Source organism: Sphingosinicella soli (assembly GCF_014199685.1).
GTDB classification, from domain to species: domain Bacteria; phylum Pseudomonadota; class Alphaproteobacteria; order Sphingomonadales; family Sphingomonadaceae; genus Sphingosinicella; species Sphingosinicella soli.
The window spans coordinates 1-55,171 of record NZ_JACHNZ010000017.1 but is presented as its reverse complement, the minus strand read 5'-3'; the positions used below and the strand labels follow the sequence as shown (position 1 = coordinate 55,171).

General features: G+C 66.2%; 59 protein-coding genes (1 of these 59 cut by a window edge). 30 read left to right on the top strand and 29 right to left on the bottom strand.

Annotated features, from left to right (window positions below):
* From fliM to dksA, 3 genes are all read right to left on the bottom strand, one after another.
* Positions 1–77 carry the beginning of a flagellar motor switch protein FliM gene (fliM, locus tag GGQ98_RS08750; protein ID WP_184068148.1) on the bottom strand. 985 nt of this gene lie to the left of the window's left edge, so only the first 77 of its 1,062 coding nucleotides appear in the window; it begins with the start codon at positions 75–77; its stop codon lies beyond the left edge, outside the window.
* A complete protein-coding gene (locus tag GGQ98_RS08745; protein WP_184068144.1) occupies positions 74–553 on the bottom strand; it encodes a flagellar basal body-associated FliL family protein in 480 nt (159 codons plus the stop codon). The genes fliM and GGQ98_RS08745 overlap by 4 nt, the downstream gene beginning before the upstream one ends.
* A gap of 154 nt (positions 554–707) precedes the next feature.
* Positions 708–1,172, bottom strand: a complete 465-nt coding sequence (gene dksA, locus GGQ98_RS08740; protein WP_184068205.1) for an RNA polymerase-binding protein DksA — start codon at positions 1,170–1,172, stop codon at positions 708–710.
* 365 nt (positions 1,173–1,537) lie between these two features.
* Between dksA and GGQ98_RS08735 the strand changes: the two genes are divergently transcribed.
* From GGQ98_RS08735 to GGQ98_RS08705, 7 genes are all read left to right on the top strand, one after another.
* Positions 1,538–1,738: a zinc-finger domain-containing protein gene (locus GGQ98_RS08735; protein ID WP_184068141.1), complete on the top strand. Its 201-nt coding sequence runs from the start codon at positions 1,538–1,540 to the stop codon at positions 1,736–1,738.
* 24 nt (positions 1,739–1,762) lie between these two features.
* Positions 1,763–3,181, top strand: coding sequence for a metalloprotease TldD (gene tldD / locus GGQ98_RS08730; protein WP_184068138.1), 1,419 nt, complete (start codon positions 1,763–1,765; stop codon positions 3,179–3,181).
* Positions 3,182–3,199: 18 nt separating this feature from the next.
* A complete protein-coding gene (locus GGQ98_RS08725; RefSeq protein ID WP_184068135.1) occupies positions 3,200–3,766 on the top strand; it encodes a pyridoxamine 5'-phosphate oxidase family protein in 567 nt (188 codons plus the stop codon).
* Positions 3,766–3,972, top strand: a complete 207-nt coding sequence (locus tag GGQ98_RS08720; protein ID WP_184068132.1) for a putative signal transducing protein — start codon at positions 3,766–3,768, stop codon at positions 3,970–3,972. Before GGQ98_RS08725 ends, GGQ98_RS08720 begins: the two co-directional genes overlap by 1 nt.
* A gap of 170 nt (positions 3,973–4,142) precedes the next feature.
* Positions 4,143–4,481 carry a P-II family nitrogen regulator gene (locus GGQ98_RS08715; RefSeq protein ID WP_184068129.1) on the top strand — a complete coding sequence of 113 codons (339 nt, stop codon included), beginning with the start codon at positions 4,143–4,145 and terminating at the stop codon, positions 4,479–4,481.
* Between the two features lie 17 nt (positions 4,482–4,498).
* Positions 4,499–5,836, top strand: a complete 1,338-nt coding sequence (locus GGQ98_RS08710) for an ammonium transporter (protein ID WP_184068127.1) — start codon at positions 4,499–4,501, stop codon at positions 5,834–5,836.
* A gap of 199 nt (positions 5,837–6,035) precedes the next feature.
* Positions 6,036–6,938 carry a PEP-CTERM sorting domain-containing protein gene (locus tag GGQ98_RS08705; protein ID WP_184068124.1) on the top strand — a complete coding sequence of 301 codons (903 nt, stop codon included), beginning with the start codon at positions 6,036–6,038 and terminating at the stop codon, positions 6,936–6,938.
* 62 nt (positions 6,939–7,000) lie between these two features.
* On the opposite strand, the gene arfB is transcribed toward GGQ98_RS08705, so the two are convergent.
* Genes arfB through GGQ98_RS08685 form a run of 4 tightly spaced genes read right to left on the bottom strand, consistent with a single transcriptional unit; the run spans position 7,001 to position 9,148 of the window.
* Positions 7,001–7,420 carry an alternative ribosome rescue aminoacyl-tRNA hydrolase ArfB gene (arfB, locus tag GGQ98_RS08700; protein WP_184068120.1) on the bottom strand — a complete coding sequence of 140 codons (420 nt, stop codon included), beginning with the start codon at positions 7,418–7,420 and terminating at the stop codon, positions 7,001–7,003.
* Entirely contained in the window at positions 7,417–8,322 is a 906-nt protein-coding gene (locus tag GGQ98_RS08695) for a sterol desaturase family protein (RefSeq protein ID WP_184068116.1), read from the bottom strand. The genes arfB and GGQ98_RS08695 overlap by 4 nt, the downstream gene beginning before the upstream one ends.
* Positions 8,323–8,328: 6 nt before the next feature.
* Entirely contained in the window at positions 8,329–8,724 is a 396-nt protein-coding gene (locus GGQ98_RS08690) for a hypothetical protein (RefSeq protein WP_184068113.1), read from the bottom strand.
* A 4-nt stretch (positions 8,725–8,728) separates the two neighbouring features.
* Positions 8,729–9,148 (bottom strand): protein tyrosine phosphatase family protein, encoded by a 420-nt coding sequence (locus GGQ98_RS08685; RefSeq protein ID WP_184068110.1) that lies wholly within the window; start codon positions 9,146–9,148, stop codon positions 8,729–8,731.
* A gap of 116 nt (positions 9,149–9,264) precedes the next feature.
* Between GGQ98_RS08685 and GGQ98_RS08680 the strand changes: the two genes are divergently transcribed.
* A complete protein-coding gene (locus GGQ98_RS08680; protein ID WP_184068107.1) occupies positions 9,265–9,786 on the top strand; it encodes a CDP-alcohol phosphatidyltransferase family protein in 522 nt (173 codons plus the stop codon).
* 112 nt (positions 9,787–9,898) lie between these two features.
* Positions 9,899–11,002 (top strand): right-handed parallel beta-helix repeat-containing protein, encoded by a 1,104-nt coding sequence (locus GGQ98_RS08675; protein WP_184068104.1) that lies wholly within the window; start codon positions 9,899–9,901, stop codon positions 11,000–11,002.
* Positions 11,003–11,006: 4 nt separating this feature from the next.
* Here the strand turns inward: GGQ98_RS08675 and scpA are convergent, their stop codons facing one another.
* Positions 11,007–13,151 carry a methylmalonyl-CoA mutase gene (gene scpA / locus GGQ98_RS08670; protein WP_184068101.1) on the bottom strand — a complete coding sequence of 715 codons (2,145 nt, stop codon included), beginning with the start codon at positions 13,149–13,151 and terminating at the stop codon, positions 11,007–11,009.
* A gap of 28 nt (positions 13,152–13,179) precedes the next feature.
* Positions 13,180–13,878 (bottom strand): hypothetical protein, encoded by a 699-nt coding sequence (locus GGQ98_RS08665; protein WP_184068099.1) that lies wholly within the window; start codon positions 13,876–13,878, stop codon positions 13,180–13,182.
* Positions 13,879–14,013: 135 nt separating this feature from the next.
* On the opposite strand from GGQ98_RS08665, the gene GGQ98_RS08660 reads away from it, so the two are divergent.
* Positions 14,014–15,084 carry a beta-N-acetylglucosaminidase domain-containing protein gene (locus GGQ98_RS08660; RefSeq protein ID WP_184068096.1) on the top strand — a complete coding sequence of 357 codons (1,071 nt, stop codon included), beginning with the start codon at positions 14,014–14,016 and terminating at the stop codon, positions 15,082–15,084.
* On the opposite strand, the gene GGQ98_RS08655 is transcribed toward GGQ98_RS08660, so the two are convergent.
* Positions 15,056–16,021 carry a GlxA family transcriptional regulator gene (locus tag GGQ98_RS08655; protein ID WP_184068093.1) on the bottom strand — a complete coding sequence of 322 codons (966 nt, stop codon included), beginning with the start codon at positions 16,019–16,021 and terminating at the stop codon, positions 15,056–15,058. The two genes, GGQ98_RS08660 and GGQ98_RS08655, sit on opposite strands and share 29 nt — an antisense overlap.
* Positions 16,022–16,101: 80 nt before the next feature.
* Here GGQ98_RS08655 and GGQ98_RS08650 point away from each other — a divergent pair, with 80 nt between their 5' ends.
* Complete coding sequence (locus GGQ98_RS08650; protein WP_184068091.1) at positions 16,102–16,785, top strand: DJ-1/PfpI family protein; 684 nt, start codon at positions 16,102–16,104, stop codon at positions 16,783–16,785.
* A gap of 2 nt (positions 16,786–16,787) precedes the next feature.
* Here GGQ98_RS08650 and GGQ98_RS08645 read toward each other — a convergent pair whose 3' ends face one another.
* A complete protein-coding gene (locus tag GGQ98_RS08645; protein ID WP_184068087.1) occupies positions 16,788–18,413 on the bottom strand; it encodes a hypothetical protein in 1,626 nt (541 codons plus the stop codon).
* Between the two features lie 494 nt (positions 18,414–18,907).
* Here GGQ98_RS08645 and GGQ98_RS08640 point away from each other — a divergent pair, with 494 nt between their 5' ends.
* Positions 18,908–19,159 (top strand): PilZ domain-containing protein, encoded by a 252-nt coding sequence (locus tag GGQ98_RS08640; protein ID WP_184068084.1) that lies wholly within the window; start codon positions 18,908–18,910, stop codon positions 19,157–19,159.
* Positions 19,160–19,163: 4 nt separating this feature from the next.
* Here GGQ98_RS08640 and GGQ98_RS08635 read toward each other — a convergent pair whose 3' ends face one another.
* A complete protein-coding gene (locus GGQ98_RS08635) occupies positions 19,164–20,213 on the bottom strand; it encodes a potassium channel family protein (RefSeq protein WP_184068081.1) in 1,050 nt (349 codons plus the stop codon).
* 26 nt (positions 20,214–20,239) lie between these two features.
* A complete protein-coding gene (locus GGQ98_RS08630; protein WP_184068078.1) occupies positions 20,240–21,391 on the bottom strand; it encodes a glycosyltransferase family 4 protein in 1,152 nt (383 codons plus the stop codon).
* A 109-nt stretch (positions 21,392–21,500) separates the two neighbouring features.
* Here GGQ98_RS08630 and GGQ98_RS08625 point away from each other — a divergent pair, with 109 nt between their 5' ends.
* The 3 genes from GGQ98_RS08625 to GGQ98_RS08615 all read left to right on the top strand — a co-directional run bounded on the left by GGQ98_RS08625 (position 21,501) and on the right by GGQ98_RS08615 (position 25,345).
* The gene (locus GGQ98_RS08625; protein WP_184068075.1) at positions 21,501–23,246 is read left to right on the top strand and encodes a hypothetical protein; all 1,746 of its coding nucleotides are present in this window, start codon (positions 21,501–21,503) and stop codon (positions 23,244–23,246) included.
* A gap of 69 nt (positions 23,247–23,315) precedes the next feature.
* Positions 23,316–23,969: a TetR/AcrR family transcriptional regulator gene (locus GGQ98_RS08620; RefSeq protein WP_184068073.1), complete on the top strand. Its 654-nt coding sequence runs from the start codon at positions 23,316–23,318 to the stop codon at positions 23,967–23,969.
* On the top strand, positions 23,966–25,345 hold the full coding sequence (locus GGQ98_RS08615; protein ID WP_184068070.1) for a protein adenylyltransferase SelO family protein: 1,380 nt from the start codon (positions 23,966–23,968) through the stop codon (positions 25,343–25,345). The genes GGQ98_RS08620 and GGQ98_RS08615 overlap by 4 nt, the downstream gene beginning before the upstream one ends.
* Here the strand turns inward: GGQ98_RS08615 and GGQ98_RS08610 are convergent.
* The 5 genes from GGQ98_RS08610 to GGQ98_RS08590 all read right to left on the bottom strand — a co-directional run bounded on the left by GGQ98_RS08610 (position 25,324) and on the right by GGQ98_RS08590 (position 32,195).
* Positions 25,324–26,601 carry an N-succinylarginine dihydrolase gene (locus GGQ98_RS08610; protein ID WP_184068067.1) on the bottom strand — a complete coding sequence of 426 codons (1,278 nt, stop codon included), beginning with the start codon at positions 26,599–26,601 and terminating at the stop codon, positions 25,324–25,326. The two genes, GGQ98_RS08615 and GGQ98_RS08610, sit on opposite strands and share 22 nt — an antisense overlap.
* Positions 26,598–28,031 (bottom strand): succinylglutamate-semialdehyde dehydrogenase, encoded by a 1,434-nt coding sequence (astD, locus tag GGQ98_RS08605; protein ID WP_184068064.1) that lies wholly within the window; start codon positions 28,029–28,031, stop codon positions 26,598–26,600. Before astD ends, GGQ98_RS08610 begins: the two co-directional genes overlap by 4 nt.
* Complete coding sequence (locus tag GGQ98_RS08600; RefSeq protein WP_184068061.1) at positions 28,018–29,037, bottom strand: arginine N-succinyltransferase; 1,020 nt, start codon at positions 29,035–29,037, stop codon at positions 28,018–28,020. Before GGQ98_RS08600 ends, astD begins: the two co-directional genes overlap by 14 nt.
* A gap of 87 nt (positions 29,038–29,124) precedes the next feature.
* Positions 29,125–30,354, bottom strand: a complete 1,230-nt coding sequence (locus GGQ98_RS08595; RefSeq protein ID WP_184068058.1) for a hydrolase — start codon at positions 30,352–30,354, stop codon at positions 29,125–29,127.
* 194 nt (positions 30,355–30,548) lie between these two features.
* Complete coding sequence (locus GGQ98_RS08590) at positions 30,549–32,195, bottom strand: thiamine pyrophosphate-dependent enzyme (protein WP_184068055.1); 1,647 nt, start codon at positions 32,193–32,195, stop codon at positions 30,549–30,551.
* A gap of 100 nt (positions 32,196–32,295) precedes the next feature.
* Here GGQ98_RS08590 and GGQ98_RS08585 point away from each other — a divergent pair, with 100 nt between their 5' ends.
* From GGQ98_RS08585 to GGQ98_RS08555, 7 genes are all read left to right on the top strand, one after another.
* Entirely contained in the window at positions 32,296–33,054 is a 759-nt protein-coding gene (locus tag GGQ98_RS08585) for an enoyl-CoA hydratase (RefSeq protein ID WP_184068052.1), read from the top strand.
* Positions 33,055–33,136: 82 nt separating this feature from the next.
* Positions 33,137–33,889, top strand: coding sequence for a uroporphyrinogen-III C-methyltransferase (gene cobA / locus GGQ98_RS08580; RefSeq protein WP_184068050.1), 753 nt, complete (start codon positions 33,137–33,139; stop codon positions 33,887–33,889).
* Positions 33,886–34,182, top strand: coding sequence for a DUF2849 domain-containing protein (locus tag GGQ98_RS08575; protein ID WP_184068047.1), 297 nt, complete (start codon positions 33,886–33,888; stop codon positions 34,180–34,182). Before cobA ends, GGQ98_RS08575 begins: the two co-directional genes overlap by 4 nt.
* On the top strand, positions 34,182–35,816 hold the full coding sequence (locus tag GGQ98_RS08570; RefSeq protein ID WP_184068044.1) for a nitrite/sulfite reductase: 1,635 nt from the start codon (positions 34,182–34,184) through the stop codon (positions 35,814–35,816). Before GGQ98_RS08575 ends, GGQ98_RS08570 begins: the two co-directional genes overlap by 1 nt.
* Positions 35,809–36,234 carry a DUF934 domain-containing protein gene (locus tag GGQ98_RS08565; protein ID WP_184068040.1) on the top strand — a complete coding sequence of 142 codons (426 nt, stop codon included), beginning with the start codon at positions 35,809–35,811 and terminating at the stop codon, positions 36,232–36,234. The genes GGQ98_RS08570 and GGQ98_RS08565 overlap by 8 nt, the downstream gene beginning before the upstream one ends.
* Positions 36,227–36,982, top strand: coding sequence for a phosphoadenylyl-sulfate reductase (locus tag GGQ98_RS08560; RefSeq protein WP_184068037.1), 756 nt, complete (start codon positions 36,227–36,229; stop codon positions 36,980–36,982). Before GGQ98_RS08565 ends, GGQ98_RS08560 begins: the two co-directional genes overlap by 8 nt.
* 40 nt (positions 36,983–37,022) lie before the next feature.
* Entirely contained in the window at positions 37,023–37,778 is a 756-nt protein-coding gene (locus GGQ98_RS08555) for a precorrin-2 dehydrogenase/sirohydrochlorin ferrochelatase family protein (RefSeq protein ID WP_184068034.1), read from the top strand.
* A gap of 25 nt (positions 37,779–37,803) precedes the next feature.
* On the opposite strand, the gene GGQ98_RS08550 is transcribed toward GGQ98_RS08555, so the two are convergent.
* The 5 genes from GGQ98_RS08550 to GGQ98_RS08530 all read right to left on the bottom strand — a co-directional run bounded on the left by GGQ98_RS08550 (position 37,804) and on the right by GGQ98_RS08530 (position 42,770).
* Entirely contained in the window at positions 37,804–37,944 is a 141-nt protein-coding gene (locus GGQ98_RS08550; protein WP_184068031.1) for a hypothetical protein, read from the bottom strand.
* 104 nt (positions 37,945–38,048) lie between these two features.
* Entirely contained in the window at positions 38,049–38,771 is a 723-nt protein-coding gene (locus tag GGQ98_RS08545; protein WP_184068028.1) for a response regulator transcription factor, read from the bottom strand.
* Positions 38,772–38,793: 22 nt separating this feature from the next.
* Positions 38,794–40,332, bottom strand: a complete 1,539-nt coding sequence (locus GGQ98_RS08540) for a sensor histidine kinase (protein WP_184068025.1) — start codon at positions 40,330–40,332, stop codon at positions 38,794–38,796.
* Positions 40,329–42,032, bottom strand: coding sequence for a putative bifunctional diguanylate cyclase/phosphodiesterase (locus GGQ98_RS08535; RefSeq protein WP_184068020.1), 1,704 nt, complete (start codon positions 42,030–42,032; stop codon positions 40,329–40,331). The genes GGQ98_RS08540 and GGQ98_RS08535 overlap by 4 nt, the downstream gene beginning before the upstream one ends.
* Before the next feature lie 153 nt (positions 42,033–42,185).
* Positions 42,186–42,770 (bottom strand): urate hydroxylase PuuD, encoded by a 585-nt coding sequence (locus GGQ98_RS08530; protein WP_184068017.1) that lies wholly within the window; start codon positions 42,768–42,770, stop codon positions 42,186–42,188.
* Between the two features lie 133 nt (positions 42,771–42,903).
* On the opposite strand from GGQ98_RS08530, the gene GGQ98_RS18635 reads away from it, so the two are divergent.
* From GGQ98_RS18635 to GGQ98_RS08515, 4 genes are read left to right on the top strand one after another with little or no spacing between them, the layout of a single operon-like run.
* Positions 42,904–43,032, top strand: coding sequence for a hypothetical protein (locus tag GGQ98_RS18635; RefSeq protein WP_279380234.1), 129 nt, complete (start codon positions 42,904–42,906; stop codon positions 43,030–43,032).
* 49 nt (positions 43,033–43,081) lie between these two features.
* Positions 43,082–43,465 carry a hypothetical protein gene (locus GGQ98_RS08525; protein ID WP_184068014.1) on the top strand — a complete coding sequence of 128 codons (384 nt, stop codon included), beginning with the start codon at positions 43,082–43,084 and terminating at the stop codon, positions 43,463–43,465.
* Between the two features lie 59 nt (positions 43,466–43,524).
* The gene (locus tag GGQ98_RS08520; protein ID WP_184068011.1) at positions 43,525–44,400 is read left to right on the top strand and encodes a DMT family transporter; all 876 of its coding nucleotides are present in this window, start codon (positions 43,525–43,527) and stop codon (positions 44,398–44,400) included.
* Positions 44,397–45,698, top strand: coding sequence for an MFS transporter (locus tag GGQ98_RS08515; protein ID WP_184068008.1), 1,302 nt, complete (start codon positions 44,397–44,399; stop codon positions 45,696–45,698). The genes GGQ98_RS08520 and GGQ98_RS08515 overlap by 4 nt, the downstream gene beginning before the upstream one ends.
* Here the strand turns inward: GGQ98_RS08515 and GGQ98_RS08510 are convergent.
* The 6 genes from GGQ98_RS08510 to GGQ98_RS08485 form a co-directional block, all read right to left on the bottom strand.
* Positions 45,686–46,627 carry a hydroxymethylglutaryl-CoA lyase gene (locus tag GGQ98_RS08510; protein WP_184068005.1) on the bottom strand — a complete coding sequence of 314 codons (942 nt, stop codon included), beginning with the start codon at positions 46,625–46,627 and terminating at the stop codon, positions 45,686–45,688. The genes GGQ98_RS08515 and GGQ98_RS08510 overlap by 13 nt on opposite strands.
* 69 nt (positions 46,628–46,696) lie before the next feature.
* Positions 46,697–47,470, bottom strand: a complete 774-nt coding sequence (locus tag GGQ98_RS08505) for an SDR family NAD(P)-dependent oxidoreductase (RefSeq protein ID WP_184068002.1) — start codon at positions 47,468–47,470, stop codon at positions 46,697–46,699.
* A gap of 11 nt (positions 47,471–47,481) precedes the next feature.
* Positions 47,482–47,976: a flavodoxin family protein gene (locus GGQ98_RS08500; protein WP_341534165.1), complete on the bottom strand. Its 495-nt coding sequence runs from the start codon at positions 47,974–47,976 to the stop codon at positions 47,482–47,484.
* Positions 47,973–49,268 carry an acyl-CoA dehydrogenase family protein gene (locus GGQ98_RS08495; protein ID WP_184067999.1) on the bottom strand — a complete coding sequence of 432 codons (1,296 nt, stop codon included), beginning with the start codon at positions 49,266–49,268 and terminating at the stop codon, positions 47,973–47,975. Before GGQ98_RS08495 ends, GGQ98_RS08500 begins: the two co-directional genes overlap by 4 nt.
* Before the next feature lie 78 nt (positions 49,269–49,346).
* A complete protein-coding gene (locus GGQ98_RS08490) occupies positions 49,347–50,060 on the bottom strand; it encodes a hypothetical protein (RefSeq protein WP_184067997.1) in 714 nt (237 codons plus the stop codon).
* Positions 50,061–50,062: 2 nt separating this feature from the next.
* Complete coding sequence (locus tag GGQ98_RS08485) at positions 50,063–51,250, bottom strand: toxic anion resistance protein (protein ID WP_184067994.1); 1,188 nt, start codon at positions 51,248–51,250, stop codon at positions 50,063–50,065.
* An 80-nt stretch (positions 51,251–51,330) separates the two neighbouring features.
* Here GGQ98_RS08485 and GGQ98_RS08480 point away from each other — a divergent pair, with 80 nt between their 5' ends.
* From GGQ98_RS08480 to GGQ98_RS08465, 4 genes are all read left to right on the top strand, one after another.
* Positions 51,331–52,227, top strand: a complete 897-nt coding sequence (locus GGQ98_RS08480; protein WP_184067991.1) for a hypothetical protein — start codon at positions 51,331–51,333, stop codon at positions 52,225–52,227.
* A gap of 1 nt (position 52,228) precedes the next feature.
* A complete protein-coding gene (locus GGQ98_RS08475; RefSeq protein ID WP_184067988.1) occupies positions 52,229–53,020 on the top strand; it encodes a cytochrome b/b6 domain-containing protein in 792 nt (263 codons plus the stop codon).
* On the top strand, positions 53,017–53,778 hold the full coding sequence (locus GGQ98_RS08470) for a molybdopterin-binding protein (RefSeq protein WP_184067985.1): 762 nt from the start codon (positions 53,017–53,019) through the stop codon (positions 53,776–53,778). The genes GGQ98_RS08475 and GGQ98_RS08470 overlap by 4 nt, the downstream gene beginning before the upstream one ends.
* 160 nt (positions 53,779–53,938) lie before the next feature.
* Positions 53,939–55,066 (top strand): sigma-54 interaction domain-containing protein, encoded by a 1,128-nt coding sequence (locus GGQ98_RS08465; RefSeq protein ID WP_184067982.1) that lies wholly within the window; start codon positions 53,939–53,941, stop codon positions 55,064–55,066.
* The last annotated feature ends 105 nt before the right edge of the window (positions 55,067–55,171 follow it).

Genomic DNA, 55,171 nt, shown 5'->3' with positions numbered 1-55,171 from the left:
CGCGTCAGCGCCCATTCGGCCTCGACATCGTCGCGAAGCCACGCTTCGGGATCGAATTTCATGCTGCGGCCGGTCATTGCTGGATCAGCTCCTGCACGAGCACGTCGCTGGCCCGCCCCGGCCCGGCACGGTTGATCCGCACCATCAGCTCTTCCTTGATCCGGTACGTGCCCGATGCGCCGGCAAGATCCTGCGGCCGCAGCGCGCGCAGGAACGACTGGAAGCCGTCGATCACCGCCGGAAGGCGGGCCTTGATCGCGGCGGCGTCTTTGCGGCTCGCCGCCTCGATCACCACATGAACCTTCAGATAGCGGCGCTCGCCGCCCTTCGCGCGAAGGTTCACGGTCATCGCCGGAACCTCGACATAGTGCGGCACGGCAGGGGTCAGCACGCCCGGCGCGGCCACCCACTGCAGGCCGTAAAGCACGGCAGCGAGCGCGGCGAGGATCAGCGCCGACGTGACGATGCGCTTGCCGCTCCACCATTTGCGCGGCAACGCAGCCTCCAGCGCGGCCAGATCTTCCGGCCGTATGGCATCATTGATCGGCGTCATCGGCCCCGCCAGTTTGCAACCCAGAAGCGCAAACTAGCGCCTGCGTAGTTAACGAGGCGTTGCGGAGGAAGACAGGCAACGGCTCGGCCCGCCGCAGATTTCCGTGACTTTCACGAAACGATTCCCGCGCCGCCGGTCCGGCGGCAACGGCGCGCTATTCGTCGCGCGTGATCTTCTCGTTGCGCTCGTGGCGTTCCTGCGCCTCAACCGTCATCGTGGCGATCGGGCGCGCGTCGAGGCGCTTGAGCGAAATCGGCTCGCCGGTGACTTCGCAAAATCCGTATTCGCCCGCATCGATGCGGCGCAGCGCGGCGTCGATCTTGTTGATGAGCTTGCGCTGGCGATCCCGCGCGCGCAGCTCGATCGACCAGTCGGTCTCGCTCGATGCGCGGTCGGTGGCGTCGGCCTCCTGCAGCGGCTCTTTCTGGAGCTGGACAAGCGTTTCCTTCGCCTCGCGATGGATATCGTCTTTCCAGCTGAGCAGCTTCTTGCGGAAATACGCCAGCTGCAGCGGGTTCATGAAGGGCTCGTCCTCAGAGAGAACATAGCCTTGAGGCAATTCGATGCCCTTCGCGGCAACCGATTTGGGGTTCTCTTCGTCGTCGGTCAGGACGGACATTCCTTCAACCGTATCGATCATTTTTACGCAACTCCTGCCCCGACCGTTCCGGCCCGCGAGCTGGTGAGGCGCGCGCGAAACGACCGCTCCCGGCGCGGGCTATACCGTCCGCGTTCGCACCCGGCAAGCGGCTAGATGGGCTTTCATCAACTTCATTCGACAAACGCCGCTTTTAACACTTTGCCAACCTTTTCGGGATCATGCTCGGCGCATGCTCATGCTCCCCGTCCACAACCGCCCGGCGCTGCACTACCGCGCGGCAAAAACCCTGCTGATCGCCGCGATCGCGCTTGGCCCGGCGATTGTCCCGCTCTTTACCTGAGCGGGCTTGAGACCGGGAAAACTCGGTGCTAAGCGCAGCGTCCATGAACGCCACAGCCCCAACAGACGCTTTTGTCCCGGAAATTCGCTACGTCGAGAACACGCGCGTATCGTGCGACGGCGACGAAGGGCCGCTGGGCCATCCCCGCGTTTACATGGAGATGGAGCACGGCTTCGTCGATTGCGGCTATTGCGACCGGCGCTTCATCCTGTCGGGCGGCCCCGCCGACACCCGTGACAAATAAGGCCGCAGTGCCCATATCGGGGACATGACAGACCCGACACGCCTCTTTTATTCGCAGCTCGACCCCTCCCGCGCCGAGCGCGTCGTCGCCGATGTCCTCGCGGGGACGGACGACGGCGAGCTTTACATGCAGCACACCGTCGCCGAAAGTTTCACCTTCGACGACGGCCGCATGAAATCCGCCAGCTTCGACACGACGCAGGGTTTCGGCCTGCGCGGCGTTTCGGGGGAGACGACCGCCTTCGCGCATGCCAACGAGATCAGCGAGGCCGCAATCCGGCGCGCCGGCGAAACCGTGGCGCTGGTGCGCGGCGGGCATTCCAGCACCGTCGCAGCGCCGCCCGCGCGGACCAACCGCAAGCTCTACGTCGATGACGACCCGATCAGCGCGATCCCCTTTGCCCGCAAAGTCGAGCTTCTTGAGAAGATCGACGCCGCCGCGCGGGCGCGCGATCCCCGCGTCGTGCAGGTTTCCGCCTCGCTGACGGCAAGCTGGTCCACGATCGAGATTTTGCGCGGCGACGGGTTTCGCGCCTCCGACATTCGCCCGCTCGTGCGTCTCAACGTCCAGATCGTCGCGGAGAAGGACGGGCGGCGGGAGACCGGCTATCACGGCATCGGCGGCCGCTACCTGTACGACCGGCTGTTCGAGGACGCGACATGGGACCGCGCGATCGACGTGGCGCTCGCGCAGGCGCTGGTCAATCTCGATGCCGTCGCCGCCCCTGCGGGCGAGATGACCGTGGTGCTCGGGCCGGGCTGGCCCGGCGTGCTGCTGCACGAGGCGGTCGGCCACGGGCTGGAAGGCGATTTCAACCGCAAGGGCGCGTCGACGTTCTCCGGGCGTCTGGGCGAGCGCGTGGCATCGCCGGGCGTAACGATCGTCGACGACGGCAGCATGGAGAACCGGCGCGGTTCGCTGACCATCGACGACGAAGGCACGCCGACCTCGCGCACCGTGCTGATCGAGGACGGCATCCTCAAGGCATATATGCAGGACCGGCTCAACGCCCGGCTGATGGGCGTCGCGCCCACCGGCAACGGCCGCCGCGAGAGCTTCGCGCACGCCCCGATGCCGCGCATGACGAACACGTTCATGCTGGCGGGCAAGGATGATCCGGCCGAAATCCTGTCGCGCGCGAAATCCGGCATTTACGCCAGGAGCTTCGGCGGCGGGCAGGTCGATATCACGAACGGCAAGTTCGTCTTTTCCTGCACCGAGGCGTACCGCATCGAAAACGGCCGGCTCGGCGCGCCGATCAAGGGTGCGACGCTGATCGGCAGCGGGCCGGAGGCGATGCGCAAGGTCGTCGCGATCGGCAACGATCTCGAACTCGACGAGGGTGTCGGCATCTGCGGCAAGGGCGGCCAGTCGGTGCCTGCGGGCGTGGGCCAGCCGACGCTGATGCTGGAAGGTCTCACAGTGGGCGGTACGGCCGCCTGAAACGGGGAGAAAAGGCGCGTGGCGGACTTTTTCGACGAGCTGACCGACGATCATATCACATTCGTCAACCGCCAGCCGGTGTTCTTCGTGGCCACCGCCGCGGCGGACGTGCGCATCAACCTCAGCCCGAAAGGCTATGATTCGTTTCGCGTGCTGTCGCCCAAGCGCGTCGCCTATCTCGATCTCGGCGGCTCCGGCAACGAGACCCACGCCCACCTCGCGGCGGACGGGCGCATCACCATCATGTTCTGCGCGTTCGACAACCCTGCCCTCATTTTCCGCATCTACGGACACGGCAAGCCGGTGTTGCCGCAGGATGCGGACTGGGACGCGATCGCCGCGCACTTCACGATCCTGCCCGGAACGCGGCAGATCTTCGACATCGCGATCGAAAGCGTGCAGACGAGCTGCGGCTGGGGCGTGCCCCAGATGACGCTGGAGCGCGAGCGTCCGACGCTGGTGAAATATCATCGCCAGGCGGGCACGGATCCGTCGGAATGGGTGAAACGCCGCATTGATCGAACCCGCAGCATCGACGGCCTGCCGGTCCGCGTGACCGACCGTTATGTGAGCGAGGACGCCTGATGCCGCTGGTCATGGTCCGCGAATATTCCGATCGCATCGAGGCCGACGTGGCCCGTCTCGCGCTTGAATCCGCAGACATCCCGGCAGTGCTGTTTGATGCCGGCATGGCCAGCCTCGGCCTCGGGCCGATCACGTCGGCGCGGCTGATGGTCGATGAAACCGATCTTGATCGGGCCCGGCAGATCCTCGACGGCAGCGACGATTAAACTTTCGTCAACTTCACCGCCTAGAATCTAGGCGACCACCCCTCATCGCCTAATTTTTAATCAAGTCCGCGCCCGCATGCGATGGGAGTCACCCCCTTTTGCTGCGGTGCAGCAGTTGGCACGCATCATGCAGAACGCCTCCTCGGCACAACCACAGGAGGGGGCAAGGCATGAAGCTGATCATTGCTATCATCAAGCCGTTCAAGCTCGATCCCGTACGGGAAGCCCTGAGCGACATCGGCGTTCAGGGGCTGACCGTAACGGAAGTCAAAGGTTACGGGCGTCAGAAGGGACACACCGAGGTGTACCGAGGCGCGGAATACACCGTGAACATGGTCCCGAAACTGAAGCTTGAGATCGTCGTCGCAGATGACCTTGCTCCGCGCGTCATTGAAACGATTTCCGCCGCAGCTTCGACCGGAAGCATCGGCGACGGAAAGATCTTCACGCTCGACGTCGGCGGCGCTGTGCGCATCCGCACGGGCGAAACCAACGAAACCGCTCTTTAGAAAACTGGGGGTAAGGAATGAAACCAACTCTTGGATTGGCAGGACGCGCGCTGGCTTACGGCGCCCCTCTGCTGTTTTCACTGCCGGCCTTCGCACAGGAAGCGGCTGAAGCGGCCGCTCCGGTCGTCGACAAGGGCGACGTTGCCTGGATGATGACGGCCACCGTCCTCGTCATGGCGATGATCGTCCCCGGCCTTGCGCTGTTCTACGGCGGTCTCGTCCGCACGAAGAACATGCTCTCGGTGCTCACGCAGATCATCGCGGTCGCCTGTCTCGCCATGCTGATGTGGGCGATCTTCGGCTACACGATGGCGTTCGGCGACGGCGGCAACGCGTTCATCGCCGGCTTCGGCAAGATGTTTCTGGCGGGCATCACCGCGGACTCGACCGTAGCCACCTTCAGCGACGGTTTCGTCATCCCCGAGTTCGTGTTCATCGCGTTCCAGATGACGTTCTCGGCGATCACGGTCGCGCTGGTCATCGGTGGTCTGGTGGAGCGCATCAAGTTCTCCGCCGTGATGATCTTCGCCGCGATCTGGCTCACCATCGTCTATTACCCCATCGCGCACATGGTGTGGGCAACGGGCGGCCTGATCTTCGAGTGGGGCGCTCTGGACTTCGCCGGCGGCACGGTCGTGCACATCAACGCCGGTGTCTCGGCGCTGGTCGGTGCGATCATCCTGGGCAAGCGTCTCGGCTACCAGAAGGAAACGATGGCGCCGCACTCGCTGACCATGACGCTGATCGGTACGGGTCTGCTGTGGGTGGGCTGGTTCGGCTTCAACGCCGGTTCGGCGCTCGAAGCCAACGGCGGCGCGGGTCTTGCGCTCATCAACACCTTCCTCGCGACAGCCGCCGCGGTGCTCTTCTGGATGCTCACCGAGCGCATGCTCGGCCACAAGAGTTCGCTGCTCGGCGCCTGCTCGGGCGCCATTGCGGGCCTGGTTGCGATCACGCCTGCCGCCGGTAACGCCGGTCCGATGGGCGCGATCCTGCTCGGTCTCGTCGCGGGTATCCTGTGCTGCATCTTCGTCATGAAGATCAAGACGAAGCTCGGCATCGACGAGTCGCTCGACGCCTTCGGCATCCACGCCGTCGGCGGCATCATCGGCTCGATCCTGACAGCCGTGACGATGCTCCCGGCGCTCGGCGGACCGGCGGGCGACGACTATGCGGTGGGCGCTCAGCTCATCATCCAGATCCAGGCGGTCGTCGTCGCGGTCATCTGGGCAGCGGTGGGTTCGGCGATCGCCTTCGGCATCGCCAAGGCCGTCACCGGCCTGCGCGTTACCGAGGAAGTCGAGCGCGAGGGTCTCGACCTCGGCGAACACGGCGAACGCGCCTACAACTACTAAACTCAGTCTCTGCGTAAATTCCGGGGCGGCGTGGGCAACCACGCCGCCCCTTCCTTTTGCCCGCCACGTGTCGGGTAACTTTACAATGTTCCCTCTCGTCTTCTCGCGCGCCTCGCCAAATTCCCTGCATACTCGCCGATTTTTCAATTTGACTCATTATTTGCATTTAGGAAAAATACATATCGAGAGGGGCTTTCCGATGATCAAGCGCGCACATCTTCTTGCAGTCACAGTCGCCTTCGCGGGCTTGGCCACATCGGCCCAGGCAGGTTATTACGTGCTTCCGTACGCGCAGCTGGAATCGCAGCTTTACAACCCGGTCACGGGCACCTTCACCCCGCAGCCCGGCTATCAGGTCTCCAACGGCTTCGAAGCAAACGGCGCGACATCGAAGCAGACTGCGCTTTCGGATGCCGACGGCCGGAATGCCTTCTCGTCGGTTGATCTTGCGAACGGTGAACTGAAAGCCTCGGCAGGCGCAACCGGCGGCACCCGCAGCGCGAGCGCCAACGCCATCTTCGGCGACACCGTCACGATCGCAGGCGGCGCGGGCACGACCTGGGATTTCAACATCCTGCTCGACGGCTATTTCGAGTTTGAATTCGGCGGCCCCACCGGCGGCCCGCCGACGAGCGGCTACACCAACTATGATATCACGCTGGCCATCTACCGGCCCGGCGACACCACCAACAACACCTGGGCCACCAGTGACGTTGCAAGCGCCGTCTTCTTTCAGAGCATCAACGAATTCAACCCATCGATCGACCTCGAAAACCCGCTCGTGTCGATTTCCGAGCTGATCGCCAGCAGCATCCTGCTGGAAAGCGATTTCGAGACGTTCGAGATTTACGCACGTGTCGTCACGGGTGCGAGCACCAGCACGTTCGACGGCATCACGTCCGTGCTCGCCGATTTCAGCCAGACAGCGACATTGGATTTCTCCTTCGCCGACGGGGTGAACGCCTATTCGGACTCGGGCGCGCTGCTCGGCCTCGGCAAGTACACGCCGCCGCCGGTCGACGTTCCGACCCCCGGCAGCCTCGCGCTTCTCGGCTCCGGCCTTCTGGCGGGCGCGCTGATGCGTCGGCGCCGCAGGGCCTGACGCGCGGCCTCACAAGTCGTTGAAAGGGTCGGCCATGCGCCTGCCCTTTTTATTGGCCCTTTTTATTCGGATCCGGGCTTCCTGCGCAGCGCCTTCACCTTGCCGCGTCCCGTCTTGGCGTCGGTACGGCGTGCCTTCGCGGCCTTGCCTGGCTTCGTCTTCACGCGCGGCGTCGGCGGCACTGCGGCTTCGGAAAGCAGCGCGACGAGACGCGCCTCGGCGTCCTCGCGGTTCATCTCCTGCGTGCGGAAGCGGTCGGCGCGCAGCACGATGACGCCGTCCAGTGTCAGCCGCCGCCCCGCGAGCCGCGCCGCCCGGCGCTTCACGGCTTCGGGCAGCGACGGGGAATGCGCCAGATCGAACCGCAGTTCGACCGCCGTGGAAACCTTGTTGACGTTCTGACCGCCCGGCCCGCTTGCGCGGATGAAGCTGAGCGTGATTTCGCGCGGATCGATGGAGAGGCCGCGTCCGACCGGGATCACTCGGCGGCCCCCGCCGCAAGCCGGGCCTGCCGCTCCGCCCAGCGCGCCTTGATCGTCTCGGAGGTGTCGCGGCTGCCGTCGTGGCTCCAGCCCGGCGGCTTCACCATGTAGTTCCAGCGCGCCGCCCACGTGGGGGCGTGCCGCACGTCCTTCGCGATGCCGATCCATTCGTGGAACGCCGTCCACAGCACGTTGAAGCTGCCGAGGTTCTTGACGATGCCGTAGCGGCAGGGCTCGTCGTCGCGCTCCGGCTCGAACGTGCCGAACATCCTGTCCCAGATGATGAACATCCCCGCATAGTTCTTGTCGAGATAGCGCGGGTTCGTCGCGTGGTGGACACGGTGGTGCGAGGGCGTGTTCATCACCGCCTCGAACCAGCGCGGCATCCGCCCGACGACTTCGGTGTGAATCCAGAACTGGTAGACGAGGTTGATCGCCGACGCGAAGAGCACCATCGCCGGATCGAACACGAGGAACAGCGGCATCCGGAAGATGAACCCGAGCGCGATGAAGCCTGTCCACGTCTGCCGGAGCGCGGTCGACAGATTATAATGCTGGCTGGAATGGTGGATGACGTGCGCGGCCCAGAACCAGCGCACGCGGTGCGCGCTGCGGTGGAACGCGTAGTAGGCAAGATCATCGCCCAGGATGCACAGCGCGAACACCCACCAGTGCCAGCCCAGGTCGAGAAACGCGAACTGGTGCAGCCAATAGGCCGATGCGATCACCGCGCCGCCGCTGACAAGCCCCGCGATCGTGCTGCCGAACCCCATGACGAGCGAGGTCGCGGTATCGCGCCATTCATATTCGCCGCGTCCGCGCAAGCGGATCCAGACAAGCTCCGCCACCATCAGCAGGATGAACGCCGGAATGGCGAGGGCGACGGGATCGGGCAGTTCCATAGCGAATTATCCAGCGCCGGGCTGCAGGCGCGCGGCAAGCGTTTCCGCCGCCTGCGCGCCGATCTGCAGGCGAACCGCGCCGAACATGGGATCACCGCTGTCCACGATCAAGTCAGCGCTTTCGACAGTCGCCCGCACCGGCATCGTCAGTTCGCGCACCGTCCAGCGCGAACCGTGCAGCTTGATGAGCGCGAACCGCCCGTCCCGCCCCGAAACGAGCGCGCCGCCGCCGTCAGCGCCGAGCGCAACCTCGCCGGCTTCGAATCCGGCAAGCGTGAATTCGGCGAAATTTGCAGCGGCGGCCGTATCAAGCACCGTCGCGGGACGACGCACGCCAAGCCACCGCGCGAGCAACACCACAAGCGCGATACCGCCGACCGAGATCAGCGCCTGGGCCAGCACGGCGCTACCGCGCCGCCATCTGCTGCATGACGCCGTAAATGGGCGACAGATCATATCCGGCGGCGCGGGCCGCCTCCGCGAGCGTGTCCGCGTCCTTGCCCGCAGACGCCTCTGCAAGCCCCCAGAGCATCGTGGAGCGTGTCCCGGACCGGCAGAACATCAGCGCGCGCTGCCCTTCGAGCGCCTTGCGCACGGCCTCGATCATGTCGGGTGTGATGCCGCCGTGCGACATCGGGATATACGCATAGGCAAGGCCCTCGGCGGCCGCCGCAGCTGCGATCGACTCGCCCGGCGGCTGATCGGGCGCTTCGCCGTCCGGGCGGTTGTTGATGATCGCGGTGAAGCCCGCAGCTTTCGCAGCGCTGACATCTTCAGGCGTGATCTGCGGCGCGACCGAGACGGTTTCGCTGAGCGTCGGGAACATGGCTTCCTCCAAAAAAGACCCGGCAAGGCGTGCACGGCGTTCCCGCCTCGTCTATCGTGTACGAACGAGACTGGCGACCAAAACAGCACGGGAGGCGCCCTATCAACATTCCGAACATGCTCACCGTGTTCCGGCTGCTGCTTGTGCCTCCGATGGCGCTGAGCCTGCTTGCCGGGGATCTGACGCGCGCGGGCATCATCTTCGTGGTCGCCGCCGCAACCGACGCCGTCGACGGCTGGATCGCGCGGCGGTGGCACAGCGTAACAACGCTGGGGCAGTTGATGGACCCGGTCGCCGACAAACTGCTCGTCGGCACCGCCGTGGCGCTGCTGTGGTGGACGGGGCTCCTGCCGGACTGGTTCGCGCTCGCGGTCGCGCTGCGCGAGGGCTTCGTGCTGGTCGCGAGCGTCTGGGCACGCGGGCGCGGGCATGCCGACGAACTGAGGCCGGACCCCTTCGGCAAGACCGGAAACGCCGTGCAGATGGCTCTCGTCGCGCTGATCCTGTTGCCGCTGCCGCTCGTGCTTAAAACGCCCACCCTTCTGCAAGCCCTTATGATCGCCGCCACTTTTCTGAACCTCGTGTCGGCCGCCCGCTATGCGCAGCGCTGGATTCGCGCGCGAGGATCGGATGCGTAATCTCCCACTTTCTGTGAGGGCGCGATTGAAACCGTCATCATTTGCGGGGCATGAGCAGCCCGCGCGACCGGGAGCGTCGCGCGCTACGGCGGCAATCACGAGGGCGGCGGACATGACACTCAGACTCGCTCTGGCGGCAGCGCTGGCAACAGGCTCGGCAGGCGCATCGGCAGCGACGCTCGCGGTCGGCGGAAACGGCGCCTACGCGACCCCTGCCGAAGCCGCGCGCGATGCGCAGCCGGGCGACACGATCGTCCTTTCCCCCGGCGTGTATGAAGGCGCCCGTTTCCGCGCCGATCGCCTGACCGTGCGCGCCGCCGACGACGCGCTGCCCGGCAGCGTCGTCATCACCGGCGACGTCGTGGGCGGAAAGGCCCTGTTCGTCATCGCAGGCGACGACGTGGCGATCGAAGGCATCACCTTTGAAGGTGCGGTCGCGCCGGATGGAAACGGCGCCGGCATTCGCGCGGAAGGCCGCAACCTGACCGTCACGAACGCCCGATTCGCCGGGAACGAAATGGGCATCCTCGCCAACAGCGTGGCGGGCAGCGTACTGACCGTGCGCCGATCGCGCTTCACGGGAACCGCCAGCCGCAAGGCAGACCGCGTGGGCCATGCCGTCTATGCCAACGGCATCGAGCGGCTCGTGGTGACGGGGTCCACCTTCACCCGGGGCGCGCGCGGCCACTACATCAAGTCCCGCGCGCTCGACACGCGCATCACCGGCAACCGCATCGACGACACGCAGGGCAGCGCCTCCTACCTCATCGATCTGCCCGAAGGCGGCGCCGCGACGATCCGCGCCAATCTGCTGGTGAAGGGCCCGAACCCCGACAATTGCTGCACCGCCATCGCCTACGGCTTCGAAATGCGGAAAGGCGGCAGCTACGCGAACCCGCCGGGGCCGGTGCGCGTCACCGGCAACCGCTTCGTGAGCCACGCGCCCGGAACCGTGGTCTTCTTCGCCAACCGTTCCGCTCCGGCCAACGCCGCAACCCTGACCGACAACGACCTGGTCGCCGAGCGGGGCCGCATCGTCGCAGCGTCGAGCGATGTGACGGTAAACGGCATCCTCGCATCGGAAAGCGCCCTTGCAAGCGCTGCCGCCTTCGCGGAAATGGCTCTGAAACCGCCGCTATCGGGCGTCTTCGCGCTGCTCGGTTTCGGCCTCGCGGGCCTTATCGTCGGGCGGCGGAAAGCTGCGGCGCAGCGATAGCGCCCTACTCCGCCGCTTCGGCAAGTCCCGCCGGCGGCATGTTGTGGCCAAGCAGGCGCAGCACGTCCGCCGCGCACTCCACCACGTTGGAGCCGGGGCCGTAGATGCCCTGAACGCCCGCGTCGCGCAGGAAGTCGTAGTCCTGCGGCGGGATGACGCCGCCCGCGATCACCTTGATATCGCTGCGGCCTTCTTCACGAAGCCGCCGGATGAGTTCGGGGATCAGCGTCTTGTGCCCCGCCGCGAGCGACGAGGCGCCCACCACGTCGACGGCGCTTTCAAGCGCCAGCACGACCGTCTCTTCCGGCGTCTGGAACAGCGGGCCCGATACAACGTCGAAGCCCATATCACCGAACGCCGACGCGATGATGTTGGCGCCGCGGTCATGCCCGTCCTGGCCCATTTTGGCGACGAGCAGCTTCGGCTTGCGGCCCAGCCGCCGCTCGACCGCCTTCACGCCGTCCACCACCTGCTCCCAGCGGGGATCGCCCTTGTAGGGTGCCGCATACACACCCTTCACCGGCGTCGGCGTCGTGCCGTAGCGCTGGAAACTCTCTTCCATCGCCGAGGAAATTTCGCCCAGCGTCGCCCGCACGCGCGCGGCCTCAACGGCGAGCGCGAGCAGGTTGCCGGTGCCCCTGGCGCCTTCGCGCAGCGCATCGAGCGCTGCCGCGCAGGCGGCCGGGTCGCGCGCCGCCTTCACGGCGTTGATGCGGGCGATCTGGCCGTGACGCACCTTGTCGTTGTCGACCTCGAGCGTCTCCAGCAGGTCTTCGCTCGCGAGGCGGTACTTGTTGACGCCCACGATCACGTCTTCGGCGCGGTCGACACGCGCCTGACGCGCGGCGGCGGCCTCCTCGATCATCGCCTTGGGCCAGCCCGCCGCCACGGCCTTCGCCATGCCACCTTCGGATTCGACGCGCTCGATGATCTCCCACGCCTGATCGACGAGTTCCTGCGTCAGCGCCTCGATGTAATAAGAGCCGCCCAGCGGATCGACCACCTTGGTCATCCCGGTTTCTTCCTGGATGACGATCTGCGTGTTGCGCGCGATGCGGGCCGAGAAATCGGTGGGCAGCGCGATCGCCTCGTCGAGCGCGTTGGTGTGCAGCGACTGGGTGCCGCCCAGCATCGCGGCCATCGCCTCGATCGTGGTGCGGATCACATTGTTGTAGGGATCCTGCTCCGTCAGCGACACGCCCGAGGTCTGGCAGTGCGTGCGCAGCATCTTGGAGCGCTCGTCCTTCGCGCCGAGGTTCGTCATCACCCGGTGCCAGAGTACGCGCGCGGCGCGCAGCTTCGCGATTTCCATGAAGAAGTTCATGCCAATCGCGAAGAAGAACGACAGCCGCCCCGCGAACTTGTCGATATCGAGCCCCGAGGCAACGCCGTAGCGCACGTATTCGGCGCCGTCTGCGATCGTGAAGGCAAGCTCCTGCACCTGCGTCGCGCCGGCTTCCTGCATGTGATAGCCGGAAATCGAGATCGAGTTGAACTTCGGCATCTCCCGGCTCGTGTAGCCGAAGATGTCGGAGATGATCCGCATCGAGGGCTCCGGCGGGTAGATGTAGGTGTTGCGGACCATGAACTCCTTCAGGATGTCGTTCTGGATGGTCCCGTCGAGCAGCTTGCGGTCGACGCCCTGCTCCTCGCCCGCGACGATGAAGAAGGCGAGGATCGGGATCACCGCGCCGTTCATGGTCATCGAAACCGACATCTGATCGAGCGGAATCCCGTCGAACAGGATCTTCATGTCCTCGACCGAATCGATCGCGACGCCCGCCTTGCCGACATCGCCCACCACACGCGGATGGTCCGAATCGTAACCCCGGTGCGTGGCGAGGTCGAACGCGACCGACAGGCCCTTCTGCCCGGCGGCGAGATTGCGGCGGTAGAAGGCGTTCGATTCCTCGGCGGTGGAGAAGCCCGCGTACTGGCGAACCGTCCACGGGCGTCCCGCATACATCGAGGCGCGCACGCCGCGCGTGAAGGGTGCAAAGCCGGGCAGGCCGGGATCGACGGTCACGTCGTCCGCCGTGTAGAGCGGCTTCACGGTGATGCCCTCGGGCGTCTCCCAGTCGAGGCTCCTGCCCTTCACTTCCTTGTCGGCGAGCGCCTTCCAGGCGTCCAGCGTCGGTTTGTCCGTCATGACCTCTCCGTAATTCCACCCGCCCGGCTCAGGACAGCGTAACCTCCGTCACGCGCGCCGAAGCGCCGCCCTTGCCGTCGGCGTCGAACCGGACTGTCACGGTCGCACGCCGACCGCAAGCCACAAAGTCCCACGCCTCGCTCCAGCCGCCCGCGAAGCGCGTGCCGAACTGCATGGGCGAAAGATCGCCGTCTGCGGCCGCGATCCGCGTCTGGCGCATGCCCACGGTCGTCACCTCGCACATCGGCTGCTGCTGCTTCGCGCGGTCCCAGGCGGCCTTGGCGGCGAGCTTGCTCGTTTCGCGCATCTGGCTCGGCGTGGAGATCGCCTCGCCCCGATTGACGACCAGCAGCAGATGCCGCCCGTTCTTCTCGGCGATGTACAGGAAGCGCAGCAGCGGCGTTTCGGCGCAATCGGTGCGCGCATAGAATGTCCACGCGCCAACGAACGCGCCCGCCTTCAGCCCCTCGCTCACCAGCCGGTCGGCGGTGGCGGGCTGCAGGCCATAGGGATCGATGCGCGTCAGGGTCGTGCAGGCGTGCGTGGTTGTCGACCAGCGGGCACGGTCCAGCACCTCCTGCCGAAGCGATTCCAGATCGGGCGCATGCGCCTCGGCGGCGTTTTCCTGCGCTGCGAACCACTGCGCGGGATCCCCCGGCACGTCCGCCGCCTGCTGCGCGGCGGCCGGGCTGGCGATCAGCAGAAGACATGGGATCAGACTGCGCATGCTGCGCGCTATATCGCTGCCGGGATGCCGGGTCGATTCCTAAAACACCATCTGAACGGCAGCGCGGCGCGGAGTGGTCCGGGCACGCCGCCCTCGGCTTTTCCACAGCTTTGAAAGTCGCTACACACTCCCGCCATGACCGAAACGATACCGCCGCTCGGCATCATAGAAGGCTATTTCGGCGAGCCATGGACGTGGGAGGATCGCGGCGATGTCATGCGCGGCCTCAAGCCGCACGGCTTTTCGTTCTTCATATACGCGCCCAAGGCAGACCCCTACCTCCGCCGCCGATGGCAGGAGAACCATCCCGCAGACGCGACGGCGGCGCTGGAACGCTTCTCGCAGGCCTGCCGGGATGCGGGGGTCGCGTTCGGCATCGGTCTGACCCCTTACGAACTGCACGATGACTGGACCGGCGAGGGCAAGGCGGCGCTCACTGCGCGCCTGAAGGCGCTCGGCGCGCTGCGGCCCGACATCGTCGCCATCCTGTTCGACGACATGCACGGCGACATTCCCGGCCTTGCGCAAACGCAAACCGAAATCGTCCACCACGCCGCCGCCGCCCTGCCCGCGCGCCTGCTGATGTGTCCGAGCTACTACAGCGACGACCCTGTGCTCGACCGCGTGTTCGGCGCGCGGCCCGCACGCTACCTCGAAGACCTCGGGCGGCTGCTCGATCCGGCGGTGGACGTGTTCTGGACCGGCGAGGAAGTGTGCAGCCGCGAATTCACGCGCGGCCACCTCGACCGCGTGGCGGACGATCTCCGCCGCAAGCCCGTGCTGTGGGACAACTACCCCGTCAACGACGGCCCGCGCATGTCGCGCTTCCTGCACCTGCGCGCATTCACGGGGCGGGGCGGCATTGCCGGAAGCGTTGCCGGACACGCCATCAATCCCGCGCTGCAGCCCCGGCTGACCCTCGCGCCCGCGATGACGCTCGCGATGAGCTATGCGCAGGGCGACGCCTATCGCTACACCGCCGCGTTTCTCGAAGCCGCCCGGCAATGCTACGGCGCCGAACTCGCCGCCGCGCTCGAAACCGACCTGCTGACGCTGAACGACAGCGGCCTCGATCGCATTCCGGGCGAGCGCTGCACGTCGCTGCGCGCGAAATACAAGGCGATGGGCCACCCTGCGGCGGACGAAGTCGCGCGGTTTCTGGAAGGCGGCTACATGATTACCGGCGAGGCGGTGCAGACGCAGTAGCGTTCAGCGATCGCCACGCGGCGGGCGACAACCCGAAAGCGCCCGAAAAGCTCTTCGTGAAATGTTCCGGCGAGGAAAACCCGCACGCAGCGGCAGCCGTCTTCACCTGCGCCCCTTCCGCGAGCAGGCTGCGGGCGCGGTCCAGCCGCGCTGCGGTGACGAACGCGGCGGGGGTTTTCCCGGTCGCCTCCCGAAAGTTGCGATGAAAACTGCGCGGTGTTTCACCGACGCGCGCGCAGAGCGCTTCCACATCGAGCTTCCGGTCGAGATTGCCGGCGATATAGCCGACGAGATCGGTGTAGCGCCCGGCCGCTTTCGCCTGCGCGCGAAGCAGCGGCGAATATTGGGACTGGTTGCCGGGGCGGCGAACCGAAAGCACCAGCCGCCGCGCGATGCCGTTCGCCAGCCTCGGCCCGTGGTCGCGCTCCACCATCGCGAGCGCCATGTCGATCCCCGCCGTCACCCCCGCCGAGGTCCAGAGCGCGCCGTCTTCAACGAACATGGAGTCAGCATCCACCGTCGTTTCCGGAAACCCGTGGGACAGGCGCTCGGCGCTGTTCCAGTGCGTGGCGACGCGCTTTCCGGCGGTCAGTCCCCACGCGGCGAGGACAAACGCGCCCGTGCAGATAGAGCCGTGGCGACGCGCCGTCCCCGCTATGGCTCGGAACCAGTCACCCGTTTGCCGGTCCTCCATCAGCGCGCTGAGGCCGGGGCCGTCGCCGCCGACCACGAGCAGCGTATCGGCGGTCTCGACCGCAGGCAGCGGCTGCGTGGCGACGGCGACGCCGCAACTCGAAAGGACCGCCCCGCCCCGGCGAGAGACCGCGACGACATCAGAGCCGCGCCCCAGCCCTTCCGCTGCGGCGCCGAACACGGCGGCAGGCCCCGAAAGATCGAGAAGCTGGAACCCCGGAAAGACAAGGAGAATCGTCTGCATGGCAGGATAATACAGTTTTATGTCATTTCCGCCAGAGCGGCGCGCGGGTAGGAAGATCGGACCCACACGCGGAGAGACGTATGACAGAGACATTCGACATCGGTTTCCTGCTTTTCCCGGAGCTGACCCAGCTCGACATGACCGGCCCGGCGCAGGTGCTGGCGCGGATGCCCGGCGCGAAGCTGCACTTCGTCTGGAAAAACCTGGACCCCATCAAGGATGATTGCGGCCTCACCTTCCTGCCGACGACCACCTTCGCGGATTGCCCGCAGCTTGACATGATCTGCGTGCCCGGCGGTTACGGCACCTCGGCGGTGATGCGGGATGACGCCGCGCTTTCGTGGCTGCGAAAGCAGGCGGAAGGCGCGCAGTTCATCACCAGCGTCTGCACGGGATCGCTGATCCTTGCCGCCGCCGGGCTGATGACCGGCTACAAGGCGGCGTGCCACTGGGCATGGCGCGACCTGTTGCCTCAGTTCGGCGTAATCCCTGTCGCCGACCGCGTCGTCGAGGATCGGAACCGGATTTCCGGCGGCGGCGTCACTGCGGGCATCGATTTCGCGTTCCACATCGCGGAGAAGCTGCACGGCCGCGACGTTGCGGAGATGCTGCAGCTCGTGCTCGAATATGATCCGGCGCCGCTTAGCGGCGGGACGCCCGAGACGGCGCGCAAACCCATTCTCGACATGACCCGCGCGGCGATGACCGCGCGCGGCTTCGATCTTCGCCGCGACGAAATCGCCGCCATCGCGTCGGCACGCTGACCCTATTCGTCGGACACCAGCCGCAGCCAGGCGATGCTGCGCTCAAGCACACGCGGCGCGAGGGGCAGCGGGTCGAAAACCCGTTCCGGCGTTTCGGCATAATATTGATTCGCCGCAACGACCTGCTGCCACTCGGCGCGCGCCTCCTCCATCCGCCCGCTGCGCGCGAGCGCCATCGCCAGCATGGCGTGTTGCAGCGGCGGGCCTTTGGGCATCAGAAAATCCTCGGCGGCAGCGAGCGCCGCGTCCGCATCGTCTCGCCCGACCGCCGCGAAGAAAAATCCCGACTGCACCCAGGGCGGCGGGTTGTCTTGAAGCTCCATCGCCTTGCGCATCACCGCTTCGCCGTCGGCGTCGCCCATCATGATCTTGAACATGCCGACGCCCGACATGAATTCCGGGTTGTTGGGGTTGAGGTATATGACCCGGTCCGCAGCCGCGCGCGCCTGCCGTTCAAGGCCGAGATAGAGCGCGCTGCGCATCAGCGAATATTGCGCGCCCGGATCGTTGGGCTGAAGCTCGACGGAGCTCAGCGCCAGGACATGCGATTTCGTGAGCATATCGCGCCGTTCCTCACCTGTCAGCTTGAGCGCATCCTGCGCCAGGAACCACGACTGCGCGCCGCGCGCCATTGCCGATTTCGGATTTTCCGCCGCCCATTCCGATATGCATGCCCGCACCGGCGCCTCGCGTTCCGGCGGCATCATCCGCCAGTAGGAGCGAAGCGCGAGCCAGCATCCATAGGGCGTGTTGATATCGATGTTCCGCTGGTCGCCGTCGTTGTGAATGACACCGGCAGGCTGCGCGAGCCGCGCGGTGACCGTGGCGCCGACCTCGTCGACATCAAACGCCCTGCCCTCGATCGGCTCGCGCAATCCCGACCGCGACCAGACCACGCGTCCGTCTTCGAGGCCCGTGAGCAGGATGTTGATCCGTGTGCCGCCGGGAACGCGGCGCAGCGTGGTATCGATCCGGTAATTCGCCTTCGCTGTCGGCGACCGCACGACATCCATCGCGGTGAAGCGGTCGAGCCCCTCGCCGAGGCTGGTGGTAAGATCGACGGCGGCGTCCTGCTGCTGCCGATCCCCATCCAGACTGCGCGTCGGCGCAAGATAGACCGTCGGGAAGTTGCGCACGCGCCAGGCGTTCTCGTCTGTGCGCCACAGGAACAGCGCCGCCAGCACGATGGCCAGCGCCGCCGCGCCCAAAAGGCCGTAGCGCACGAACACCATCGTGTTCTTCTTTTCAGCCGCCACGGCGAGCGGCGGCGAGACATCATCGACGAACTCGACAGCATAACCCCCGCTCGGCACGCGAATTCGAACCCCGTCCACCGGCGCGCCCTGCGCATAATGAGCGTCGAGCAGTTTGCGCAGCCGCGCGACCTGCACGCGCGGATAGGAATCGGTCTGCGGATCGAAATCGGATTCGCGGCCGAGAGCTTCGACCGCAATGGCATAGGATTTCAGCGTATCGCCGCGCCCCGCGAGCGTTTCCGTTACAAGGAAACGCAGCAGGCGCCGCATCACGGGCGATCGCTGGAATGTGGGATCGGCTTCGATCGCATCGAGTTCCGCGCTGACCTTGCGCTGTAAGGCCTCCGGTGACTGGCTCGGGTCCTGCTGCATCGAAAGACCTCCCTCTCCGCGCGGCCTATCTTTCTACGAGGCCATTCACCGTATCATTACGAATGCGAAATGTCCTAACATTCTGTTAAAAGCGCATCTCTATGAATTCATGAGAAAGAAAAGAGTTCCTGTAACAGCGCGTGTTACTGTGACATGCGCCGCTTCCCCGTTCTCGATCTTGTATCACGAAACCCCGCTGCAAAGCCAAAACTATCGGCATCCGGCGTTCGGCAACCGGTTCTTACTCCCCGACGATTCGCATATCCGGTCTGCTTGATTGCAGAACGAAATGCCAACACGTTCGGCCGCGATCCAGTTCCTCTCGATGATCGCGGTCACACCCCGGCGGCGGCGACTGCGTCCTCCGAAGTCGCCGCCGCAAATTCGCAGGGCAGCGCCAACGGGGTGTCGGCAGCGAAAAGAATGCAGAGTCGTCAATTCGGTGCGGGAGTGCAGCAATGTTAGAAGGCAGCCAAAGCGATGCACGTGGACGCATGTCGACCCGCATGGCCGGCGCGATCACGATCGGCCGCAGGCGGAGCACGGTTGCCGTTCGCAACATTTCGACAGGCGGCGCCATGATCGAATTGCCCTCCCCGCCCGACGAAGGCACGCGCATTCGGTTCGAAACCGAAACCACCGGCAAGCGCGACGCCCGCGTGGTCTGGGTGATCGGCAATCGCTGCGGCCTCGTCTTCGAGCGGCCGGTTGAAAAGTCCTTGCCCCGGGAAGCTGCAACCGCCTGAAGGTTTAACCGGCCAGCGGCACGATTTCCAGAATGATGTCCCCTGCGGCAATGCTTCCTGCGGCAGGCTCCCAGAAACCGATCACCTCGCTCCCGCGAATGATCCGCACGGCAAGCCCCTGCCCGCACGACGAGAGCGGCCTTCCGATTTCATCGTCGCGCACCGCCCGTTCGATAAGCTGAACCCGTCCCGCCGCCGTCACCAGATCGCTGATATAATCGACGATGTGGCTGCCGCTCGCCGCGCGCGCGAGCAGGTGCCCGCCGAGCGTCACCGGATTGATGACCGTGTCCGCGCCCGCCTTCTTCACGAGTTCCTCATTGTCCGCAGACTTGATGATCGCACTGATCCGCGCGTTCGGATTGAGCTGGCGCGCGGTGAGCACCAGCAGCGCGCTCGTATCGTCGCGGCCGCCGCAGGCGATGAAACTCTCTGCCGTCTCGATGCGCGCAAGGGACTGGGTCTCGTTGCGCGTGGCATCGCCTTCCAGCCCCATGACCCCGACAGCAAGCGCGGCCTCGACGCGTGAAGGGGAGGCATCGATCACCACGATGCGCTGCGGATCGATGCCGTTCGCAACCAGCTCCTCCACGGCGGCGGTTCCGGTGGTGCCGTATCCGGCCACGATATAGTGCTGCGTCAGGCGCGCGCTGATGCTTTTCATGCGCCACTTCTCCCACATGTGCTGAACCAGGAACTGATAGGCCGTGCCGAGGAACAGCAGCCAGACGAACAGGCGGATCGGCGTCACCACCATCGCATCGAACATGCGCGCACGCGGAGTAACGGGAACGATATCTCCAAAGCCCGTGGTCGTTACCGTAACGGCGGTGAAATAGACCGCGTCGATGAAGCTGATTTCGTTCTTGGGATCGTTCGCATCGCGATACCCTTCGCGATCGAACCAGTGCCCTGCAAGCGCGACGCCGAGCAGCGCGAGCACGATGCCGATACGCACCGCAAGACTGCCGAGTGGGGAGAGCATCGGCGGCCGCCTGAGCCGCCCGCCGTCTTCGCGCGGGCGTGCAAGCAGACCCGGAAATGTCGGGCGCATCACGCGCCGCATCCGCTCCTCGATCCTCATATCGTGTCCATCGCGCCGGCGTAGATATCGCGGTAGCGTTCCACCATCACAGCCTCATCATATTCCGCAATTGCGCGCGCGCGGTTCGCCGCGCCGAGTTCGGCGCGCAGCAGCGGATCGCCGATCATGCGGGCGAGCAGCCGTCCGAGCGTCATGTCGTCGTCCGCGCGCGCGATCATCGGCCGGTTCCGCTCCGAAACGATTGCGCGCACATCGCCGACATCGGTGGCGACAGCCGGCAGGCCCGCCGCCATCGCTTCGACAAGGCTGAGCGGAAACTGTTCGCTGTCGGACGAGAGCGCAAAGATATCGAAATGCCCCACGCAGGTTTCCGGTCGCCCGAGAAAGCCCGGCATCAGCAGACGGTCCGCAACGCCTGCCTCTGTCGCGGCGGCAAGGATCGCCTCACGCTCCGGCCCCTCGCCGACGATAACGAGACGTGCGGGCACGCTGACGATACGGGTCGCCGCTGCGAAGGCGCGGACGAGGCGCGGCAGGTTCTTCACCTTGCGCAGCCCCGCGAGCGTGCCCACCACGACCTCGCCCTCGCGCCGCTCGAACCCCGGAATGCTTCCCGCAGGGGGAGGCTCGGAAAACAAGGCGCTGTCGATCCCGTTTGGAACGCGCACGACACGGCGGCGCGGCTGCTTCCACGGGCCGAGCGCGATCCGCTCCAGCACCTGCGAGGGCACGACAAGCGCCGCGGCAGACGGCAGCGCGAGCCGGCGGTAAAGAATGCGGGCCGGCTTTTGCCGCACGGCCTCGTCGTCGTTGAAACCGTCCTCGTGGTGGACCAGCGGCCGGTGCGCGAACAGCCGGTTCGCCATCACGCCGTCAAGCGCGCCCCAATTGTAGGTGAGCACGAGGTCGTAATGGCCGCGCGTGATCGCCGTCCCGATCGCTTTCAGCTTCGCGGGCGTCAGCCGTCCGGCCAGCGGAGGGAAATCCCGGAGCACACGGGCATCGACATGCGCCGCGATCTGGCGCGCCGCGCCCACAGCCTCGGGAACCGCGCTCACGATGTCGTGTACGAACCCGTCTCCAAGCGCGTTCATCAGGCGGACGGCGCGCGCTTCCTTGCCCCCGAGATCGAACGTCGAGTGCAGATGGAGCAGGCGGGTACGGCTGGGCGGCAGCGTTACGGACATGGATTCGGCTTATAGCAGTGTTGAAACACCGATAAAGGCGTGACAAAGCGCCAGAAATTAACGATCACGCGCCATTCATGGCGTGAACGCGAACAGGAAACGGGGCGGCATGGGCGGCTTTTATCTATGCCGACTGACGGAAGACGATGCCGACGAAGCGCGAATCGACGCCGCCCAGGCACAGTTTCGCCTGCATGGTTTCACGCAGTTTACGCCGATCCGCAGCGCCGCCCACATCGGCTTCCACGCCGCACCGATTCACGGCAGCCATATCTGCATCTGGCAGGATGGGGATGATTTCGTCGCGGTCGCGGGAACGCTGATCTATGGTGAAAAGTTCGGCGAGGCGGCGCTCCGCGCGCTGCTCGCGAATTTCCGTTTCCCGTTTGAAGACTGGTCGAGCGCGTCCGGCCAGTTCGCCGCGATCGTCCACAAAGCCGGGCGAACCTTCGCGTTCACGGATTTCTTCGGTGCGTTCCAGCTGTTTCACGACGCGGACTGGAATGTCGTCTCGACGAGCTTCCTGGCCGCCGCAAAAAGCCTGGACCGCGTCACTTTCGATCCGCAAGGCGTCTACGAATTCGCGTTCAACGTCTTCCCGACGGGCGATGATACCGTCGTCCATGAATTGAAGCGGCTGGGGCCCGATGCGCAGATCGAACTGGGAACGACGGCCTTGCGCACGGCGGTCTCGAAACCGCTGCCCGAAGGCATTTCCTCCACGCCGATAGAAAAGCGCATCGCAGTGCAGGCCGAACGACTGCGGGGATCGGCCCGGATTTATGCGGGCGCCTTCGGCGATCGGATGCAATGCCCGCTGTCCGGCGGGCTCGACAGCCGCCTCGCGCTCGCTTTGCTGCGTGATGCCGGGGTCAGCCCGCACGTCTATGTCTACGGCAGCCCCGGCGACGGCGACGTCGAGGTGGCGCGGCATATCGCGGACCATGAACATTTCCGTTTCGAGCCGTTCGAGAAGGCTTCGTTCGCCAGCATCACGCCCGACGACTTTCCGGCGATCGTTGCGCGCAATTTCCACGAGACCGACGCGCTCGTCACCGATGGCGGCCTGTTCGACAACGGCGGCAATGCCCACGCGCGCCACCAGCGGCAGGAAGGCGGCCAGCTTGCCGTCTCCGGGGGATGCGGCGAGGTGTTCCGCAACTTCTTCTACCTGCCCGATCGCGCGCTGACCGCCCGGCAGGTGATGGGCGCTTTCTTCGCGCGCTACACACTCAGCGACGTGACCGACGTGTTCGACCCGGAAGGTTTTATCGATCGACTGGAGGCAAAGGCTCTCAAGGCCATCGAAAAGCCCGGCGCAACAGGCAAGCTGCGCCGCACCCTGATCGAACAATTGTATCCGCGCATGCGCTGCCGTGCGTTCTTCGGCCGCGAGATCAGCGTAGTGGGGCGGCAGGGCGCCTATTTCATGCCGTTTTTCGACCACGAGGTGGTCGCCGGTGCGCTGCAGATGCCGATCGCGTTGAAAAACGCGGGCCGCTTCGAGGCCGCGCTGCTCACGCACATCGACCCTGTGCTGGCCGCATATCCTTCGGACTATGGCTACAGCTTCGACCGGCCGCCGACGCTCTCTCACCGCATGAACGAGCTTGGCACGCGCGTGCGTCCGCCGTGGCTCCGCCAGCGCAGCTATGCGGTTCGGCGGCGGCTCGGGCCGGTGCGCGACGAGCACGGCGGGCTGCTGACACCCGCGTTCCTCGGCCGTGTGCTTGATCTGCACTTCCCGCACATGCAGCAGTTCTTCAATATGAAAGCCGTCACCGACAGCGGCCTGTACCGGCGCATCGCCACGCTCGAATATCTCGCCCGGCATCTGGAACGCCAGATCGTTTGACACGAATCTTTTGACTCTCACTCAAAAGTCCCCATATCATCACCATTGGCTGTGGAGGGTTGGCGTTTTATGGCGACGCGCGTAACGGAAAGCCGTTCGCGGCGATACGATCCGGCGGAAACGCGTCAGCGCGTTCTGGAAGCGGCGAACCTGCTGTTCTCGACACAGGGCTTCGCCAAAACCGGCACCGCCGACATCGCCCGCGCCGCCGACGTTTCGGAAGGCTCGATCTTCTACCATTTCGGTTCGAAGCGCAGTCTCCTCGAAGAATTGGGCCGCATGTACGGCGAGCGCATGTGCGCCGCGATGGAAGCGGGCGATCGGCTGGAAGACCTCGAACCGGGCATCACCATCGCGCGCTGCTTCGCCTATTGCGCCACCCAGAAATCCTGGGAAAACATCGTCAACGCCAACTGCGCAGGCTCCGCCAGCCACGGCAAGATGGGCCTGAAATCCAACCCAGACGCCGAGCCCTTCTACCGCGCCTCGCACGAGGTCGTTTCAGCATGGGTGGAAAACCAGTACCGCGCGATGGCGAAGACGTTCGATCTCGCCGATCTCGATACGAAAATCGCCGCCGAACTGACCTATGCCGTGGTCGGCGCGGCGCTCGACATCGCCTTCGCGCCGGACGCCGACGAGGCGCTCAGGCAGCGCGTCGAAGCTGAAACCATCCGTTATGTACGCACCGCCTGCGGACTGCCGCACCAGCCGAAGGCATGACGGGACAGTACCGGCCGGACCCTGCCGTTCTCGAACTCGGCAGCGACTACTACGATCCGGTCGGCGCGGCGGATTTTCCGCAAACCGTCCTGCGCTTCCGCAATCAGCGCCACGCCGAAACCGTCGGTCTGGGCGATCTGTCCGATGAAGACTGGGTCCATCACTTCGGGCGCTTCGCTCCGCTCGCCGGCAATCTGGAGCAGCCGCTGGCCCTGCGCTACCATGGCCACCAGTTCCGTACCTACAACCCGGAGATCGGCGATGGGCGCGGGTTCCTGTTCGCACAGCTGCGCGACGGCCACGGGCGCCTGCTCGACCTTGGCACCAAGGGATCGGGCCAGACGCCCTACAGCCGGTTCGGCGACGGGCGGCTGACGCTGAAGGGCGGCATGCGCGAGGTTCTGGCGACCGAGATGCTCGAAGCGCTCGGCGTCTACACCTCGAAAAGTTTCTCCCTGATCGAGACCGGCGAGGCGTTGACGCGCGGCGACGAACCCTCCCCCACACGCTCTGCCGTCCTCGTCCGCCTCAGCCACAGCCACATCCGCTACGGCACCTTCCAGCGCCTCGCCTACCTCAAGCAGCTTGAAGCGATCCCGCCGCTCGTCGACTACTGCCTGCGCCATTTCGTCGGCGGCACGCACGACGACCCCTACGCCGCGCTCATGGATCATGCCGTGGCGGGCGCCGCCCGTCTCGCCGCGAGCTGGCGCGCAGCCGGCTTCGTGCACGGCGTGCTCAACACCGACAACATCAACATCACAGGTGAAAGCTTCGACTATGGCCCCTGGCGCTTCATACCCCGCTGGGACGACAGCTTCACCGCCGCCTACTTCGACAACTTCGGCCTCTACAGCTTCGGCCGTCAGGCCGAGGCGCTGCAATGGAACCTGCACCAGCTCGCAATGGCACTCCGCACCGTCACGCCCCCCGAAAGCCTGATCCCCGCGCTGAAGACCTTCCCCGAACGGTACGAAGCCGCGCTCGCCCAGCACTACCTGTGGCGGCTGGGCGTAACGCCCCGAGATGCGAAATCGGACGAAGCACTGGCCCTGACCATCGAGACGGCGCTCGCCGCCAGCGACATCGTCCCCGACCGCTTCTGGTTCGACTGGCGCGGCGGCAGACAGCGCATGGCGGACACCGTTTACGACTCGCATGCCTTCGCGCCGTTCCGCAACGCGGTCTCGGCCTACGAACCCGCCGACAACTGCACGCATCCCTACTGGTCCGACCCTGAGCCCTGCACGATGCTAATCGACGAGGTCGAGGCGTTCTGGAAGCCCATCGACGAGGCAGACGACTGGAGCGCCTTCAACACCAAGCTCGCCGCCATCCGCCGAATGGGCGCGGCTTACGCCAGCTCCAGAAGCTGAAAGAGCGCCCGCCGCGCTTCCCACGCTGTTTCCCACAGCGCCGGATTGCCGAGATCATCCGGTGCGATGCTTTCGGGCCAATGCCGCTCGATCAGCCGTTCGAGCGCATCCGCCTTTGCATCATCGAGCAGGAAGCGCGCGTCGATGGCCGCAAGCGCCGCTTCGCTCACCGCGACGCGTAGGCGCAGGCAAGCCGGCCCGCCGCCGTTTTTCATCGATTCGCGCACGTCGATGAAATGGTACGCGCGGATTGGGCCGTTGCCCGCGAGCATGGTATCCAGCCACGCCTTCACGCGCGCGTTCTCCTCACTCTCCTTCGGCAGGACGAGTGCCATTTCGCCTGACGCCAGCGTCACCAGCTGAGAGTTGAACAGGTACGAGCCGATCGCGTCCGCAAGGCTCACGGCGCTTGCCGGAACCTCTACGATCTCGAACTCGGGCAGGCGGCGGCGCAGCTCCGCATAGAGCGCCTCCTTGTCCTCGAACGCCTGCTCGTGTGCGAACATCACGCGCTCGTTTGCGACGGCAACGACATCGTTGTGGAATGCGCCCGCCTGAATCGCCGCATCCGCCTGCGGCCAGAAGATTGCGGCGTTCACCCCGTTCAGCCGCGCGACGGCATCCGAAGCGCGCCGGTCCTGCCGCGAGGGGAAGTGGCCCTGCCGCTCCTCGCCGTAGATGAACACCTCGACGCCCTTCTCACCGTGCGAGCGGCAGAGGCGCATGAAGTTCGCCGCGCCTTCGTCTCCGAACTTTGCGGGCACGGGGGCGTGGACAGCGAAGTGTCGCGTGTCCGCGAACGCGATCGCGAGCTGCCGGTATGTCTCCGCATGCTCGATGCTGCGATGCGCCATCGTGGAGAGGTTGGCGGCGGTGATGTGGACGCGCCCGTCCGCCGTATCCGGCGCGGGCGACACAGTGCCTGCGTTGGCCGTCCACATCGCGGAAGCCGACATGGCGTTGCGGAACAGCACCGGGTCCGCCGCGAACGCCGCCGCACAAACCTCCGCATCGCTGCCTGAAAAGCCGAGTGTGCGCAGCCACGCCGCGTTGGGGCGCTCGTGCGGCAGCAGGACTCCCTGCGGCAAGCCGAGCGACATCAGGAAACGCATCTTCCCGAGGCCTTGCAGCGCGGCGGCGCGCGGGCGCGAAGTGCCGCCGGCGTTCTTCGCACTGGCGATGTTGCCGAGGCTGAGCCCGGCATAGTTGTGCGTCGGGCCGATCAGCCCGTCGAAATTCACCTCGACCGTGCTCATTCCTCGTCGGCCCTTAGACCCGTCGTGATCACGCCGCGCACCCTGGTTTCCTCGAGGCTTGCCACCGGAAACGCACAGTAATCCGCTGCATAATAAGCGCTCGGCCGATGGTTGCCGCTCGCGCCGACGCCGCCGAAAGGTGCGTTCGATGCCGCGCCGTTCGTCGGCCGGTTCCAGGTGACGATGCCCGCGCGGGCGCCCGACCAGAAGCGGTCGTAAAGTGGCTGATCGCCGCCGATGAGTCCGGCTGAAAGTCCAAAGCGCGTGGCATTCGCCTCCATCATCGCGGCGGAGAAATCCGGTACGCGGATCAGCTGCAGCACGGGGCCGAACATCTCTTCGTCGGGGCGGTACATCACCTCCGTCACATCGATCAGTGCGGGCGTGAGGAATGGACGGTCGGGCGTGATCCGCGTCAGCGGGCGTACTGCGACCGCGCCTTCGGCCCTGAGCGCCGCGACCTGATCCAGAAGGCGATCGGCCGCGCGGTTGTCGACGACCGGGCCCATAAACGGCTGCGGCTCATCGAACGGGGCTCCGACGATGATCTTGTCGATGAGCGCCGTCAGGTGTTCAAGCAGCGCCTCGTGCTTCCCCTCCTCGACGATTAGGCGGCGCGCGCAGGTGCAGCGCTGACCGGCGGAGAGATAGGCGGACTGGACGATGAGCGCGGCCGCAGCGGGAAGGTCGGCCTCGCGCACGTCCCAAACGATAAGCGGGTTGTTGCCGCCCATTTCGAGCGCGAGGATCTTGTGGGGCGTCTCGGCGAACTGGCGGGCGAGCGCATGGCCTGTCGTCGCGCTGCCCGTGAAGAGCAGCCCGTCGATACCTTCGTGCCCGGCGAGCGCGCGGCCGACATCGCCGCCACCCTGCACGATCTCCAGCGCGCCTTCGGGAAGGCCCGCCTGTATCCAGCATTCACGCATCAGCGCCGCCGTGCCGGGGGTCAGCTCCGAAGGCTTCAACACCACGGCATTGCCCGCAAGCAGCGAAGGCACAATGTGCCCGTTCGGCAAATGCGCCGGGAAGTTGTAGGGGCCGAGCACCGCCAGAACGCCGTGCGGTCGGTGGCGAAGCTGCTGCGTGAAGCCCTCGCCGTCCTTCTTGCGGTTTCCCGTCCGCTCCTGATAGGCCGTGAGCGAGATGTCGACCTTGCCGATGACGCTCTGCACCTCGGTCTTCGTTTCCCACAGCGGCTTGCCGGTTTCCCGAGAGATCATCGCCGCGAGTGCGTCGCCGCGGTCGCGCACGATGTTCTGATACCTGCGCATCAGCTCGACGCGTTCCGAAAGGCGCACCGCTTCCCACCCCGGCTGCGCGGCGCGCGCCGAGACGATGGCGCGGTTCACATCCTCGAGGCCGGCAACAGGTCCGCGCCACACGGCTTCGCCTGTGGAGGGATCGGTCGAGACGAGTTCAGGCTGCGACATGGCTGATCGTTTCCCCGGCCTGAAGGCCGTGTAACCGGACTTCCTCTGCGGTCAGCGAAAGGCCTTGCGGCGTTTCGGTAGCGGCGCTTTGCCATACGCGGAAATCCTGTAGCAGGCCCTTGGCGAGGAGCGCGGTGGTCGCTCCGCCGTCGCTGAGTCCGGCGTCGGCAACGGCGAGGGTGCGGCACTGCTGGACGGTGCGGATGTTGTCGATGTAGCCGAAGACGGTGGGACCGCCGTCGAAGATATCCACGTAGCCTTCGTAGAAAAAACCCTCTTTTTCCAGTAGCTTGAGAGCGGGAACACCGCTGTCGTGCGGCTTTCCGATCACGGCGCGCGCCTCGTCGGAGAGGAGCGCCGTGTAGACCGGATAGCGCGGCATGAGGTCGGCGATGAACTGGTTGCCGTGGAGCGAATTGAAACGGTCGGCCTCCTGGAACGGCATTTCGAAGAACTTGCGGCCGAGCCCGTCCCAGAACGGCGAGCTGCCGTCCGGGTGGTGCCAGCCGCGCAGTTCGGCAACGACACGCGCGGGAAAACGCGCACGGTGGCGGGCCATGAAGAGATAGCGGCTGCGCGCGAGCATGCGCCCGAGCCCTTCGGTGCGAAGCTCGGGCAGCAGAAACAGACCCCCGACTTCGGCGGCGCCGTTGAAGTCGTTGGTGAGGTGCAGCACCTCCATCGTGATGTTGCGCCCCAGTTCCTTCGAGGTCTGGTTCACCGTCGCGATCTTGTAGGTGTAGAACGGCCACTCGCCGCCCAGACGCGAGAAAATCATCGCGCTGCCGCCGATGCGGCCGGTTTCAGCCTCCTCCATCAGCAGCATGTAAAGCTCGTCCTGCGGCAGTTCGCCTTCGCGCGCGAAGCTCTCGCAGCTCCAGCCGATGCGGCGCGCGAGCGCGTCCCGGTCCGGCGGCAGATTGGTGAAGCCGCCGCCCGTCTGCTCGGCCAGCACGAGCAGGGCATCGACATCGTCCGCGCGCGCGGGCCGAATGAACCAGACCATATATACTCCCCCGGCGCGGGCGCGCCTTTACACGTGTGGTCGTGTCATCGGGGACGATATCGTTCCGGCGATCGGCGCCGGCGCCGATCAGGCCCCGTGGCCGTCCCAGGCACCCTGCGCGAGACGCATCAGGATCAGTGCCGACAGCCGCGCCCTTTCAACAAGGGACGCGGTAAGCAGATACTCTTGATCCGAATGGATCGACCCACCTCGTACTCCAAGCGTATCGACGACCGCAAGCCCCGCAGCCGCGAGGTTGTTGCCGTCGCAGACGCCGCCGGTGTCGCGCCAGCCGATGTCGAGACCGAGATCGAGGCCGCAGGCGCGCACGAGCTCGAAGAGCTTCTGCTGGTGCGCGTCCATCGGCTTGGGCGGACGCGCGAAGCTGCCGGAAAGCTGGATGGAAACGTCGTGCGCGGCAGCGACGGCGCTGATCGCATCGGCGACGGCGTGCGCGGCGCGGTGCTGATCCTCGAAGGTGGAAGGCCGCATGTTCCAGCGCAGCACGGCGGTATCGGGTACGACGTTGTTCGGCCCGCCGCCGTCCAGCTTCGCGACGTTCACGGAGAGCGTCGGGCCCTTCATCGCATCGAGCCGGAGCGCGAGGTCGGCGGCGGCGATGATCGCGTTGCGCCCCTCTTCGGGATTGCGGCCCGCGTGCGCGGCCTTGCCGGCGACGGCGGCGGAGAAGTTGCCGCTGCCCTTGCGCGCGCCCGCAAGCGTGCCGTCCGGCAGCGAGGAGGGCTCGAAGGTGAGGCCGATCTGGCAGCGCCGCCCGGTTTCGGCGAGCAGCGCCGCCGAGCCGAGCGAGGACACTTCCTCGTCGCTGTTCAGGATGATTTCCCAGCCGAGCTGCCGGGCAAACGGCGACGCCTCGAAGCAGCGGAGCGCCCAGAGCATGACCGCGATGCCGCCCTTCATGTCCGCCACACCCGGCCCGTTCAGCACGCCGCCCGCCAGCCAGCGCAGCGCCTGGAACGGGTGCTCCACGGGAAACACCGTATCCATGTGGCCGGTGAGCAGGACGCGCTTGTTCGCCGGACGGTCCATCACGATGTGGAGGTTCTCGCCGTGCACAAGCGCATAGGTGCGCCCCGCCGCGTCCACCGCCTCGACCGGCGCGGGCGGCACGCGGCGAATCTCGCCGCCGAGCGGCGCGAAGGCTTCGTTCAGCACATCGGCGTAGTGCGCGAGGCCCGCGAGGTTGCGGCTGCCGGTGTTGATCGCCGCCCAGCTTTCGATCGCCGCGAGCATGGGCGCATGCGCATCATCGAGGAACGCGAGCGCGCGGTTTTCTTCGGGGGTGAGTTTGGCCATGGCGTTGCTTGTAAATCGGTCGCCCGCAAATTTCACCCGTCATGCTGCACTTGTTTCAGCATCCATAGGGCGCTGCCGCCCGACCGGTGGATGGACCCTGAAACGCGTTCAGGGTGACGATTGAGGGCGAGACGCCGCCGCGGGAACGGTACATGAACGCCGAAACACGTTCAGGGTGACGGGTTGCGGTGGTTTCAAACCGCATCGTCGAGCCGCCTGCCGGGCGAAATCTCGCGCGGGTCGGTTTTTATCGCGATGAGCGCAGGGGTGCCGCTTTCGCGGGCGCGGGTGAGTGCGGCGGGGAAGTCTTCGGTGCGGTCAACAGCTTCGCCGTAGCAGCCGAAACTGCGCGCATAGGCGGCGAAATCGGGGTTCACGAGCGCTGTGCCCGACTGCCGCCCCGGATAGTCGCGTGCCTGATGCATGCGGATGGTGCCGTACTGGGCATTGTCGACGACGATGAAGATGACGTTCGCGCCGTAGCGCGCGGCGGTGATGAGTTCGTTCCCCGACATCAGGAAATCGCCGTCGCCCGCGAGCACGACCACCTCGCGCTCCGGCTGGAGCAATTTCGCGGCGATCCCGGCGGGGACGCCGTAGCCCATCGCGCCCGAGGTCGGCGCAAGCTGCGTGCCGATGCGGCGGTGATGGTGGAAACGGTGCAGCCACCCGGCGAAGTTGCCCGCGCCGTTGCAATAGATGGTGTCGGCGCCGAGCACCGTATCCAGATGGCCGATCACGTCGGCCATGTTGACACCGTTCACAACGTTGGTCGGCTGCGTCCACGCCGCGTAATCTGCGCGCGCCGCGCGGGTCCAATCCGTCCAGCGCGAACCGTCGATCGCGAAGCCGAGTTCGCGCAGCGCCGCGCAGGCGAGCCGGATCGACGACTGGATCGCGAGCGCCGGGCGGCGGACGCGCGCCAAGGTGTCGGCATCGGGATGGATGTGGACGAGGCTCTGCGCCGGTGTCGGCACGGCAGGCAAAGTGTAGCCCTGGCTCGCCACCTCGCCGAGCCGCGTGCCGAGCGCGATGATGAGATCCGCAGACGCGGCCCGCTCGACGAGCTTCGGGTTGGAGCCGAGCCCGAGTTCGCCCGCGTAGCCGGGATGCGTGTTGTCGAAACGGTCCTTGCGGCGCCACGAGGTGACGACGGGAAGCCCGGCGCTTTCCGCGAAACTTTGCACCGCGGCGACATCGGCTGCCGTCCAGCCCGGCCCGCCGAGCCAGAGCAGCGGCCGCTCTGCGGCATCGAGCAGGTTGGCGAGCGCGGCGATGGCGGAGGCATCGGGCGAGGCCTGCGGCGGCGCGATCCGCGCGGCGACAGCCGCCTGCGCCGGCTGCGCCAGAATATCCTCCGGCAGCGCGATCACCACCGGACCCGGCCGCCCCGACAGGCTGAGCGCATAGGCCGAAGCGACGATTTCGTGCGCGCGGTCGGCACGGTCCAGCACGAACACGCCCTTGGCGAGCGCGCCGAACATGCGGCGGTAATCGACCTCCTGAAACGCCTCTCGGCCGATCATGTCGGTGCCGACATCGCCGACGAACAGCAGCATCGGCGTCGAATCCTGAAACGCGGTGTGCACACCGATCGAGGCGTGCGTGGCGCCCGGCCCGCGCGTCACCATCGCGACGCCCGGCCTGCCGTTCAGCTTGCCATAGGCCTCCGCCATGTTCGCGGCGGCGGCTTCGTGGCGGCAGGTGATGAGGGCCAGCCTGTCCCGCACGTCGTGCAGCGCATCGAGCACGGCGAGGTAGGATTCGCCCGGCACGCAGAAAACGTGGCTGGTGCCCTGAAGGACGAGAGTATCGGCGATGGTTGCGGCCACGCTCGGCATAAGGGATCGGTGCCCGCAAGGGGTAGCGAAGTCAAGCCGCGCGACACCTGCTTCCTCTCCTAGCTACCCATCCCCCGGCATTTCCGGCATTGAGCCCGGCATGACCGACCATATCCGCATCGAACGCGACGGGCGCGTGCTCGTTATCACCATGAACCGCCCCGAAAAGAAGAACGCGCTGACGCACGCCATGTACGCGGCGATGGCGGGCGCGATCGACGGCGCGCAAACCAATGACGACATCCGCGTGGTGCTGCTGACCGGCGCGGGCGAGGCGTTCACCGCGGGCAACGACCTTGCCGATTTCCAGGCGAACCCGCAGCGCGCGACGGAGGGGCCGGTCGGCGGCTTCCTGCAGTCGATCCTGAACGCCGAAAAGCCGCTGATGGCGGCGGTGGGCGGCGTCGCTGTCGGCGTCGGCACGACGATGCTGCTGCACTGCGACATCGTCGTGGTTTCAGAAAACGCCATGCTGCAGACGCCGTTCACGGACCTTGCGCTGGTGCCGGAGGCGGGATCGTCGCTGCTGTTGCCGCAGGTCGTGGGAACCGCGCTGGCGAGCGACATGCTGCTCACCGGGCGGCGGATTTCCGGCGAGGAGGCGGTTGCGATCGGCCTCGCCTCCCGCCTCGCGCCGCACGGAGAGCTTGAAGCCGAGGCGCGGCGCATCGCGCACGGCATCGCCGCGAAAGCGCCCGAAGCGGTTCGGCTGACCAAGAGCCTGCTGCGCGGGAACCGCGAGGCGGTCGGTGCGCGACTCGCCCATGAAAGCGCGCTTTTCACCAAGCAATTGCAGTCTCCGGAGTTCATGGAAGCGGCCATGGCCTTCATGCAGAAGCGCCCGCCGAACTTCGGCTGATCCGCGCCCGCCAAGCGGGGCTTGGCCGGGCCAAAGAAAGCCTTGCTTGGCCATCGCGCGCAGGAAGACCATCTAACTGTCCATGACCATGGGCAAACTCATTCTTGTCGGCGCCGGGCCGGGAGATCCCGACCTTTTGACGCTGCGCGCGGCGCGGGCGCTCGGCCTTGCCGACGTCATCGTGCATGACGGGCTTGTGGACGCCCGCGTGCTGGCGCTTGCGTCGAAGAATGTCCGCCGCATCAGCGTCGCCAAGCAGCGCGCGCGCCACACGATGCCGCAGGACGAGATCAATGCGCTGCTCGTCGCCGAAGCGAAGGCCGGACACACCGTCGTGCGCCTGAAGGGCGGCGATCCGTTCATCTTCGGGCGCGGCGGCGAAGAGGTGGAGGCCGCGCAGGCCGCCGGCGTGCCGGTGGAGGTCGTGCCCGGCATCTCCTCGCCGCTCGGCGCAGCGGCCGAAGCCTTGATGCCGCTGACGCACCGCGACCATGCCTCGATCGTCAGCTTCGTCGCGGGGCAGTGCAAGGGCCTTACCGAGCAGAACTGGGCGGGGCTTGCGGGCAAGGGCCGCACGCTCGTGATCTACATGGGTGTCGCCAGCGCCGCCGCCATCGCCGAAAAGCTGATCGCGGACGGCCTGACGCCCGATGTGCCGGTCGCGATTCTGGAGCGCGGCACCCTGCCCGGCGCCCGCGTGATCCGCAGCATCCTCGCCGACCTCGAAGGCACGGTGACGCGGCACGGCGTGAAGAGCCCGGCGCTGATCGTCGTGGGCGCTGTCGCCGCACTCGGCGCGGACATCGAGATCAAGGCATTGGAGAAACTGGCGTGAAACTGCTGACCGGAAACGACCTCAAGACCGGCGATGTCGTCTGGTGGACGGGCAGCGACTGGTCGCGCCATGTCGCCGAGGCCGCGGACGTGGACGGCCACGGCGAGGCGATCGCCGCCGAAGAAGAAGCCGCGCGCCGCGTGAACGCGCCCTATGTGATCGACGGCGAGCAAACGCCGCAAGGCCCCCGCCCCGGCCACATCAAGGACCGTATCCGCGCGCTCGGCCCCACAGTGCGCCTCGACCTCAACATCAAGCCCGCCGATCCCAAGGCGGGAAGCTGGGTGATCTGATGTACAAGTACGATGAATATGATCAGGCGATCGTCGATGCGCGGGTCGAGGAGTTCCGCGACCAGGTGCAGCGGCGCCTTGCGGGCGAGATCAGCGAGGACCAGTTCAAGCCGCTGCGGCTGATGAACGGCCTGTATCTGCAGCTCCACGCCTACATGCTGCGCATCGCCGTGCCCTACGGCACGATGGACAGCCGCCAGATGCGGATGCTCGCGCATATCGCGCGCAAGTACGATCGCGATTACGGCCATTTCACCACGCGCCAGAACATCCAGTACAACTGGATCAAGCTGGAAGACGCGCCCGACATTCTCGCCGACCTTGCGAGCGTCGAGATGCACGCCATTCAGACGAGCGGCAACTGCATCCGCAATACGACGTCGGACCAGTTCGCCGGCGCCGCCGCCGACGAGGTGACGGACCCGCGCCCGTGGGCGGAGCTGCTGCGCCAGTGGTCGACGTTCCACCCGGAATTCAGCTATCTGCCGCGCAAGTTCAAGATCGCGGTGATCGCGGCGGAGGAAGACCGCGCGGCGATGCGGCTGCACGACATCGGGCTGCAACTCTATCACAACGATGCGGGCGAACTCGGCTTCCGCGTGTTCGTGGGCGGCGGCATGGGCCGTACGCCGATGGTCGCGCCGGTGATCCGCGAGTTCCTGCCGACGGCTGATTTCCTCAGCTATCTGGAAGCGTGCCTGCGCGTCTACAACCGCTACGGGCGCCGCGACAACATCTACAAGGCGCGCATCAAGATCCTCGTCCACGAACTCGGCGCGGCGGAATACGCGCGGCAGGTGGAAGAGGAATGGGCGCATGTGAAAACGCTCGGCCTCGACCCGCCTCCCGGCGAATTCGAGCGCATCGCCGCGCAGTTCGCGCCGCCTGCGTTCGAAACGGGCATTGCAGATACCGTGGACCGCAGCGATCCCGATTTCGCGGTGTGGCTCGACCAGAACGTCAAGGCGCACAAGCAGCCGGGCTATGCGATCGTGAACATCAGCCTGAAGCCGGTCGGCGGCATTCCGGGCGATGCGTCTTCAGCGCAGATCGACCTGATGGCGGATTTGGCCGAAACCTACAGCTTCGACGAGCTTCGCGTCACGCACGCGCAGAACATCGTGCTGCCGCACGTGAAGAAGGCTGAGCTTTACGCGGTGTGGCAGAAGCTCGCGGCGGCCGATCTCGCGAGCGCGAACCTCGATCTCATCAGCGACATCATCGCCTGCCCCGGCCTCGATTATTGCAGCCTCGCGAACGCGCGCTCGATCCCGCTTGCGCAGAAGATCGCGAAGCGCTTCGAAAGCCTAGACCGCCAGCGCGATCTGGGCGAACTGAAGCTGAAGATTTCGGGCTGCATCAACGCCTGCGGGCATCATCACGCGGGGCACATCGGCATCCTCGGCGTCGACCGCAAGGGCACCGAGAATTACCAGCTGCTGCTCGGCGGATCGGGCGCGGAAGACGCGAGCCTCGGCCGCATCACCGGCCCCGGCTTCGACGAGGACGGTGTTGTCGATGCGATCGAACGCACGGTGGAGAAATACCGCACGCTGCGCACCGACGGCGAGCGCTTCCTCGACACCTATCGGCGCGTCGGCATGGACCCGTTCAAGGAGGCGATCTATGGATAATGCACTTCGCTTCCGCGACGACGCACCGCACGAGGAGCCGGCGGTGACGCTCGACGCCTTCATCGGCCAGACCAACGCCGGCGCCGTGCGACTGGAGTCCGACGAGGACGCGCGAAAGCTCATTCCCTATCTCGGTCAGCTGGCGCTCATCGAGGTCGCCTTCCCGAAGTTCCGCGACGGGCGCGGCTACTCCGCCGCGCGCATCCTGCGTGAGGCCGGGTACACGGGAGAACTGCGCGCGGCGGGCGATGTGCTCGTCGACCAGATCCCGTTCATGCGCCGCTGCGGCTTCGACAGCTTCGCGCCCGAGGCCGATATCGATGCCGACGCGCTCGGCCGCGCGCTCGCGCACTACGAGCATGTCTATCAGAAGGCCGCGGATGGCCGTTCGCCGGTCTGGGCGCTGCGTCATGGCTGATGCGGCCCGCAAGCTCGATACGATCGACGTGCGCCCTGCCTTCACGCAGGAAGACGCCGATGCGCTGAACGCGCGTTTCGCAGGCATCGAAACGCTCGAAATGCTGCGCGCGGTGTTCAAGGAAAACCTGCTCGGCAAAACCGCCGTCGTTTCCTCGTTCGGCACCGAAAGTGCCGTGCTGCTCGATCTCATCGCGCGCGTCGATCCGGACGTGCCGGTGGTGTTCGTCGACACGCTGAAGATGTTCCCGGAAACCGACCGCTACCGCACGCAACTGCTCGACCGGCTCGGCATGACGAACCGCGAGGTGGTGACGCCCGACGCCGCCGTGATCGAGGCGAAGGACGCGACCGGGCTGCGCTGGTCCTACGACCCGGACGGCTGCTGCGCGATCCGCAAGGTGGAGCCGCTCGCCCGCGCCAAGCAGGGCCTCGACAGCTGGATTTCCGGCCGCAAGGCCTTCCAGTCGCAGACCCGCGCCAACATCCCCCGGTTCGAGATCGAGGACGGGCGCCTGAAGATGAACCCGCTCGGCGACTGGGTGAAGGCAGACCTGGAGGCTTATTTCGCGGAGCGCGACCTGCCGCGCCACCCGCTGGAGGCCGAAGGCTATCTCTCGATCGGCTGCCAGCCCTGCACGAGCGTCGTGAAGCCGGGCGAAGACCCGCGCGCCGGACGCTGGCGCGGCTGGGACAAGACCGAGTGCGGCATCCACACTGACAACGTGAGTGAACTGCCGAGCTTCTGAGGCTTCCCACCTCCGTGCGAGCGTGGCATTCCTGCCGCCGATGGATCAGCTTCCCGTTTTCCTGAATCTGAAGGGCATGTCGGTGCTCCTCGTCGGCGACGGCGAGGCGGCGGAGGCAAAGCGGCGGCTGATCGAGGGCGCGGGCGGGTTCATCACCGATGATCCCGATGCGGCGCGCATCGCCTTCATTGCCGCAGATGCGAGCCCTGCCGACATAGCGGTGCTGCACGCACAGGGGCTGCTGGTGAACGTCGTCGACCGCCCCGATCTCTGCGATTTCACGGTGCCCGCGATCGTCGACCGCTCGCCTGTGATCGTCGCAGTGGGCACGGGCGGCGCGTCTGCAACACTCGCGAAGGCACTGCGCGAGCGGCTGGAAGCGCTGCTTCCCGCCACGCTCGGCGATCTTGCCCGCAGCATCCGCGCCGCGCGCGACCGCGTGACGGACGCGCGCCCGACATCCTCGGGGCGCCGCCGGTTCTGGGACCGGCTGCTCGCCCCCGGCGCGCCGCTCGATCCCTTGCAGGACGTTCCCGGCGCACCCGCGCGGATCGACGCTGCGCTCGCGCTCAGCGATGCCCCCGAAAGCGAACGTCACGAAATCGTCGTGGCGAGCGATGATCCCGACGACCTGACGCTCCGGCAACTCCGTCTGCTCTCCCGCGCGGACACCATCATCTGCGCGGACGTCGCTGCAGCGATCATCGACCGCAGTCGCCGCGACGCCGTGCGACTGCCCGATGAGTCCGGCGGCGTCCGCCCCGGGCTGACCGTGATCGTGCGGAGATCTTCATGATGGCGGAGGTAGCCGGCAGTTTCGCTTACACGATCCTGCCCGACGGCACCGCGACGCGCATCGATACGCCGCCGGATTTCGGCGAAACCCTGGACTGCGCGCTGCTCTGGCGCCACATCGACGGCAACGATACGGCGTGCCGCGCTGAACTTGTTTCAGCATCCATGCGGCAATGCCGCTGGACCGCCGTATGGACCCTGAAACAAGTTCAGGGTGACAGTGGGGGCGGGGAAAACCTGCTCGGGCCGACCCTCACGCTCAGGGTGACGGTTAGCGCACCGCGCCCAGCGCCTGCCGGGCGAGGGCCGCGATTTCGGCGATGGCGGCGGGGTTTACCGGCATGTCGGCCCGGCCCGGATCCGCGAGACTGTCGGCGATCTGCGCGATGCGCTGCAGCGGCGGTTCGAGGAGATCGGGGTTGATGCCCCCGGTGAGCACGGCCTTGCGGTCGGCAATCAGGCGTTCGACCTCGCTCTGCAGCACGCGGCGCTGCTCGCTTTCGAGTTCGAGCTGTTCCTCAAGCTCCGAAAGTTCGATCGCGCGGCGCGTTACCCGTTCATCGAGCTTTGCGTTCGCGAGTTTCAGATTGGCAGCCTGCTGGCGGCGCTGCAACTGCGCCTCGATGCGCGCGGCGAGCACGTCGAAATCGATGGGCTTCGAGACATAGTCGTCGGCGCCCGCTTCGAGCGAGGCCACCACGGTCTGCGCGTCGGCGCGCGCGGTCAGCATGATGACAGGCACCTCGCTGACGCGCGAATTGGTGCGCAGCTCGCGCAGAACGTCGATGCCGTTCATGTTGGGCATCATGTAATCGAGCAGCACCAGATCAGGCGGCGATTTTTCGATAAGCTGAAGCGCGACCTCCCCGCTTTCCGCGGAGACCACCGTATAGTTCAGGCGTTCAAGGCGCCTGCATACCACGGAACGATTCGCTTCCACGTCGTCAACGACGAGGATACGGCAGCTATCCCGGTCTCCTGAATTCACTGTCATCGATACGCCCATGTCTTGTTCTTTATGCCGCCATCGTCGCAGGATTTGGTTGATTATTAATTGACCCTATTTGCGAGCCTGTCGCATCGTCCCAATCGCGGGCATCTTCCTGATACTTGCGCGGCAGGCGCAGGTTGAACGTGGAGCCCACGCCGGGAAGACTGTCTACGGTAAGCCGCGCGCCCATCAGTTCGGTAAGCCGCGCCGTGATGGCAAGGCCGAGCCCGGTGCCGCCGAAGCGCCGCGTCGTCGAGGCGTCCGCCTGCACGAAGGGCTCGAAGAGTTTGTCGATCTGTTCGGGGGTCATGCCGATGCCCGAATCCGAGACGCTGATCTCGATCCAGTCCCGACGCGCGATGGTGAGCGACCGCGCCGAAAGGATGACGTGACCCTGCTTCGTGAACTTGCAGGCATTGCCGCCCAGGTTGATGAGGCACTGGCGCAGCTTCATGGAATCGTGCTCGGCGATGCCGATATCGGGCGCGATCCGCAATTCGAGCCTGTTGCCCTGCTGCTGCGCGAGCGGCTCCAGCGTCGAGCGAACCTCGTCGAGAAGCCCTTCCACGCTGAATTCGTGCACATCGATATCCATGCGCCCGGCTTCGATCTTGGCCATGTCGAGCAGCTCGTTGATCATGCTGAGCAGATGCCGCGCCGATCCGTCGATCCAGTGCGCATCCTCGGAAAGCTGCTTCTGTCCCTGTTCGGCAAGATCCTGATGCAGCACGTCGGCATAGCCGATGATGGCATTGAGTGGCGTGCGCAGTTCGTGGCTCATGTTGGCGAGGAACTGCGATTTCGCTTCGTTGGCGTGCTGCGCCACGTCGCGCGCGACGGCCAGTTCCTTTGCCGCCGTGGCAAGCTCCGTATCGCGGCGCTCGACCTCGTCCAGCATGGCGTTCAGCGAATCGATCACGCGGCGCGTCTCGTCGTCGCCCAGCCGTTCGACGCGCTGCGTATAGTCGCCGCTGTCGCGGATGCGCTCCATCGCCAGCGTCATCACCTTCAGGGGGCGGAACAACAGCACGCTGATCCCGGCCGCGAAAAACAGCGAGACGAGAAACGCGACCGCGATGATCCCGATAACCGCGAAAAGATAGGCGAACGAGGGCTTGGTCTCGAACTCCTGGATCGTGGTGATCTCGATCGAGCCGAGCATCTTGCCCCTGGCGACGATGGGCGCGGACGATACCGCCCTGCGGCCCTTCGGTTCTTCCGACAGGCGCCTCAGCGTGATGATATCCTTGCCGGCAACGTCGCGCACGCGCACCAGCCGGATCACCCCCACCGAATCGAGCTGCCGCAGCACGCGCAGCGTTTCGTTCGTATCGCCCGCGAGAATCGGCTCGGCGGCGATGCTGGCAACGCCCTGCGTCGTGAGTTCCTGGATCTTGTAGGTCGCCGCGACGACGGTTTGGTATTGAAGGTAGGCGAACACCGAACTCGCCAGCGCCAGCGCCACCGTGCAGGCGAACAGAACCGCCGCCGCCAGCTTGACGCGGAACGGGAGGCGTTCCAGCCGTGCCCTGAAACCCGAGCGTGGCTTCGGGAGTTCAATCAAAAGGCCGCTCCGACATGCTCCGGCTCGTGCGCTTCGCGCCAGGTTTCAAATTCGTCGAGCGGGATCGGCTTGGAAATCCAGTAGCCCTGGAGCGTTTCGCAGCCGATGACGTTGAGGATATCGGCCTGAATTTCGGTTTCGACGCCCTCCGCCACGCATTCGTAGCCGAGGCCCGCCGCAAGGCTGACGATCGCCTGAATGATCGTGCGCGAATCCGCGCTGGTCGCGACATCCTTCACGAGCGAGCGATCGATCTTGAGGCGGTCGATCGGCAGATCCTTAAGGCGCGCGAGGTTGGAATAGCCGGTGCCGAAATCGTCGATGGCGATGCTGATGCCGAGCGCGCGCACTTCCGCGAGACGATCGACGATCACGGGATCGGAAGACATCACGGTCGATTCGGTGATCTCGATCTCCAGCATTTCGGGCGGCGCCGACGACGCCTCGATGCAGGCGCGGACATGCCGGACAAAATCGGCACGCTCGATCTGCTGGGGTGAGACGTTGACGCTGAGCCGCAGATTGTCGCCGCGCGAATGCCATTCGCCGACGATGCGCGCAGCCTCCGCGATCACCCAGCGGCCGACATCGACGATGAGCCCGCTGTCTTCGGCGATATCGATGAACGATGCAGGCGAACGCAGCGTCTTGTCGGGATGACGCCAGCGGATCAGCGCTTCGGCGGACACGAGCTGGCCGCTTTCCGCGTTGATCTGCGGCTGGATGTGGAGTTCGAACTGGTTTCCGGCGGTCGCCGCGCGCAGCATGGTTTCGAGCTGCAGGCGGTCGCGCACGCGCTCGTGCATCGCCGCTTCGAACAGGTGATACTGATTCCGCCCGCTGTCCTTTGCGTAATACATCGCGGTATCGGCGTTGCGGGTGAGCGTTTCGTAGGTATCGCCGTCGTCGGGCGCGATGCAGATGCCGATGCTGGCGCCGATCACGATCGATTGGCCCGCGAACTCGAAGGGTTCCTGCATGGCGCGCAGGATCTGGCGCGCGAGCTTGGTGGCGTCCGCCGGGCCGGACATGTCGGGGAGCAGCACGGTGAACTCGTCGCCGGCCAGGCGTGCCAGCATCGCCTCGCCGCAGCCCGCGCCGCGCCGATTCGATTCGGCGGAAATCAGCACGCGCATGCGCGCCGCGAACATCGCCAGCAGAACGTCGCCCTGCGCGTGGCCGAGGCTGTCGTTCACCGACTTGAAGCGATCGAGATCGATGAACAGGATCGCGCTTTTTGCGCCCTCGCGGCGCCCCATGCTGCGCAGATGGCGTTCCACCACCCTGCGGAAACTGAGCCGATTGGGCAGTTCCGTCACCGGATCCTGCAGCGCGGTCTGCTGGATGGTGTCGATATTGGTCTGGATGCGCTTCTTGAACAGCTCGATCGCCGCCGTCAGCTTCGGCAGCGTGCGGCGCACCGAGTGCGGAATCGGCGGAGGAACGTCGCCGTCGCGGCGCGGGCGAACGAAATCGGTGAGCTTCTCGACCGCAACGATCACCGGCGCAGTGATATGGTGTACCGCAACGAACACGGCCCCGGCGCTCGCCGCGACGACGCAGCCAAGCACCATGAACGCCCCAAGCGAGGGCAGACGGGGCGGCCAGCCGAGGCTGTAGGCGAACACGAGCAACCCGATCACGGCGGAAGCCGCACCGGCGTAGGCAAGCGAACGAATGCGCAGCTGGGTTTCGAACAATCCGAGTACTCCGTACCCCCCGCGCGGACTGGTGCGCGAGGCCCGGCGGACACTCGCAGCATAAGGTAAATTTTCTCTAAGCCACGCTGCACCAATGAAAAGGGGCGGCCCGTGAGGACCGCCCCTTGCATGGCTTGCCGTATGGCTCGCCGATCAGACCGGCCAGGACTGGTAGGCCGCCATCGCGTAGAGCATCGGAATCGACAGCAGCGTGTTGATGCGGCTGGTCAGCATCGCGACGCGCGCGGCCTTCGCCTTTGCCGCGTCTTCCGCCGGAACGATGCCCAGCGCCTTCTTCTGGTTCGGCCAGATGATGAACCAGACGTTGAACGCCATGACGAGCGCCAGCCACATGCCGATGCCGATCAGCTGGAACGACGGCTGCAGCGTCAGCGCCTCGACCAGATAGCCCAGATGACCGGCGAGAAGCAGACCGAACAGCACGGTGAACGCCGCCGCCCAGCGGAAGAAGAACAGCGCCTTGGGGGCGATGTGCTTGCTGATCGCCGGCTTCTGTTCGGCCGGAATGGCCGGCATCGTCGGGATCTGGACGAAATTGAAATAGTAAAGCAGCCCGATCCAGACGATGCCCGCGAACACGTGCAGCCAGCGCAGCACGGTCTGCCCGACAAGCATGCCGTTGGTGGCGAAATCGCCATGCAGCCCAAAGATCATGACAAGCGCGAGGACCAGACCCAGCCCAAGCGTAAGATGAAGATTTTCCAGAATTTTGCCCATCAGCAGTTCCCCCGCGGCTTTCCCTGTTACGACCCCGGTGCGCGCCGCGAACGCAGCAAGGGGCCAGTCCCGCAATGTGATTTCGAAACATAACTACCCTTAAATTGTTGAAGGTAGAAGCGTTGAGGTGATGATGGACGCCATTTCCGCCAACAACTGGCCGATCGGACGGGGGGAAGCCGCCGAAATCGATACCGCAAGCACCGAAAATCTGCGGCTTCCGCGCGACGGCGCCGAGGCCTTCACGCAACGCGCGTGCTGAAAGCGAAGCGGCGGTGGTATAAGAGACCAGCTCGAAAGGATCGATGACGATGACTTTTCTCCCGGTCGCGCTGCTGATGGCGGCGCAGGTGCTGCAACCCGCAGCGATACCCGAACCCGTCTCGCCGCCTCCAGCGGCGGCGATCGATGAAACCATCCCGCCCGACGAGGCCGCCGCCGTGAACGCCCGCAAGCGGCTTAACGCCGAGGCAAAGGCGCGGACCGACACGACCGATGCCCAGTATGCCGCAGCGCAGGCCGCGTATCAGGCCAGTCTGCGCGCGCATCAGGCCACAGTCGAGAGCACGGCCCGCGCGCAGTCGGAGTACGCCGCCGCGCGCGCCGCCTACGAGCAGCGACAGCGCGAGATCGCCGACTGGCAGGCATGCGTGGACGGCGACAAGACACGCTGCGCGCCGGAGCCTGGAAAATAGCGATCCTCCCACTTCGCGCGGATTGACAGCGCCCCGGAAGGCTCGGCAAGCAGCGGGGAATGCGCCTGTCTTCCGCCCCGCCGATGCTGCTCGCCTTCCTGGGCATCGCGCTGCTTTGCGCTATGGATGCCGCGATCAAGCTCGGCGCGCAGAGCCATGCGATCATCACCGTCACCTTCATGCGCTATTTCGCGGGCGCGCTGATCGCGCTTCCGCTGATGCTTCACTTCCGCAAGGCCGCGTTTTCCCGCGATGCGCTGCAGGGCCACGCCGTGCGCGGACTCGTGATCGCCGGGGCGGCGTATCTGTTCTTCTACGGGCTCTGGGCGATCCCGATCGCCGAGGCGATCGCGATCTCGTTCATCGCGCCGCTGCTCGTGCCGCTGATCGCGCGCGTGCTGCTCGGCGAGCGGATGCGCGCGATCAACATTGCGGCCTGTCTCGTGGGCTTCGGCGGCGTGCTGGTGACGGTGACGGGGCAGGTTTCGCTGCCGACACCCAACCGCACCGAAGGGGTCGTCGCCGTGCTCGTGTCGGCGGTGCTGTATGCGCTCTCCGTCGTGCTGCTGCGGCAGCGCGCGACGCGCGATGATCCGCACGTCATCAGCTTTCTCGCCGCCGCGTTTCCGGCGCTTTACACGGCGCCGTTCGCGGTGTTCGCAGCGCCGCTGCCCTCGCCCGGCACCATCCCGCTGTTCGCGCTGATGGGCGCGCTCGGAACGGGCGGCATCCTGCTTCTCGCTTTCGCCTATGCCCGCGCGGAGGCGCAGAAAATCGTCGTTCTGGAATATACGGCGCTCGGCTGGGGGGCACTGTTCGGCTGGTGGGTGTTCGGCGAAACGGTGCGGGCTCAGGTTGTCCTCGGCGGCGCGATCGTCGCCGCTGCCTGCCTGATGGCGGCGTGGTCGGGGCGGCGCAAGGCGTTACCCGCATGAAACCGCCGGAGAGCGGCCTGCGCGGGGATTTCGCGCTGCTGTTCCTGGTTCTGTTCGTGGTGGCGGCGGGCAACACGGCGCTGCAATCCGTGCTGCCCACAATCGGACGCGAACTCGGCATTCCCGATCTGCTGGTCGCGACGATCTTTTCGTTCTCGGCGCTGATGTGGACCTTCGCCGCGCCGCGCTGGGCGGACGCGTCCGACCGCTACGGCCGCAAGGCGCTGATCCTGCTCGGCCTCGGCGGCTATTTCGTCTCGAAGCTGATCTGCGCGTTCGTGATCCTCGCCGGGCTCAAGCATCTGATCGCGCCGATCGCGGTGTTTGTCATCTTCGCGGCGGCGCGTTCGCTGTTCGGCCTGTTCGGATCGGCCTCGAACCCGGCCGCGCAGGCCTATGTCGCTTCGCGGACCAGCCCGTCGGAGCGCACGCGCGCGCTTTCGATTCTCGCCTCCGCCTTCGGGCTCGGGACGATCGTGGGGCCGGCGGTCGCGCCGTTCTTCGTGTTGCCGGTCGTTTCGCTTTCGGGTCCGATGTTCGCCTTCGCGGCCTTCGCGCTCATCACGCTCGTCGTCGTCGCGCGCCGCCTTCCGGCCGATGCGCCGAGCGCGGGCGAAGACCGGCCGATCGCCAACCTGGAGCCGACCATCGCGACCGGCCCGCGCAGCACGCAGGGCGGACGCAGCCGAACGCGCCGCCGCGTTTCGTGGAGCGATCCGCGCATCCTGCCCTTCTCGATCTACGGGCTCGCCATCGGCAACGCGCAGGCGGCGAGCGGCCAGTCGCTCGGCTTTTTCATCATCGACCGGCTGGGCCTGCCGCCCATCGAGGCGCAGGCCTTCATCGGCCTGGCATTGATGGCCGCCGCCGCAGCGACGCTGCTCGCCCAGTGGGCGCTCATTCCGATGTTCAACCTGGGGCCGAAGCTGCTGCTGCGCTGGGGCGCGGGCCTTGCCGCCGCCGGTTCGGTGCTGATTGCGGTGTCGACCGATTTCTACGGGATCGTGCTGTCGTTCGCCATTGCCTCGCTCGGCTACGGCTTTGCGCGGCCGGGGTTCAGCGCGGGCGCTTCCCTTGCCGTAGGACTTGAGGATCAGGGGGGCGCGGCGGGCGCGATCACGGCGGTGAACGGCGCGGCATTCATTATCGCGCCGACAATCGGCATCGCGCTTTACCAGGTCTGGCAGCCGCTACCGTACCTGCTGAGCGCGGCGCTGCTGCTCGCGATGCTGATCTATTCGCTGAAAAACCCGCTGCTCTGCGCGGATCTCGACCGCGACGAGGTTCAGACGCAGTAGTTCGGTGCGGGGTACGCGCCCTGCGGCGGCCCGGCCTTCGCGACCATCGAGGGCAGCGGCCGACCCATCACGGTTTCGAACCAGTGGTTCACGGCAATTGCCGACACGAGATCGACGCCGGTGGAAACGCCCGAGCCATCCAGCATGAACAGCAGGTCTTCGGTCGAGATGTTGCCGGTCGCCTTGGGTGCGAACGGGCAGCCGCCAAGCCCGCCGAGCGAGGAATCGAGCACGTTCACGCCCGCACCGTACGCCGCCCAGGCGTTGGCGATACCGGTGCCGCGCGTGTTGTGGAAGTGCGCGCGCAGACGGACGCTGTCGCCCACCGCGGCGCGGACGCGGCCGAACAGGTCGCTCACCTGCGCGGGCACGCCGACACCGATCGTGTCGGCAAGCGCAATCTCCTCGGCGCCCGCCTCGGCCATGGCCACGGCGCAGCGCACGACGGTTTCGGGCGGCACATAGCCTTCGAACGGGCAACCGAACGACGCCGAGATCGTCACCTGCGCGACAAGCCCGCTCTCTCGCGCCAGCCGCAGCATTTCGCGGTTTTCGGCGATACCCTCGTCGACGGTCTGACCCTGGTTGCGCTGGCCGAAGGTGTTGGAGGCGACGAGCACGCAGCCCGCTTCATCGACCCCGCGCTTGTTGCCCTCGCGGCTTTCGATCGCGCGCAGCACGCCGCGCTTGTTGAGGCAGAGCCCGATGTAGGAGACGTCGCGGCGGTCCGGCAGCCCGGCGATCACGGCTTCCGCGTCCGCCATCTGCGGCACGCGCTTGGGATTGACGAAGCTCGCGACTTCGAGGCGCCGAACGCCCGCGTCGATCATGCGCGTGATGAGGCCGAGCTTGTGTTCGGTGGAAACGATCTCCGGCTCGTTCTGCAGGCCGTCGCGCGCGCCCACCTCCACGATCGTTACGTCCGCCATGCCGTCTCTCCTGCAATCCTGCCCGACCGACTTGGGGATTTCCGCGCCCGCGTCAATCCCCCTGCGGCTCTACAGCGACTGCCCGTCGTCGAGCGTGAAGCTGGTGCCGGTGATCGCGGCGCTTGCATCCGACGCGAGGTAGAGCAGCATCGCATCGAGGCTGTCTTCCGCCATCAGGCGGCGGCGCGGGAACTTCGCGATGTGCTTCTGCCCGGCTTCGGTATCGAACCAGTCGCTGTTGATCTCGGTGCGCGCATAGCCGGGGCAGATGGAATTGACGTTGATGCCCTGCCGCACCCAGTCGCGCGCCAGCACCTTGCCCATCTGCTGCACCGCCGCTTTCGAAGCCGAATACGCCGCAAGGCCGGGGCTGACGGAATTTGCCGTGATCGAGGAGACGATCACGATGCGCCCGTTCCCGCGCTCGCGCACGCCCGACGCCAACATCCGCCGCGCGCCCTCGCGCACGGTGAGAAACACGCCCGTGAGGTTCACGCCCATGACGCGGTTGAAATCCTCCACCGCAAGCTCTGTCGCCGAGCCTTCGATGTTCATGCCGGCGTTGGCGATGATGCTGTCGGGCGTGCCAAGTTCCGCTTCGATGCGGTCGTAGGCCGCGATCACGGAGGCTTCGCTTGAAACATCCATCTCCACCGCGAGCGCCTCGCCGCCCGCGCGCGCGATCTCGTCGGCAAGCGCGCTCAGCATATCCACGCGCCGCGCGCCGAGCGCGACCTTCGCGCCGCTCGCCGCAAGCTGCCGCGCGAAACGGGCGCCGAACCCCGACGAAGCGCCCGTCACCAGCGCGACGCGCCCCGAAAGATCGAACGAGAAACCAGCCATCACTTCATCCCCTACACGATACCCATCTGCAATCCCGCAGCCAGCGCATGACCCATATCGCGGCACGCCTCAAGCTCTTCCGGCCCTATCACTTTGGGCGCGAGGATGGCTTCGGGCGTATCGGCGCGGGTAAGCACGATGCGCGGATCGGCCGCGGGTTTCAGCCGCCAGCCGGTCGCGATCCGCGCGATCTGGCGCACCGCGCTCTCGCCGTCCGTGCCTGCGCAAACCAGCGTAACATAAGGTCTCGCGTCGATGCGGCCGAGCGCGGGATAATAGCAGCGGTCGAAGAAATCCTTCATCACACCCGCGATCGCGGCGAGGTTTTCCGGGCAGACGAACATATAGGCGTCGGCCGCAAGCAGGTCGTCAGGGCCGGTCTCGCGCGCGGGTTTCAGCACGACCGAAACGCCATCCTCGCGCGCGGCGCCCTCGGCTGCCGCCTGCGCGAGCTGCCGCGCGCCGCCGGTCATCGAATGCCACACGATGAGGAGCGTCTTCGTCACCCCTGGCCTTCGAACGCCGCCTTCTTCGGCCCCATGTAACCGAACAGGAAGCCGGCCACCTTGCGCATCTGGATCTCTTCTGCGCCCTCGGTGATTCGGTAGCGGCGGTGGTGGCGGTAGATGTGCTCGAACGGCTTGTGCCGCGAATAGCCGAGGCCGCCGTGCACCTGCATGGCGCGGTCCGCCGCCTCGCAGACGAGGCGGTTCGCCCAGTAGTTGCACATCGAAACACGGTCGGAGAGTTCGCGCTCGATCGCCTTGTGCGGCATCCGGTCCATCTCCCACGCGGTCTTGCGGATCAGCAGCCGCAGCATTTCCGCCTGCGTCGCAAGCTCGACAAGCGGGAACTGGATCGCCTGGTTTTCCGCAAGCGCCTTGCCGAAGGGGCGGCGTTCCCGCGCGTATTTCACGCTCTCCTCGATGCAGAACACCGCCGCGCCGAGCGAAGAGGCCGCCTGCCGGATGCGGTTCTGGTGAACGAACGACTGCGCGAGCGCAAGACCAGCGCCCGGCGTGCCGAGCACGGCGGTTTCCGGCACCCAGACGTTCGTGAACGAGACGCGCGGGTGGTCGGTGGGCATGTTGAAGGTCCAGAGATATTCCTCGATCTTCACGCCCGGCGTGTCCGACGGCACGAGCAGGCAGGTGATGCCGCGCGCGTCGCCGTCCGGTCCGTCCGTGCGGGCGAAGGTCGCGCAGTGCGTGGCGACGTGCATGCCCGTGGTCCACATCTTCTCGCCGTCGATGCGCCAGCCCGCCACGCCGCCGCGTGTTTCCGGCACGGCGCGCGTTTCCATGTGCGTCGCGTCGGAGCCGTGCCCGGGCTCGGTGAGGCCGAAGGCGACGATGCGTTCGCGCTTGAAACCGCCGAGGATGAACTCCTGCTTCTGCGCCTCGGTGCCGAACGTCTCGAACATCGCGACGAAGGGGAAGTTACCGACGATCGAATGCTCGTTCTGAAGATCGTTGTGAAGGCCAAGGCCCTTCGCGGCGAAATGCTCGCGGATCACCGCCATCCAGAGGTTGGAGCCGTCTTTCCCGCCGTAAGCCTTCGGCGCGGAGAAGCGCCAGTGCCCGGCGGCGTCCGCGTGGCGCTGCGCCTCGGCGAGCAGGGCTTCCCATTCGTGGCTCGGCAGCCCGCCGTTCTCGAAATCGGTGCGCGCCCATTCGCGGCGGTGGTCGAAGTAGCGGATGTTGTCGTCGGCGCGTTCGAGCGGCCTGATCTCGGCCTCGATGAAGGCGTCAAGTTCCGCCAGATAGGCAACGAGATCGGCGGGCAGATCAAAATCCATGAACACTCTCCTTCCCCGCCAGATAGACACGCGCGCAGGCACCCGTCCACCGCGCGGGAATGAGAGGTTGTTAGATTGCTAAGTAAGCGTGCCGTTTTCCCGGTAGCGCTGTTCAAGGAATTTACCCTCGACGGCGAGCGCGTCGAGGTCGCCGCGTACGAGCTGCTCGGAGAGGCGGCGAAGTTCGTCGGCGATGGTGACGAGGCCGTCGAGAAGCTGTTTTTCCGCCTCGCTACCCGAGGCGCGATAGGCTTGCGGCACCTTGAGATAGGTGTCGACAAGGCGCGGCAGGTGCTCGCCGATCAGGCGGCGGGCGTCGCCTGCGATCGGCTGGCCCGACGTCACCTGGCCCAGTTGTTCGCCGAGCACTTCCAGCCGCAGCAGAATTTCATCCACCTGTTTTGCCGCGCGCGACGGCAGGTTGCGGCGCTGGCGTTCGAGCCAGTCCTCCACGCGGCGCGGGATCGCGGCGAGGTCGGCGCTTTTCATGGCCTGCGTCGTCGGCATGTCGATGCGCGGCGTGCGCAGCAGGAAAAAGCCGCCGAGACCCAGCGCCGCGAGCGCCAGGAGAAGCAGGCCGTTGATCCCCAGCGGACCCACGAAAATGCCGAACAACAGGGCGGCGACAACGACGACGACCACGGCGATGCCCGCGTTCGTCACCCGCCGCATCAGCGATTGCGTGTGCCGCCGCGCCCGCCGCATCACCGCAGCGCGGCCTTCGGGCGTGCGCGCGAGGCGGCCGAACATGTCGTCGGCGCGTTTCAGGATGTCGGAAACTTCACGCGCCACGTTCAGCCCTCGATCGCCTTGAAGGTCGTCGCCGGGCCCTTCACCTGCGCCTGCGAGGCGCCTTCGGCCCGCGCGATGTAGCCGCGCGACTTTTCGACCTCGTCGGACAGCGTATCCACCGTTTCCTTCATCGAAACGAGCGCGTCCCGCTTGAACGTGTCGATCGAATCCATCGTCGCGTAGATGTTCTCGAACGCGCGCTTCAGCGTCTCGATCGGGATCGTGGCGGACGTCGCCTGCTTGTGGATCTCGCCCGTCTGCGTGCGCAGCATCGTGCTCGTCGAATCGATGACACCGGCGGTCGTGGTGTTGAGCGCGGTGATCTGGTCGAGCACCAGCCGCTGGCTGGTCAGCGCCTGCGCGACCGTGACGGCCGTGCGCAGCGCCGACACCGTCGTCGTCGAGGCGCGGTCGACGCCCTTGGTCAGCTCGACATTGTTCTTCTTTACGAGATCGAGCGCCAGATAACCCTGCACGCTCACCGCCATCTGCGTGAGCAGGTCGGTCGTCCGCTGCCGCGCGTAGAAGAGTGCGCTTTCGCGGATCGTCTTCGCCTTGGCGGGATCGGACACTTCCAGCTCGTTCGCCGCCGCCTCCAGCTTCGCGTCGAGCGTCTTGGAGACGTGGATCATCTGTTCCAGCTTCTCCATCGTCTTCCAGAGGTTCTGGCGTTCGACGTCGATCGCGGCATTGTCGCGGAAAAGCTCCTCGCGGCTGTTCGCCAGATTTTCGAGAATGCCCGAGATGTGGCTCTGCGCGGAGCGGTACTTGTCGAAATAGCGGTTGGCGCGGCTGCCGAAGGGGATGATGCCCAGGATCTTGCGCGGCGCCAGCTTCTTGCCGTCGGTGCCGGGATCGAGGTCTTCCACCGTGCGGCGCAGCGCCACGAGATCCTTGCCGATATTGCCCTCGGCGTTGATCGCCTTCACCGGCCGTTCGAGAAAGCGGTTCGAATGCTGCGCGGCCTCGGCGATCTCGCGGCGGCCGAGCGCGGTCACCTCGTCGACCAGCTTGCCGAACGCCGGGCTGTTCGCATCCTGCGCCAGCAGGTCATCGACGAAACTGTCCACCGTGGCTTCGAGCTTGGTCCGCTTCTCGTCGCTGATCGGCACCAGCCCGGCGGCTTTTTCGGGCGCCACGGCGATCACCGCATCGGGGGCCTGAAGCTTCAGCTCGGTTTCGGTCTGCATTACCGCTCCTAATGATCCGTTTCCTGTCCTATGCTTATCACCATATTGGGTGTGTTGCCCACATAATACAAGGGGACGTCGTGAAGACCCTGTACCGCGTGATGCTGACCGCGTTTCCGCTGATTGCCGCGGGCGCGGCCGCGCAGCCGCCCGAACCGACGAGCGCGGCGGATGCGGCGCTGCACCTCTCCCGCACGCTCGGCATCAGCCTTGAGGAGGCGGAGGCGCGGATGCGCCTTGCCGACCGGCTCGCCATCTTCCAGCTGCGTGTCCGCACCGATCCGGACTTCGCGGGGCTCTACCTCGAACATGAGCCCAAGACGCAGGCCGTGGTGCTGTTCAAGGGCGATGCGGCGCAAAAGCTGAAGCGCTACGTCGGCGACGATGCCTTCGTGCCGCGCAGCGTGGACTATTCGCTCGCCGAACTCGCCGACGCCGAAACCGAGGCCAAGGACGCGTTCGAGGCGGCGGGGCTGGCGCTCGTCGGCACGGAGCGGGATATCGAGGCGAACCGCGTGCTGCTGAACGTCGTCGACGATGCCGCCGCAAAAGCCGCCGTCGCTGCGGGCCGCCTGAAACTCTCCCCGGCCACCGTGCTGACCGTCGTAGGCGACGACAGCATCCCGCAGCCGCAAAGCGCGGGCGCCGTGACGGCCTTCCCGCAGGCCCGCGATCCTTCGCGCGCCGCGATGCAGGCGCTGTTCACCGGCACGCTGTTCGTGAAGGACGGCTGCCTGCGCGTCGGCAGCGAGAGCGGCGAGAGCCGCCTCGTGCTCTGGCCTTCCTCGGCACGCCTTGCGGACGAAGCCGGCACGCTCACCGTGCGCGACGGCGCGGCGGGCGGCACGCTTCGGGTCGGCGGCGCCGTGTCGCTTTCGGGCGGCGGCACCACCGAGCCGCCGCCGCCGGGCTACCTGCTCGAAGGCCTCCCGCGCGCCTGCACGGGGCCTTACTGGATCGCGGCGAAGGGCTGGTAGCATGATCGTCCGCCGCCACAGACTGCCCGTCAGGCTCTGGCACTGGACGAATGCGATCGCGGTGTTCGTGCTGCTGATGAGCGGCCTGATGATCTTCAACGCCCACCCCCGCCTCTATTGGGGGCACTACGGCGCCAATCCCGATCCGGCCTGGCTGGAGATCTACGCGACGCGCTCCACCGGGGTGCTGCGCGTCGGCGATCTGCGTGTCGAGACGACCGGCGTGCTCGGGCGCTGGAGCGATCCCGGCGGCGTGTCGCGCGCCCTCGCCTTCCCGCACTGGGCGACGATCCCTTCCACCTACAATCTGGCGCTGGCCCGGCGCTGGCACATTGCGTTCGCGTGGGTGCTCGCCGTTGCCGGGAGCCTTTACCTCGTCTGGGCCGCCGCATCCCGCCATGCCGCCGCGCTGCTGCCGACCCGGCGGGAGCTTGCCCCCGGCCATGTGTGGCAGGATATCAAGGCGCACGCCCTGCTCCGCTTTCCGCGCGGCGAGGCGGCGCTGCGCTACAACGTGCTGCAGAAGCTCGCGTACGGGGGCGTGGTGTTCATCCTGCTGCCCGCGATCGTGCTGAGCGGCCTCGGCATGTCGCCCGCCATCGACGCCGCGTGGCCGTGGGTGGTCGATCTGTTCGGGGGGCGGCAGTCGGCGCGCTCGGTGCATTTCATCAGCGCGGCGCTGATCCTGGCGTTCATCGCCGTCCACCTGCTGATGGTGCTGCTCGCAGGGCCGGTTAACGGCATCATATCGATGATAACGGGCCGCTATCGCATACGGGAAGAGACGCCATGATACCCCATGTTACCCGTCGCGGCCTTGTCGGAAGCCTTGTCGCCGGAGCGGGGCTTGCCGTTTCGGGATGCGACCGCCTTGGGCAGAACGAAGGCTTCCGAAAGGCGCTGTTCGGCGCCGAGACGCTGACGATGCGCGCGCAGCGGCTCATCACCGGACGCGACGCGCTCGCCCGCGAGTTCAGCGCGGCGGAGATGTCGCCGGTGTTCCGCATGAACGGCAACACCATGCCTGCCGACCCCGTCTTCGCCCGCCATGCGGCAAGCGGTTTCGCGGACTGGCGGCTTATCGTCGACGGCCTCGTCGCGCGGCCGCTTTCCTTGTCGCTGCCCGCGATCCGCGCCCTACCCGCGCGCACGCAGATCACCCGGCACGACTGCGTGGAGGGGTGGAGCGCGATCGGCAAGTGGACGGGCGTGCCTTTGAAAACGCTGCTCGATTCGGCGGGACTGAGGGATGATGCGCGCTATGTGATCTTTCACTGCGCCGACGATTTCCGCGGCACGCGCTATTACGAATCGATCGACCTCATCGATGCGTTCCACCCGCAGACGATTCTGGCCTGGGGCATGAACGATGCGCCTTTGCCCACGGGCCACGGCGCGCCGCTGCGCCTGCGTGTCGAACGCCAGCTCGGCTACAAGCACGCGAAGTTCGTGATGCGCGTCGAGGTGGCCTCCACCCTCGCGGCCACGGGCGGCGGCAAGGGCGGTTACTGGGAAGACCGCGTGGGCTACGAATGGTACGCCGGAATATAACTGTTACATGCCCGAAACCGCAGAATTACGACGGTTGCGTAACAGTGACGTGAAATTTACAATGCATTGAGAATTAAGGATTCCATGTATAAATTTCGTTAACCATTTCACTGTTACACCCGGTTTCACGGCGTCAGGGGTGTCGCCGAGGGGGAACGTGATGACGGTTGCAACGGGGGCTGCACCAGGCGGCGGTATTGCCGAACTGGAAACACTGCTTATCGGTCGAAGCGAAGCGATCGTCAGGGTTCGAAATCTCATCATGCGTCTGGCCGGTTCGCAGGCTTCCGTGCTCGTCACGGGCCCGTCCGGCACCGGCAAGGAAGTCGTCGCGCGCTGTCTGCATCTCGCATCGGCCCGCCGGAACAACGAATTCGTCGCCGTGAACTGCGGCGCCATCCCCCGCGAACTCATCGAATCTGAACTCTTCGGCCACGAAAAGGGCGCCTTCACCGGCGCGCTGCAAAGCCGCAAGGGCCGCTTCGAAGCCGCCGACGGCGGTACGATCTTCCTCGACGAGATCGGCGACATGCCCGCCGACATGCAGGTGAAGCTGCTGCGCGTGCTCGAAGAGCGCCAGATCGAACGCGTCGGCAGCAACAAGACGATGGGCGTCAACGTGCGCGTCATCTCCGCCACGCACAAGGATCTGGAGCAGGCGATCGCCGAGGGCCGCTTCCGCGAAGACCTGTTCTACCGCCTCAACATCTTCCCGCTGCAACTGCCGGCACTCGCCGAGCGCCGCGAAGACATTCCGATGCTGATCGCGCATTTCATCAAACTGGCGGGCGTGAAGCTGCGCTTCAATGCCTCGGCGTTGCGCGCGCTCTGCGGGCACCGCTGGCCGGGCAATATTCGCGAGCTGCGCAACGTCGTGGAGCGCGCGATCGTGCTGTTCGGCGAAGATGAAATCGGCGTGGACGATGTCGAAATGCTGCTCGGCACGGCGCTCGAACAGCGCGCATTCACGAACGAGGACGCCGCGCTCTGGGAAGCGACCAGCGTTCCCCATGAAGACGCCGACCACCGGCTGCCGGACTGCGCGGTCGTGCCGCTGCGCCGCTCCGGCAACAGCTTCGACATGGACCCGCGCGCCCTGCTCGGCGCCGGCGTGTGCGACATGCGCGCGCTTGTCGCGAAGCTCGAACAGTCGCTGATCCACGCCGCGCTCGAACAGAGCGGCGACATCGTTGCCGACGCCGCGCGCGTGCTCGGCCTGCAGCGCACGTCGCTGATCGAAAAGATGCGCAAGTACCAGATCGGCCGCGGCGAACGCGCCGCCGCCTAAAGACGGGCCTCTAGCCCCTCTTATTCACCGGGCCGCTGCGTGATGGCGTGATCCTGGGCGGAGGCGGCAGGCGGAGATGGCAAGGGCGAGTTGCGCCGTGGCGAC

Coding starts and splice junctions, on each gene's coding strand:
- GGQ98_RS08550 (WP_184068031.1), bottom strand. CDS start 37,944: ATGGATGCTGAAACAAGTTCAGCGCGGCACGCCGTATCGTTGCCGTCG.
- GGQ98_RS08515 (WP_184068008.1), top strand. CDS start 44,397: ATGAAACCGCCGGAGAGCGGCCTGCGCGGGGATTTCGCGCTGCTGTTC.
- GGQ98_RS08485 (WP_184067994.1), bottom strand. CDS start 51,250: ATGCAGACCGAAACCGAGCTGAAGCTTCAGGCCCCCGATGCGGTGATC.
- GGQ98_RS08470 (WP_184067985.1), top strand. CDS start 53,017: ATGATACCCCATGTTACCCGTCGCGGCCTTGTCGGAAGCCTTGTCGCC.
- GGQ98_RS08610 (WP_184068067.1), bottom strand. CDS start 26,601: ATGAGCACGGTCGAGGTGAATTTCGACGGGCTGATCGGCCCGACGCAC.
- GGQ98_RS08570 (WP_184068044.1), top strand. CDS start 34,182: ATGTACAAGTACGATGAATATGATCAGGCGATCGTCGATGCGCGGGTC.
- GGQ98_RS08555 (WP_184068034.1), top strand. CDS start 37,023: ATGGATCAGCTTCCCGTTTTCCTGAATCTGAAGGGCATGTCGGTGCTC.
- GGQ98_RS08615 (WP_184068070.1), top strand. CDS start 23,966: ATGACGGGACAGTACCGGCCGGACCCTGCCGTTCTCGAACTCGGCAGC.
- GGQ98_RS08635 (WP_184068081.1), bottom strand. CDS start 20,213: ATGCGCCCGACATTTCCGGGTCTGCTTGCACGCCCGCGCGAAGACGGC.
- GGQ98_RS08495 (WP_184067999.1), bottom strand. CDS start 49,268: ATGGATTTTGATCTGCCCGCCGATCTCGTTGCCTATCTGGCGGAACTT.
- GGQ98_RS18635 (WP_279380234.1), top strand. CDS start 42,904: ATGGACGCCATTTCCGCCAACAACTGGCCGATCGGACGGGGGGAAGCC.
- GGQ98_RS08650 (WP_184068091.1), top strand. CDS start 16,102: ATGACAGAGACATTCGACATCGGTTTCCTGCTTTTCCCGGAGCTGACC.
- GGQ98_RS08620 (WP_184068073.1), top strand. CDS start 23,316: ATGGCGACGCGCGTAACGGAAAGCCGTTCGCGGCGATACGATCCGGCG.
- GGQ98_RS08685 (WP_184068110.1), bottom strand. CDS start 9,148: ATGTTCCCGACGCTCAGCGAAACCGTCTCGGTCGCGCCGCAGATCACG.
- GGQ98_RS08735 (WP_184068141.1), top strand. CDS start 1,538: ATGAACGCCACAGCCCCAACAGACGCTTTTGTCCCGGAAATTCGCTAC.
- cobA (WP_184068050.1), top strand. CDS start 33,137: ATGACCATGGGCAAACTCATTCTTGTCGGCGCCGGGCCGGGAGATCCC.
- GGQ98_RS08590 (WP_184068055.1), bottom strand. CDS start 32,195: ATGCCGAGCGTGGCCGCAACCATCGCCGATACTCTCGTCCTTCAGGGC.
- scpA (WP_184068101.1), bottom strand. CDS start 13,151: ATGACGGACAAACCGACGCTGGACGCCTGGAAGGCGCTCGCCGACAAG.
- GGQ98_RS08625 (WP_184068075.1), top strand. CDS start 21,501: ATGGGCGGCTTTTATCTATGCCGACTGACGGAAGACGATGCCGACGAA.
- GGQ98_RS08600 (WP_184068061.1), bottom strand. CDS start 29,037: ATGGTCTGGTTCATTCGGCCCGCGCGCGCGGACGATGTCGATGCCCTG.
- GGQ98_RS08465 (WP_184067982.1), top strand. CDS start 53,939: ATGACGGTTGCAACGGGGGCTGCACCAGGCGGCGGTATTGCCGAACTG.
- GGQ98_RS08715 (WP_184068129.1), top strand. CDS start 4,143: ATGAAGCTGATCATTGCTATCATCAAGCCGTTCAAGCTCGATCCCGTA.
- GGQ98_RS08640 (WP_184068084.1), top strand. CDS start 18,908: ATGTCGACCCGCATGGCCGGCGCGATCACGATCGGCCGCAGGCGGAGC.
- GGQ98_RS08705 (WP_184068124.1), top strand. CDS start 6,036: ATGATCAAGCGCGCACATCTTCTTGCAGTCACAGTCGCCTTCGCGGGC.
- GGQ98_RS08510 (WP_184068005.1), bottom strand. CDS start 46,627: ATGGCGGACGTAACGATCGTGGAGGTGGGCGCGCGCGACGGCCTGCAG.
- GGQ98_RS08695 (WP_184068116.1), bottom strand. CDS start 8,322: ATGGAACTGCCCGATCCCGTCGCCCTCGCCATTCCGGCGTTCATCCTG.
- tldD (WP_184068138.1), top strand. CDS start 1,763: ATGACAGACCCGACACGCCTCTTTTATTCGCAGCTCGACCCCTCCCGC.
- GGQ98_RS08475 (WP_184067988.1), top strand. CDS start 52,229: ATGATCGTCCGCCGCCACAGACTGCCCGTCAGGCTCTGGCACTGGACG.
- GGQ98_RS08630 (WP_184068078.1), bottom strand. CDS start 21,391: ATGTCCGTAACGCTGCCGCCCAGCCGTACCCGCCTGCTCCATCTGCAC.
- GGQ98_RS08710 (WP_184068127.1), top strand. CDS start 4,499: ATGAAACCAACTCTTGGATTGGCAGGACGCGCGCTGGCTTACGGCGCC.
- GGQ98_RS08520 (WP_184068011.1), top strand. CDS start 43,525: ATGCGCCTGTCTTCCGCCCCGCCGATGCTGCTCGCCTTCCTGGGCATC.
- GGQ98_RS08530 (WP_184068017.1), bottom strand. CDS start 42,770: ATGGGCAAAATTCTGGAAAATCTTCATCTTACGCTTGGGCTGGGTCTG.
- GGQ98_RS08645 (WP_184068087.1), bottom strand. CDS start 18,413: ATGCAGCAGGACCCGAGCCAGTCACCGGAGGCCTTACAGCGCAAGGTC.
- GGQ98_RS08660 (WP_184068096.1), top strand. CDS start 14,014: ATGACCGAAACGATACCGCCGCTCGGCATCATAGAAGGCTATTTCGGC.
- astD (WP_184068064.1), bottom strand. CDS start 28,031: ATGTCGCAGCCTGAACTCGTCTCGACCGATCCCTCCACAGGCGAAGCC.
- GGQ98_RS08595 (WP_184068058.1), bottom strand. CDS start 30,354: ATGGCCAAACTCACCCCCGAAGAAAACCGCGCGCTCGCGTTCCTCGAT.
- GGQ98_RS08745 (WP_184068144.1), bottom strand. CDS start 553: ATGACGCCGATCAATGATGCCATACGGCCGGAAGATCTGGCCGCGCTG.
- GGQ98_RS08665 (WP_184068099.1), bottom strand. CDS start 13,878: ATGCGCAGTCTGATCCCATGTCTTCTGCTGATCGCCAGCCCGGCCGCC.
- GGQ98_RS08545 (WP_184068028.1), bottom strand. CDS start 38,771: ATGACAGTGAATTCAGGAGACCGGGATAGCTGCCGTATCCTCGTCGTT.
- GGQ98_RS08560 (WP_184068037.1), top strand. CDS start 36,227: ATGGCTGATGCGGCCCGCAAGCTCGATACGATCGACGTGCGCCCTGCC.
- GGQ98_RS08565 (WP_184068040.1), top strand. CDS start 35,809: ATGGATAATGCACTTCGCTTCCGCGACGACGCACCGCACGAGGAGCCG.
- GGQ98_RS08505 (WP_184068002.1), bottom strand. CDS start 47,470: ATGGCTGGTTTCTCGTTCGATCTTTCGGGGCGCGTCGCGCTGGTGACG.
- GGQ98_RS08675 (WP_184068104.1), top strand. CDS start 9,899: ATGACACTCAGACTCGCTCTGGCGGCAGCGCTGGCAACAGGCTCGGCA.
- dksA (WP_184068205.1), bottom strand. CDS start 1,172: ATGTCCGTCCTGACCGACGACGAAGAGAACCCCAAATCGGTTGCCGCG.
- GGQ98_RS08680 (WP_184068107.1), top strand. CDS start 9,265: ATGCTCACCGTGTTCCGGCTGCTGCTTGTGCCTCCGATGGCGCTGAGC.
- GGQ98_RS08585 (WP_184068052.1), top strand. CDS start 32,296: ATGACCGACCATATCCGCATCGAACGCGACGGGCGCGTGCTCGTTATC.
- GGQ98_RS08525 (WP_184068014.1), top strand. CDS start 43,082: ATGACTTTTCTCCCGGTCGCGCTGCTGATGGCGGCGCAGGTGCTGCAA.
- GGQ98_RS08655 (WP_184068093.1), bottom strand. CDS start 16,021: ATGCAGACGATTCTCCTTGTCTTTCCGGGGTTCCAGCTTCTCGATCTT.
- GGQ98_RS08720 (WP_184068132.1), top strand. CDS start 3,766: ATGCCGCTGGTCATGGTCCGCGAATATTCCGATCGCATCGAGGCCGAC.